Below are 55,921 nucleotides of genomic sequence, written 5' to 3'. Positions count from 1 at the left end.
GCCCGGTTCTCTGGTCGTGACGACGGCGCGGCCAGCCGCTTCAAGCGCGGCCGCCAGATGTTTGATTTGCGTCGATTTTCCGGCGCCTTCGCCGCCTTCCAGGGTGATGAAGCGACCCGTCATGATGCGAGGCTTATCGGCTTTCGCCGAAAATCAGATATTCGAGCGCCGCTTGAACGCGCCCGAAGGTTCCCAGCTTTTCGATAGATTGCGCCGCCTTGACCGGCGCGCTGACCGGTTTGAGGCCGGGGGCCTCGACGCGCACTTCGCCGACGGTCTGGCCGGCCTCGATCGGCGCGGCCAAGGGACGGTCGGTGATCAGGGTCACCGTCATGTCGTCGCGCACGTTGCGCCGCAAGGTGACGGAGACGTCGCGATCGATGATCACCGGCACGACGCCGCGCTGACCGAGCCAGGTCGGGATTTCATCGACCACCTCGCCGGCCTGGAACAGATCGTAGGCGCCGAACTCCCGGAAACCCCAATCGATCAGCCGTTCGGCCTCCTGCGCGCGCTCGCGCGCGCTGTCGAGGCCGTTCACCACCATCAGAAGGCGCCGATCCTCGCGCGCGGCGGAAGCGACGAGCCCGTAGCCCGACTCCTCCGTATAGCCGGTTTTCAACCCGTCCGCGCCGACATTGCGATAAAGCAGCGGATTGCGGTTCTGTTGGGTGATCTCATGGTAGGTGTATTCGGTCTGCGAATAGAGGTGATAATACTCGGGAAAGCGCTCAATCAGCGATTCCGCGAGGATCGCGAGGTCGCGCGCCGTCGTGTAGTGCTGCGGATCGGGCCATCCGCTGGCGTTGCGGAACTGGGTGTTCTCCATGCCGATCTCGCGCGCCTTGGCGGTCATTTCCCGCGCGAAGGCCTCCTCCGAGCCGGAGATCCCTTCGGCGACGACGATGGTCGCGTCATTGCCCGATTGAATGATGATGCCGCGCAGGAGGTCCTCGACCTTAACCCGGTCGCCGACCTCGACGAACATCTTCGAGCCGCCCTTGCGCCAGGCTTTTTCACTGACCGTAAACGCGTCGTCGAGCGACAGCGTCCCGTTCTGCAAGCGCTCAAACACCAGATAGGCGGTCATGAGCTTCGTCATGGAGGCGGGATACATCCGCTGGTCGGGGTTGACGCTCAACAGCTCCGTATCGGTGCTGAGATCGACCAACAACGCCTGCCGCGCGCTGGTTTCGAGGGATTGCGCGGCGGCGGGTCCGGACAGGACGAGGGCGGCGGCGAAGAACGCGAGGGCGAGGCGGCGGAGGGTCTGCATCGATCCTTCCCAAAGGCTTCTGAACTGGTCGAACGGCGCGGGCGACGCGCCTGTCAAACTCGCACGGGCCGACCGGTGCGTCCAGCCGCCCGGCGGCGGGGCCGGCGCGCCCGCCCGCACGTCATAGAGCGTCGGAGTGCGGCCGGAATGAGGCGCTTGCCGGGCTTCGGCGCGGCTATTGTCCCGCCCGCCGAGGATCGACGACGATATGGGCGTCGCCAAAGCCCGCGTCCTGAATCGAGGCGAGCAGCATGTCGGCGCGCTCCACGTCCCGGATCGGTCCGAGACGCACCCGGAAGAGCGGCGTGGCGCTGCGGTTGATCTGCTCTATCTGCACCGGTCCGAGCGAGCGCAGCAACGCCTGCGCCTGCACCGCGTTGACGTGCTGCGCGAAGGCGCCGGCCTGGATGAAGATGTCAGGTCGCGGCGCGACGGGCACGATCGTCAGCGACTCCTCGCCGACGGGTCCGTCTTCGATTGCGGCGCGCTCGACCTGCTCGGGCGTCGTCGGACGGCCGCGCATTTCGACCTCGAAACCGCCGCCGGGCGCGCTCGCCACTTCAACGCCGGGCGGCGGCGCCAGCTCCTCGCTGTCGACGTCGGGCGCAGGCGCCGCGGTCGGCGGCGGAGCCTCGCCGGCGCTGGGCGCTGCGGGTCGGACGTCCTGCCCCAAAGCGACGATGGTCGGCCGGGGCCCCTCGCCCTTCATGTAGGCGGCGAGGCGCCGGCTCTCCTCGGCCAACAATTCGACGCGCACGAGCGCGGTCCCCTGTTGTTCGAACCCGAGCAGCTGCGCCGCCCGGCGCGACAGATCGATGATCCGGTTGCGCGCGAAGGGGCCGCGATCGTTGACCTTGACCTTAAGCGACCGGCCGTTCTCGAGATTGGTCACCCGCACGATCGACGGCATCGGCAAAGTGCGATGGGCCGCGGAGACCTTCCATTGATCGAAGACTGCGCCGTTGGCGGTCGGCTTGCCGTGAAAGTTGGGGCCGTACCAGGAGGCGACGCCCTCCTCCACATAGTCAAAATCTTCGCGCGGATAGTACCAGACGCCCTTCACCTGATAGGCGTTGCCGATCTTGTAGTAGTCGCCGTCCCCGGCCGCGTCCGGGTCGGCGGGCCCCTGGACCGGGGAGCCGTCGACAACCTTGGCGGCCTGGGACAGAAACTGAACTTCGGCGCAGCCCGCGAGGGCCAGGGCCGCCGCCCCGGCGAGCGCAAGCCGTCCGATTTTCCACGCGCCCGTCACGAGCCTGTCGCCTCCCCTGGTGCGTCGCCGCAATCACACTGCATGTTGTATAGCAAAAGCCGTACCGCCGCGAAATGCTGTAGCGTTACTCCTGCCCCGCCCGCGCCGCGTCAGCGCCGTAAAGCGTCTCCAGCAGCGACGGCGTCGGGTAGCCGTCCGGCGGCAGGCCGGCCGCCTTCTGATAGGCCTTCACCGCCCCGCGGGTCGCCGGGCCGACCATCCCGTCCGGCTCGCCCGCGTCAAAACCCAGCGCGTTCAGCCGGCGTTGCATCTCCAGCACTTCGTCGCGGCTCATCGCGCGGTCGTTCTCCGGACGGTCGGCCGCCAACGCAGGCAGTCCGACGATCCGGTCCGCCAGATGGCCCACCGCGATCGCATAGTAGGCGGAGCGGTTCCAAACCAGGATGTTTCGGTAGTTCTCATAGACCAGGAAAGCCGGCCCTTTGACCCCTGCGGGGAGCAGCAGCGAGGCTTCCATTCCGGGCACGATCGGCAGGTCCGCTCCGCTCACCCGCCGCACCCCGAGATCCTGCCACGCCTGCAGCGGTTTGCGGATCGCGCTTGAGGCGAGCTCCAGATCGAAGCCGGCCGGCAGACGCACCTCGCGCCCCCAGGTCTCATCCCCGCGCCAGCCGACATTCGACAGATAGTTCGCGGCCGAGCCGAAGACGTCCGGCAGGCTCCCCCAAATGTCCTTGCGCCCGTCGCCGTCCGCATCGATGGCGTGGCCGGTGAAGGTCGACGGCATGAATTGAAGTTGACCCATGGCGCCGGCCCAACTGCCCTTCATCTGCGGCTTGGCGATGTGCCCGGCTTCCAGGATTGACAGCGCGTGCAGCAATTCGCTGCGGAAGAAATCCGCGCGCCGGCGGTCGTGCGCCAGCGTCGTGACCGCGTCGATCACAGGAAAGCCGCCGGTGTAGTCGCCGAAATTCGTCTCGAGCCCCCAGAAGGAGACGAGAAAGCGCGGTTGAACGCCGTATTTGCGCTCCATCTCGCCGAGCAGGGAGGCATGCTCCCGCAGAAGGGCTCGGCCGCGCTCGATACGGGTTTCGGTGACGGCGCGGTCAAGATACTGCCAGAACGTGCGCGTGAATTCCGGTTGGCTGCGATCGTACTCCAGCACCTTGGGCAAGGGCGAGACGCCCTCGAACGCCTTGGCGAGGGTCTCCTCCGAGACGCCCCGACGCTTGGCGTCCGCTTTCAGGTCGGCGAGCCACTCCTCAAACGGCGGCGGCGGCGGCACGTCCGAGGCGCTTGCCGGCCCGGCGATGAGCGCCGCCGCGCAAAGGCACAGCGCCGCCAGTTTGCGGCGCGTCGAACGGCGAAAGGCGGCGGGAGTCGGCGGCGAATTGCGCATGATGGGTCGCAAAGCTCCTCAAGCGTGGCTGGCGCGTCGCCGGCCCCCTCGCCCGGACGCGAATGCAAATCGGTCTTTGCGTACCGATCCTTCGATGCAGCCGCAAGGGAAACCGAAAACCGCGGACAACCAATAGGTTACCCGGCGGGGTTTCGCCGCCGAACGGGCCGCGTCGCGCGGCGATTCGCGCGGATCGCGCCGGCGAGCGCGTCGCGGGCCCGCCGCCCCCGCCAAAAGGCCCCACCATAAGGCGAAGCCTTTTGCCGCCATCCACCATTGAAACTTGCGCCCGCTCAGGTAAGAAACAGGGACGCCCGCCACCATCAGGAGGCCGCCGGCCCATGGCGCGCCAGCCCGCCGACCGCCAGTCAACCGCCGCCGCCGACGGGGCCGACCCCGCCGCGGACCGTCGATTTCAGCTCTATATCGACGAAGGCGGTGAGATCGGCATCGCCAAGGGCGCGACCGGCCCCTGGCTGGGGGCGCCGCCGTCAGAGACGACCGGCCGCAATCTGGTGCACTTCCTGGCTGAGGAATCGCATTTCAGTCTGAGCGACATTCTCTGCTCGGCCGCGCTGCGGCAACCGCTCGAGGAAACGGTCTTATGGGTCAAGAACCGCCGCAGCGGCAAGGTCGCCGGCTGCATCGTTCGGGGCGGCCCGCAGACCTTCAACCAGTATTTCCGGTTGGTGTTCGACCAGCAGCCGTCGATGGAGTACGGACCGCAGTCGAAGAACTCCCGCCAGGGCTTCACGAAGGCGATCGCCGAAGCCGTCGCCGCCCATACGGCCGACGGCGACGCCGAGAAGGATCTTGATCTGACGTTCGTCGATGTCGGCGACGTGCGCGGCCTTGAGGAGACGCACGGGGTCGACGCGCAGACCGTGCGCGGCTTCACCCGTCAGGTGGAGGAGCGTCTTCGGCGCGAAGCGGTGGACGAGACGGTCGGCCGCGTGCGCCCCGGACGCTACGGTGTGGTGCATCGCAAGGACCTCGATCTCGCCGCAGTCCGCGAGGATTTGGAGCGCTACGCCCGCAGCGCCGACCCGCAGGCGCGCGCCCTCGCCGTCGACGCGGCCACCATGACGCTGGAGCACGCGGACCTCTCCCCCGACGCGGTGGAGAGCGCGGTGGACTACGCGCTGGGCGGATTCGAGGAGGCGGGCCTCGACGCGGTCATTTTCGATACGCTGGGCGACAGTCAGACCGCTTATCTCAACGCCAAGCGCTCGCGGTTGCAGATCCTGCAGGAAGGGCTCGCGGCGGAGGCGTTCGAGGCCGTCTTCCGGCCGATCGTCGATCCGCAGGCGATGGAGGCGGATCACCTGTTGGCGGAGTTCCGGATCGAGCTGGACGACGACGGCCTCGGCGCGTCCGAAATTCTTGGGCTGACCGCCGATCGACCCGACCTGCGTCTGAAGGTCGATCAGGCGATCTGCAAGCGCTTGCTGACCGATCCCGCGCTTGAGGACGCGACGGTGGCGGTAGACCTCGCCATTCGCTCCCTGCTGGACGCCGGGCTCGTGCGGATGCTGCTCGATTTCTCGCGTCGAATGGGCGCGCGGCGGCTCATCCTGCGGCTCTCAGGGCTCCAGGAGACCGCAGTGGAGCGCGTGCAGTCGCTGGACACGCTGCGCCGGGCCGGCTTTGGCGTCGCGCTCTACGGGCGCGAGATCGGCCCTGTGACCGAGGAGCGACTGAAGCGCCTGCCGATCGACTTCATCCTGCTGGACCCCAGCTTCGTCGTCGATCTGGAGACGCTGCGTCACGCCGCCCCGTCATTGAACGCGATGACGCAGCGCTGCCTGGCGCATAAGGTGGGCGTGATCTTCGAAGGAGTGATGGAGGCGGCGGCGTTGCGCATCCTCTCGCGGATCAAGGGCGGGCGTGCGGCCGGTCCTTATTTCGGGCAGGCGCGCGGCACGATCGATCGGCTGACGACGCCGTTGCGACGGCGCTGACGCGTCTGTGGGAGACGGTATGGAATTTACGCCGAAAAATCCGCCCCGCACTTTTCGGGTCGGCGCTGACGCGTCGATCGAGATGAAGGATTGCGGTTCGATCGCGCTCAGCCCCGACGATCAAGTCACCTTCACCACCCCGGCCGGCGGCGAGTACGACGTCGCCCGAAAGGCGTGGGGCTTTTACGCCACGCCCAGCCTCAACGGCCGCCTTCCGGCGCATGGGCTGAGGCCGGCCTTGTGCCGCAATCCAGCCGGACAGCTTTATTTGCTGTTAGTGGAGACAGGCTCGGTCGCCGCGTTCGAACGCTATCTGGCCGAACAGAAGATGGAGGTCGTCTGCTGGCTGGATGCGCCCGACGCGGCCGATGCGGCTGAGCGGCTTACTCGTAAGTAAAGCCGATCTTCAAGGTGACCTGATAATGGCCGACCTTGCCGTCTTCGAGATGGCCGCGTGTCTCCACGACCTCGAACCAGCGCATGTTCTTTATCGTCTCGGCGGCCCGCGCGACGGCGTTTTCAATCGCCTTTTCGATGCTGTCGCTGTGCGAGCCGACGACTTCGACGACCTTATAGACATGATCGGACATGAACCCTCCTATTTGCTCTTTGATTGACGGCGTTGCGCGACGCGTCTCACCACGTCGGCGCGTCGTCTTCACCTCGTGGTCGGAGGCCTTGGGGTCAACCCCGCGTCCGCGCCGCAAGCGCTTCCAGCACGGCCAGGGCGCGCTCGCCGTCCGCCGCCGGCACGAAAAGATGATCATGGTGATAGGCCGCGACGACGTTCGCGCTGATCCCGGCTTGCGTCAGCGCGCCGGCGACGGCCGCCGTCAGGCCGATCGCCTCAAGCGAGGAATGGACGCGCAACGTCAGGCGCGCCATCGGTGCGCTGGCCGACCCTACGTCCGCCTCGGGCCAATCGGCCGGCAGGATCAAGGTCCAGCCCTCCGCCTCGCGAAAGCTCATCAAGGCGGCCCGCCGCTCGGCGTCGGGCGGCGTCGCCGAGAAAACGAAGCGATAAAGCGCGGGATCAAGCGACGGCGCGAGTCCGGCCAGCAGACGGGTCAGGTCCCGCTCGCCCTCCCCTTCCCCCTGCGCCCGCACCATCGCTCAGGCGAGCCGCGCGGCGGCCAGCCGCCCGGCGCCCGGGATCGGGTCGTCCAAACCGGCGAGCCGCATCATGTGCCACGCCAGGACTTGATTGCTGCACAAGACCGGGCGACCCAGCGCGCGTTCCGCCGTCTCCAGCACTTCATAGGCGCGTAAATTGGTGCAGCTGGCGAAGACCGCGTCGCAGTCGGCCTCGGCCCCGATCTCCAGAACGGCGTCACGGACGGAGGCCGGGGCGATCCGCGCCACGACGCGCTCCGCCTTCTCGCCGAAACTGGCGACCGCCGGGACCTCGACGCCCGCGGCCCGCAGGCGCCGGATCAGCGCGGCGGACACGTCCGGAACATAGGGGCTGACGATGGCGAGCCGTTCGATCCCGAGCGTCCGACAGGCGGCCTTCAACGCCGTCAGCGGATTGGTCGACGGCACGCCGGGCCACACCCGCTCGAAGAGATCGGCCACCGCCTCCTCTCCCATTACGGCGGACGCGGAGGTGCAGCCGTAGCCGATCGCCCGCAAGTCGGCCGCGTCGGGCAACAGCGCGGCCGCCTCCGGCAGGGTCTCGCGCATTTCGGGCAGGCTCTCCAACGTGACTTCGTCGCGGCAGCGCACCCGGCTTGGATAGACCCGCACATCCTCGAACGGGATCAAGCGGCGAAAGTCCGGATCAACCGTTTCGTCCGACTGCAGCACGATCAAGCCGAGCGCAGCGCGCGCCGGGCGCTCGACCGATTGATAGGCGAGCTGCGGGGTGTCGATTTCCTCGACGATGTCGCTGTCGGCCATCGGCGCCTCCTGCTCTCGGGCGATCGGGCGCGCCTTACGCCGGGATCACCGGCATCTCCTTCGGCGCGCGGCGGGTCAGGCAGACCGGGCCGTCCGCCTCGATCGCGATGTTTTCCTCATGCACCATGACAAGTCCCGGCGCCAAGGTCATCCCCGGTTCGAGGGTCAAGATCATGCCGTCTTCAATCTCCGTCTCGTCCCAGGCGGCGTGCGAGGGCCATTCGGTCAGCTGCATGCCCAGACCGTGTCCCATGCGACCGACGTCGCCCTCGGCGGCGCCGCCGGCCGTCAGCACGCGGTTCATGGCGTGGAAAACGTCGGCGGCGCGTGCGCCGGGACGGGCCGCGTCGAACCCGGCCTCGGTCGCCTCGAACAGAAGGGCGTAAGCGTCTTTCGCCGCCGCATCCGGCGCGCCGAGCGCGAAATTACGGTCAAAATCGCAGAAATAGCCGTCGAAGGTGCAGCCGGTGTCCAGCATAAGTACGTCGCCGGCGCGAAGCGCCCGGTCCCCAGGGGGCGAGATGATGTCGCCGTAACCGCCCGGCCCGGCCCCGCCGACGAGATAGACGACGTCGTCCACGCCCGCCTCAAGACAGGCGATCTTGAAGCGACGGAAGATCTCGCGCTCGCTGACGCCCGGCGCAAGCCAGGCCGGCGCCGCCTCGAACACGCCGGAGACGAGCGCGCAAACATGGGCGATCTTCTCGCGCTCGGCCGGCGACTTGATCATGCGCAGGCGGCGCACGATCCCCGCATCGTCTGAAAATACGTACCCCGGAAGGCGCGCGCGCAGCGCCGAAAAATCGGCGAGCGGCAGGCGCAGATGCGTCTCCGGTCCGTGCGGGAGGCCGATCCGCGCGCGCGGCCCCAGCCTCTCGCGCATGGTTTCCGCCAACAGCGACAATCCCTCGTCAGCCGGCGTCGGCGAGGACCACGTGCGGACGTCCTCAATCCAGGTCCGGGCCATGCATTCGGCCCCGATGCCGGGAATGACGGCCGTCGGCGCGCCGTTTTGGGGGACCAGCAGGAACCACGGCCGCGTCGGGCTCTCCCAGAACCGCGTCAGGAAGCCGCTGAAGTAGCGCACCTCCGGCTCGGTCGTCAGCAGCAGGGCGTCGAGGCCGGACTCGGCCATGCGCGCCTGGGCGCGGGCGGTGCGCGCCTCGAACTCGGCGCGCGCAAAGCCGCGCGGCGGCTCGCTGCGCGCGCCGGCCTTCATGCGAACGCCTCGACGCCGGCCAGGAGATCGGCCTCGGCCGCCGGATCGGCCAGCATCGCCTCGTAAATCGCTCGATCCGTCGCCCCTTCGCAGCCGAAGCACAGCACCCGCGAGGTCGGCCCCAAACCGCAGGCCGCGGCCGCCTCCGGCGCGCGCGCCAACGCGATCAGCGCCAGCAGGCCCGGTACGGCGGATTCGCCGGCGGCGATCGCGCCGCCTCCCGCACGCCCCTCAGCCAACATCTTCATCATCGCGGGCACGCCCTCCTCGCCGATCACCACGAAATCGTCCGCCCCGCGCGAGAGAATATCCCAGGCGAGGTGCGAGGTCTCGCCGCAGGACAGGCCCGCCATCACCGTTTCCTCCGCGATGGCGACGCTCGCGGGCGCGTCCTGTTCGGCGCTGGCGATCAGACAGGCCGCGCGGTCCGGTTCGACCACGATCAGGTGCGGGCGCGCAGGGCCGAAACCAGCCCAGAAGCGGGCCGCCATCGCCGCCGCGACACCTCCGACGCCCGCTTGCACGACCAAATGGGTCGGCGCGCCGACGCCCTCTTCGCGCAAGCGCTCGATCGCCTCCGCGGCCATCACGGTATAACCGGCCATGACAAACCGCGGGAGATCCTTATACCCCTCATAGGAGGTGTCGGAGACGATCGACCAGCCGTTCTCAGACGCCTCCTGCGCGCATTGGCGAACGGACTGATCGTAGTCGCCTTCGACCCGGATCACCTCGGCGCCGAGCGCGGCCAGCGCGGCCTCGCGCCCGGCGCTGACATGGCGGTGGATGTATATGCGGCAGCGCGCGCCGGCCATCTGCGCGCCCCAGGCCACCGAGCGACCGTGGTTGCCGTCGGTTGCGCTGACGACGGTCAGGTCCTTCAGCGCCCGCGCGTGCGTCCCGGCGCGGATTTCGGCCATCGGCGGGCGCGCGCCCGTGGTCTGCTCGACCGTCCGCGCGGCCAGTTCCAACACGGCGTACGAGCCGCCGAGCGCCTTGAAACTGTCGAGGCCGAAGCGCGCGCCTTCGTCCTTGTACCAAAGCGCCGACAGGCCGAGCGCCTTTTGCAGCGCGTCGAGGCGACGCAGCGGCGTCGGCGCATAGCCAGGCCATGTCGCGATTTCGGCGCGCGCCTCCTCCATCATCCGCGGCGATAGGACGGCGGCGCAGGCGTCCGGGTAGCCGCCCCGCAGCGTCTCACGATGCAAATGGCGGCGCAGCGTCGGTTGCTCGGACATTGCGGGCCTCTCCTAGAAACAGGTTGAACGACGCTCAGGATAAAGCGAGGGTAAGGCGGACTTTCGGATAATTACGAGAAAATCGATCCGAATTTCGGATGATTTCAGGAGGAACGTCGGATGAAACCGCTCGACCGGTTCGACCGTCTGATCTTGCACGAGGTGCAGCGCGACGCGCGCCGGACGGCCGACCGGCTTGCAGCCGCCGTGGGATTATCGCCCGCCGCCTGCCAAAAGCGCCTGAAGCGCCTGCGCGATCAAGGCGTCATCGAACGTGAGATCGCCGTCCTGTCCCCCGCCGCGGTCGGGCGGAGTCTGACCGTCATCGTCGAGGTTACGCTGGAGCGCGAGCGCCCCGAATTCCTGGACGCCTTCAAGGCCCGAATGCGCGCGGCCGACGAGGTCATGCAATGTTATTATGTCACCGGCGAAGGCGATTTCGTGTTGATCCTGACGGTTCCCGACATGACCGCCTACGAGGCGTTCACGCGCCGTCATTTCTTCGACGAGGCGAATGTGGCGCGCTTCCGAACCCAGGTTGTCATGGACCGGGTGAAAGTCGGCTTGGCGACGCCCTTGCCAACGGAAATCTGATTGGCGGAGCGAGCCGCGAAAAGCGCGCCCTTGTCGATCGCCCTATCAGCCTACCTCTATAGGGAGATTGTCCCCGCACTAGGGAGCAGCGCTCGCCGATGCCTGACGCCTCGAAGCCCGCAGCCTCTAAGACCGCAGCCTCTAGGACCGCAGCGTCGAAACTCGAAGCCGACGCCGGTTCGCCTGTCGCGCGCCTTAGCGACGCGCGCCTCGCCTACCCCAGCGCGGAGGGCGAGGTCGAGGTGCTGCGCGGCGTCGATTTGGAGATCGCCGCCGGCGAGATCCTGGCGGTCACCGGCCCGTCGGGCTCGGGCAAGAGCTCGCTGATCGCGCTGATCGGCGGGTTGGAGCGGCCGACCGGCGGGCGCGTCGAGGTGCTGGGCCAGGACATGGGCGCGGCCGACGAGACGACCCGCACGCGCCTGCGCCGACGGGACATCGGCGTCGTCTTTCAGGCCTACCATCTGGTCCCTGCGATGACGGCGCTGCAGAACGTGGCGCTGCCGCTGATTCTGGCCGGCGTGGCGGACGCGCGCGATCAGGCCGCCGCCATGCTCGAGCGGGTAGGCCTCGGTCACCGCCTTTCGCATCGGCCGACGGCGCTCTCCGGCGGCGAGCAGCAGCGCACCGCCATCGCGCGGGCCTTCATCGCCGAGCCGCGCCTCGTTCTCGCCGACGAGCCGACCGGCAACCTCGACCAGGAGACCGGCGCCGCGATCTCCGAGACCATGTTCGATCTGTGCCGATCGACCGGCGCGGCGATGCTTCTGGTCACCCACGATCCGGATCTGGCCGGGCGTTGCGATCGACGGCTTGCGATCGACGCCGGCCGGATCAAGAGCTGACGCGGCGGCCGGCTCCATGCGCGCCTTTCGCGACCGCGACCTCGATTGGACCACGCTGTCCGCCCTATTGAGGGCGGAGACGGCGGCGGGAATCCTAGGGCTGAGGCTCTTCATCGCCTGCACGGCCGTCGCCGCGTTGATGCTGGGCGCCGTCTGGATGATCGGCGGCGGCCTGTCCAGCGCGCTGGAGCGCAACGGCTACGCCATCCTCGGCGGCGACGCGGCGATCACGGTCGTCAACCAGCCGCTGCCCGACGATCTGGTCGGCGCGCTGCGCGCCCTCCCCGAGGTGGAGACTATCTCCCGCGTCGTGGAGTTGCGCAGCACCGCGCGCGCCGGCGACGCCCGCGCGCCGATCGAGCTGAAGGCGGTCGATCCGGCCTATCCGCTATATGGCGCAGTCGGCCTGGCCGACGCCGCCTCGCTTTCGGAGGCGCTCGCCATGCGTGAGGGCGTCGCCGGGGCGGCGGTGGAGCCGACGTTGCTCTCACGGCTTCCAGTCGCGCTCGGCGATCGCCTTCGGGTCGGCGAGACGACGGTGGAGATTCGCGCCCTGTTGACGGCCGAGCCCGACCGACTGTCCTCCGGCGGCTTCCTGGTCGGCCCGCGCGTCCTGATCGCACGCCAGACGCTGTCCGGGACGGAGTTGCTGGCGCCGGGCGCGCTCGCCGATTTCCGCTATCGGCTGCGCTTCGCCGACGGGGCGGCGCGGGCGGAAGCCTTGGCGGCCGTCCGCGCGCTGACGCCGTCCGGCGGGTGGGAATTGGAGACGCCGGCCGACGCCGGCGACCGGGTGCGCCGTACGGTCGAGCGCACCACGACCTTCCTCGGCCTCGCCGGCATGGCGGCGCTGGCGATCGGGCTGGCGGGCGCCTGGGCTGCGGCGACCGTGTGGATCGGGCGGCGGGCGCGCACCATCGCCCTCTACCGCCTCTCCGGCGCGACGCCGGCGCTGGTGATCGCCTTGCACGCCGCGATCATCGCCCTGGCCGGTGCGCTGGGGCTTGCGCTGGGCCTGGGCGCGGCGGGCGCGACCTCGCTCCTGCTGCTCGATCTGGTGGCGAGCCGACTTCATCTGCCCTGGGCGCCGGCGGATCTGATCGGGCCGGCGGCGCTCACCGCGGCGACGCTGGCGCTGGGCCTGATCGGGGCCGCGATCGCCGCCCTGTCGGCCGCCGCGCGGACGCCTCCCGGCGCCGCAATGCGCAGCGGCGAGGCTGGTCTAACCCCGGATCCCCGGCATGCGCTGATCGGGCTCGCCGGGGTCGGCGCGGCGTTGGCGTCGGCCGTGGTCAGCCTGCCCTACCCCGGCCTCGCCGCCGGGGCGGCGATCGGGCTCGTGCTTGCGGCCGGTCTGTTGGCGGCGGCCGGCTACGCCCTCGCGCGCCTGATCGCAGGGCGCCAGCCCGCGGGCTTCATCTCGTTGCTGACCGTGCAGGGCCTCTCCCAGCCCGGTGCGGCGGCGATGAAGGCGCTCGCGATCGGGGTCGGCATCGCCGGCGTCACGGCGGTGCTGGCGGCGCAGAGCTCGCTCGACCGATCGCTGCGCGCGGAAATCCCCGAGAAGGCGCCCGACCTCGTGCTGATCGACGTGCAGCCTGATCAGGTCGCCCCGCTGACCGAGCGCGTCGAGCGGGATCCGGCGCTGGCAGGCTTGCAGGCCGACCCCTTCATGCGCATGACGCTGCTGCGCGTGAACGACGTCCCGGTCGAGGACGCGCTGGTGCGCGCGGACAAGCGCTGGGTCATCGAAGGCGACCGCAGCTTCTCCTGGTCCGAAGGGCCGACGGAGGCGGAACTGCTGGCCGGGGCCTGGTGGGAGGCCGGCTACGACGGCCCGCCCGTCGTCGCGCCGGAGGAAGACGTGGCGCAGGCCTTCGATCTGAAACCCGGCGACCGGGTGACCTACAGCGTCCTCGGCCGGCCCTTCACCTCGGAGGTTGTCGCGATCCGCAAGGAGTACCACCGGACCTTCCGGCCGGAGTACCTGATGCTCGCCTCGGCGGAGCCGTTCCGCGACGCGCCGCACAGCTGGATCATCACCCTCCAGGGCGAGAGCGACGCGGCCGTCGACGCCTTCATCGAGGCGGCGAGCGAAATCGCCCCCAACGTCACCGCCGTCGACGTGCGCCGCATCGCCGCCCAGGTCCGCCAGGTGATCGACGGGGCGGCGCTGGGCTCGCTCGCCATCGCCGGCGTGTTGTTGCTGGCGGGCGCGCTGACGCTGGCGGCCGTCACGGCGGCCGACGTCGACGCGCGCCGGCGCGAAGCGCTGGCTTTCACGCTCGTCGGCGCGGCGCGGCGGGAGATTGCGTTGGCCCGGCTGTCGGAATCGCTGGCGCTCGGCGCGATCGCGGCCGTGATCGGCGGCGCGGCCGGGCTCTTGGGCGGCTGGTGGGTGACGCAGGCGGCGCTCAACATCGCCTGGACGCCGGGCCTCGCCGCCTGGGCGATCCCGCCGATTCTGGGTCTGGTCGCCGCGATCAGCGCCGGGGCGGCGGGCGGCCTCAGCGCGCTGCCCCGCGGGCGCGGCCAGGTCGCGCGGCATCTGGCGGGCTAGAGCCGACTTAATCGCCGCGCCCGCCTTCCGCGCCGGACTGGAGCGAGGCGGTCTCCTCGGTATAGGAAATCGCGCCGTCGGGCAGGAAGAACAGGATCCGAACGCGCCCGCCCTCGCCTTTCGGCCAGTGGGCGCTGCCGGGCGGGTAGACCGCCCAGCCCTGGGGATTGCCGTCGAAGCGTCCGGTCGAGGGGTCTTGCGGCATCACCGCGCAGACTTCGCCGTTCGGATGGCTGTGGTGCGGACCGCTGTAGTCGATGAGCTGGACCACGTCGACGCTCATCCCGCCAGTGGCGGGGCCGGGTTCAACGACACGCGCGCCTTTGCGCACCTCCTCGCCCTGAAGGCCCATCCAGCCCTGCTCGATCCCTTTGGCGCAGGCCGCCTCCATCGCCCGGAACAGATCGCTCTCCGGCGGAAAGGCGGCGTTCAGTCGCTCGGCGAGCGTCTCGTCCCAAGGCGCATCGGCGATCATGTCGCGCACCGGCGCCAACAGCGCGGCCAACTGCGTACGGTTTTCATCCATGACGGTCTCCTCCGGCATCATCCTCATCCACCCCCCATTTCACCCCGTCGGGTCCGGAATGACCAGCACTGGACGCACGGCCCGACGAACGATCTCGGACGGCACGCTGGCCGTCACCAGGGCGGTCAGCGCGCCCCGCCGCGCGCTTCCGATCGCGATCAGGTCGACCTCAAGCGCTTCGGCCGCGTGCAGGATTTCTTCGGCGACACGCCCTTGTCGTATTTCGACCCGGGCGGAGATTCCGTCTTCGGACAAGGCCTCGACGATCGCCTCGGCCGTCTTGTGATCCGACAGGTCGACCGCGCTGCGCCGCTGCGCGACGCCCGCCTGCGCGTCGCGATCGACCTTCTTGGCCAGAGCGACTTGCTCCTCCTGGGTTTCCGTGACGCGCAAAACGATCACCTCGGCGCCCAACGCCAAGGCGAGATCTCGGACGTGTGCGCTCGCATGTTCGGCCCATTCCCGCTGTTTGGCGGCGTAGAGAATGCGTTGAAAACTCATCATCCGGTCTCCTGAAGGGCGGATTTTCGAGCCGCCGGTGCGATCAGACGGCCGACGGCGTAGATCGCGAAAGCCGCGGCCGCTCCGGGGGCCACCTCGTAGACATCGGCGCTGAAGCCGAGCGCGAAGCGCCACAACGCCACCGTTCCGACCCCGCCGGCGATCATCGCCAGCGCGACGCCTGTGCGCACCCGGCCGCCGAACAGCCGCACGACCATCAGCGGGCCGATCCCGGCGGCCAGGCCCGACCAGGCGATGATCACGAGATTGAAGACGTTGCTGGGGGCCAGCAGCACGACGCCGAGCGCGGCCGCTGTCACCGCCGCCGTGCCCAGCTTCACCATCGCGTAGGATTGCCCGACGCCGGGAAAGAGATCTTGGGTGATCGCCGCCGAGCAGCTCAGCAACTGCGAGTCCGCCGTCGAAATGGTCGCGGCGAAGATGCTGGCCAGAACCAGCCCGACCAGAACGCCGGGCATGAGTTCCTGCGCCAACAACGGCAGGGCGAGTTCGGCGTCGAAGCTCCCCGCGTCCGGCATCAACACCCGCGCGCTGAGCGCGACCAGCACGGCGGCCGTCGCGAAAGGGACGTACCAGCCGAAATAGACGCTGCGCGCGATCCAGATTTCACGTGCGGATTCAAGCGCCATGGTCCTGATCAAAATGTGCGGTTGACCGGCCACGCCGAGGCCCGCCATCACCCAGCCGAAAGCAAACAGGCCGAAGCCGAACCTCAGATCGGGCGGAATCGGATCGACCAACGCCGGGTCTTGCGCGTGGAGCGCCGCGACCAAGGGACCCGCCCCGCCGATCTCGAGCAGGCACAGCACAAGCAGGGCCAGCATGGCGGACAGCATGACTGCGGATTGCGCGGCGTCTGTCCAGATTGAGGCGCGAATTCCGCCCGCGTAACTGTAGAGGAGCACCAGCCCCGCCCCGATCACCGCGCCCGCTTCGAGGCGCCAGTGAAACATCACCTGCAAAGCCTTTCCGCCTGCGTTGAACTGGGCGGCTGCGTAGGTGGCGAGGAATGCGATCGTGACCAGGGCCAGCGCGATCGCCACGGGCCGCGCCGGTCCGTCGACCGCCTCTGCGATCAAGCCGCCGACGGTCTGGGACAGCGAGGTTTCAGAGGCCCGGCGCAGGCGGGGATGCACTGTCATCCAGGCGATCGCGTCGCCGACCAGCCAGCCGATCATCAACCAGACCGCCGAGATCCCATGCGTATAAGTGAAGCCGATCAGGCCGATGAACATATAGCCGCTGTTGTTGGTGACGACGGAGGACAGTCCCGTCAGCCAGGGGCTGACGCTGCGTCCCGCCAGCAGATAATCATCCACGCGGCTACGCTTGCGCCGGATCGACAGCGCGCCGATCGCCGCGAAGAGCAGCAGGAAAAATAGAAAACTCAGAATGACGCTCGCCATGCGGCTCGGCCCGGTTCGCTTGAAGGCCGAATGACCCTAGCAGAAAGGGGGGTTCTAAATCGAGGCGCGAGCAGCCCGGCTCGGCAGGCTCAGGCGGCGGTTGGATAGCAAGGTGGCGGATGGGGTGGGATTCGAACCCACGAAGGGCGTAAACCCTTGGCGGTTTTCAAGACCGCTGCCTTCAACCACTCGGCCACCCATCCATCGCCTCCGGCGTTCGGGGCGCAGCGGTGATAGCATCGCCCGCTCGGGGCGGGCAACCGGGACCAGCGCCAGGCGGCCGGCTTACTTGTGGCGGAAGGTGATGCGGCCCTTGGTCAGGTCGTACGGAGTCATCTCGACGTCGACTTGGTCGCCGACCATGACGCGGATGCGGAACTTGCGCATCTTGCCGGCCGTATGGGCGATGATTTCGTGGCCATTCTCGAGCTCGACGCGGAACATCGCGTTGGGCAGCTTCTCCTTGACCACGCCCTTGAACTCGATCAGCTCTTCTTTCGACATGAACGCTCCGTCGGCGATTCCAAACAACGGGTCGGGCGCATGGGCGACGCCGCCGAAACGACGCGCGCCGACCGGCGTGCGGCGCACCATATGCGTCATTCGGGCCGTTGTGACAAGGGCGTTGCGCGGTCTAGGGCGCTATACACGCGGCGGATTGTTCCAATTTGCGACCGAATGCGCTATATCCCCCGCGCAAAGGCGCGCGACACGCATCGCGCCGCCCGCGGGAGGTTGAGCATGCCCTATGATTTTTCGCAACTTTCGGTCCTGGTGATCGAAGACAATCTTTGGATGCGCCGTCTGCTGCACGACGTACTCGACGGCTTCGAGATCAAGTCCGTTCGCACCGCCCCCGACGGCCATCAAGCCCTCGACATGCTCAGCGTAGAAGAGCCGGACGTCATCATCGCCGACTGGCGGATGGAGCCGACGGACGGGATCGAGTTCACTCGGGCCGTGCGCCGCGGCGAGGGCGGGATCAGCCCTTTCACCCCGATCATCATGCTGACCGGCCACACCGAGCTCGAGCGGGTCGCCGAGGCGCGAGACGCCGGCGTGACGGAGTTTCTCGCCAAACCGGTCACGGCCAAGGCGCTCTACAGCCGCCTTGTCGCGATCGTCGAGCGCCCGCGCCCCTTCGTGCGCGGTCCCGATTTCGTCGGCCCCGATCGGCGCCGCCGCCGCGACCCCGACTTCGCCGGCCGCGACAGGCGCGACGACGTCGATACGATCGACCTTTAGCGTCCCCCGCCTTCTTCGCGCGCAAGGCTCTCCATATAGCGCGGGTTGACGACCGCCAGCCGGGCGCGCGCGTCCGCCGACAACGCGGCGTGCAGCGCCGCCCCCTCGCCGTCCGCGGCGCGCGTGTCGACCTCGCCTTGCCGCAGCCTTCGCGCGGCGGACGTTCGGGCCGTCGCCCCGATCTCCGTCCGATCAGGCGCCGCAAGAACCCGATCGGCCAGGGCGAGCGCGCTCAGCGCCAAGCCCGTCTCGGCCGGCGCGCATCGATCCGGCATACGCGCCAAGAGGCCCCGGGCGGCGCGGATCAACCCAGCGATCGCATCGCTCTCGGCCTTCACGGGTCCGCCTCAAGCGTCTGGGCGAGCGCGCCGCCGGCCGGCGTCCGGCGCAGGATTTCGGTCTCAAGCTCGGCCAATCGCCATGGCGTCACCCCGCAATCGAGCGTATCCGGATCGTCGGGATCGAAGCGCGCGCCCTGCTGCAAAGCGATCACGGCCCAGCGGATCAGCGCGTAGACGCGCCAGAACCCGAGACGCGCGGGCGTCATCTCCGCGCCGCCGGCCGCGCGATAGCCCGCCAGCAGCGCCGCCATAGACCCGAAGCCGCCGCACGCGCGGTCGCGCCGCTCGAAACGCCAGCACACGGCCGAGAGCCACCCGATATCCTCGGCTGCGTCGGACCAGGTTGCGAACTCCCAATCGAGGACCGCCTGCAGCGCGCCGTCCGGCTCGATCATGAAATTGGCGGTTCGATAGTCCCTATGGCACAGACAGACGGGGCCGCGCGGCAGATCGTCGGCGCGTTGCGCCAGCCAGACCAAGCCCCACTCCAACGCCGGGCGCACCGCGCCCAACGCGTCGAGGCCGGCGCGCAACTCGGCGATCCGCGCGCGCGCTGCATCTTCCGGCGGCGATCCCAGAGGCGGGATCGGGCGGACGGCGGGCCGAAGCGCATGAAGCCGCGCCAGCGTTCCCCCCACCTGCCGGGCCAGCCGGTCGCCGGCGTCGTCGTCCAGCGCCAAGATCGACGGGGGATCGGCTCGGCCCGCGATCCGCTGCAGCGCCAGCAAGCGGGGCCCGTCCGCCTCCGGCGGGTCAACCGGCCCGTAGCTGCGCGGGGCGGCGACGCCCGCCTCGCCCGCCGCCTGGATCACCGCATGCTCCACCTCGGGCGGATGGCTGATGGCGAGCTGCGCGCCGTGCGGCGCGCGCAGGACCACATCGCGACGCGCCCCCGACTTTCCGAGCCGCGCGACGACGGCCCAGTGGGCGTGCACCGCCCCGCCTGGCAGGCGCTCCACCCGCTCTATCAACAGGCGTGCGCCGAGAGCGCGACTCAACGCCTGCTGCAGCCGTTCGCGTGCGGCGGCCTGGAATGCGTCATCTTCCGCCGCCGGCTTCGCGTCCGACCTTCTCGTCCCGAGGCGCGCCGCCGCGGCTTCGTCCACGCCAGCGTAGAGAGGCCCGACGCCCCATCCGTTCCGGTCGCCGCGAGCGAGTTCCCGGCGCGCCTGAGAGAGATCCATCACGCGCCCCCTAAGCGCCGCGCCGTCAGCCCGCCTCCGGCGTCGCCGGCGGATTTTCGAAGAACGGCGCCGCGGCGAGAATCTTGTTCTCCATGTGCTGCAGGAGCGGCGTCGCCTCCGCCAGATAAGCCGCCCATTCCGGATCCGCCTGCATCGCCGCCCGACGCGCCGCCCGCTGGTTCAGATCGTCGTAGGCCCACATATGCACGACCTGATTGAGCTGGCCGATATCCATCGAAACGTACCAGCCCACAGGCTTGCCGAGATGCTTGGTCTGCACCGGATAGCCCTTTTCCTGATAGATTTTCAGGAACTGCGGCAACTTGCCAGGATGCAGCGTGTAGGTCCGATGGTCGATGATCATGCGCTCACGCCTCCGCCTGCTTGGCCTGCTCGCGCAGGACGAATTTCTGGATCTTGCCGGTGGACGTCTTGGGCAGCGGCCCGAACACGACCCGGGTCGGCGCCTTGTAGCGGGCCATGTTTTCCTTGCAGTAGGCGATCACCTCGTCGGCGGTCAGCCGGCCGTCGGCCGCCGACGTCGGCGTGACGAAGGCGATCGGCGTCTCGCCCCAGGTCTCGTGCGGCGCGGCGACGACGGCGGCTTCGACGATGTCGGGATGCTTGTAGAGCGTCTCCTCGACCTCCAACGAGGAGATGTTCTCGCCGCCGGATATGATGATGTCTTTCGCGCGGTCCTTGATTTCGACATAGCCGTCGGGATGCATGACGGCGAGGTCGCCGGTGGAGAGCCAGCCGTTCTTCAGCGCCTCCTGCGTCGCGCGAGGGTTCTTCAGATAGCCCTTCATCACCGTGTTGGACCGCAGCATCAGCATGCCGATCGTCTCCCCGTCACGCGGGACGTCCTCGAAGCTGTCGGGATCGGCGACGCGGCACCCGGCGACCGCCACCATGTTCGCGCCCTGGCGCGCCATCTTGGCCGCGCGCGCCTCCAGGGCCATGTCGTCCCAATCGTCCTGCCAGGCGCACACGGTCGCCGGGCCGTAGCATTCCGTCATGCCGTAGAGATGGGTGACGTTGAAGTTCATGTTCTCCATCTTGGAGATCACGGCCGAGGGCGGCGCAGCGCCGCCGGTGGCCACTTCGACCCGCTGGGGGAATGCGACCTTCTGCTCCGCGGGCGCGTGGATCAGCATGGTGAGGACGATCGGCGCGCCGCACATGTGGGTGACCTTATGGTCGCGGATCATCGGGAAGATTCTGGCCGGGTCCACCTTGCGCAGGCAGACGTGCGTGCCGCAGGCGGCCGTCACGCCCCAGGTGTAGGTCCAGCCGTTGCAATGGAACATCGGCAGGGTCCAGAGATAGACGGAATCTTTCGTCAGATTGAAGGTCATCGCATTGGACAGCGCGTTCAGATACGCGCCGCGGTGATGGTAGACGACGCCCTTCGGATCGCCCGTCGTGCCGGAGGTGTAGTTGAGGCAGATCGCGTCCCATTCGTCGGCCGGCAGGGATATCGGGGCCTGCGGGTCGCCGGCGTCGAGAAAGGCTTCGTACTCGATCTCGCCGATCAGCTCGCCGCCAGCCGCCTCGGCGTCGTCGACGTCGACGATCAGATCCGGCCGTCGCTCGAGCTGCGCCAGCGCCTCCGCCATGATCGGGTTGAGCTCCCTGTCGGAGAACACGGCTTTCGCCTCGCCATGCTTCAGGATGAAGGCGACCGTGGCGGCGTCGAGGCGCGTGTTGATCGCATTCAACACCGCGCCGGTCATCGGAACCGCGTAATGCGCCTCCAGCAGCGCCGGCGTGTTCAGCGCCATCACCGAGACCGTGTCCCCGCGTCCGATCCCGCGCGCCGTCAGCGCTGAGGCGAAGCGCCGGACGCGCTCCAGGAACTGCGCGTAGGTGATGCGCCGCGTCCCGTGGATGATCGCCGTGCGGTCGGGATAAACGCCGGCCGCGCGCTCCAAAAAGCTGATCGGCGAGAGCGGCACGTAGTTCGCCGGCGTCGGATCCAGATCGCGGTCATAGATGGTCTGAGGCTCAGTCTCGGCGCGGCTCACGAATCATGTCTCCCTGTTAGGATCGTCGGAGGGGCGCGTCGGGTCTCGCGCCTTCTCTCCACCCGTACGGCAGGCTAGAGTTTGTCACCGGATCGTCGGGCGAGGTCAAGCGGCGCCCCGCGCTTCATTCGGCCCCGGTAAAGAGGAGCGCATCGCGCAGCCATGACGAAAATCGGCCATATTCTGGTCGGCGATCCGGATCCGGACGCCGCGCTGGCGCGCTGCGAAGCCCTTGCGGAGGCCGGCTATCGCGCCCTGCCTGCGTCCGAGGCGCGCGCCCTGATCGAGCTCGCCGCGCGGCGGCGTCCGGACGTCGTCCTTCTCGGCGTTTTCGAGGGCGAGGTCGACGGTCTGCACATCGCTGAGGCCCTGAAGAGCGCGGACGCCACGGCGGCGATCCCGATCGTCCTGACCGCGCCGGCGGATTTGGCGGACGATCTGGCCGTGCGGCGCAAGGCGCCGACGGCCGGGGTCGACGACATCGTCGCATCCGATGCGTCGACGCCGGAAATCCTCGCCCGTCTGCCGCGTCTCATCCGCTCGTCGGTCATGGGCGCGGAACTCGCGCGGCGGATCGCAACGGCGGCCGACTTCGGCCGGCGCGTCGCGCCGGAGACCTTCCGTCGCAACTATCCCGAACGCCCGCGGGTCATGACCGTGAGCGAACACGGCGACCAGCTGTCTGACTTGCAACAGATACTCTTGATGGCGGGGTTCCACGCCATCCCGGAGCGCACGGCCTTTCGCGCGGGCGAGCGGATAGACGACGAACGCGTCGACGCGGCGCTGATCGCCTTGAGCGGGCCGAGCGACGCCGAGCGCGCGGCTGCGCTCGCCGCGCATATTCGAAGCAATCCCCGCCTGTTCAACCTGCCGACCTTGGTGGTCGGCCCCGGCCTCGACGCCGCCGCCCGCGAGCGGCTGTATCAGGCGGGCGCGGGAATCGTCGCGGAGGGCGAGCCGACGCCGGGCGGCGCGGACGCCGAGGCGTTGACCGCCTATCTGCACATGCTGGTCGCGCGCCAGCGTCTGCGCTGGACGATGCGCGATCCGTTCAAGGCGACGCTCGGTCCCGAGACGGGCGACGCGGAGCTTTCCGGCGTCTATTCGGACGCGTTCTTTCGCGCCCATCTCGCGCGGCTGCTGGCCGCCGGCGAGGCGCGGGAGACCTCCCTGTCGGTCGCCTTGATCCGGACCGACAACCTGGCCGGCGTCGCCGACGCGCACGGGGCGGAGTCCGCGCGCATTCTGATGCAGCAGATGGCCGACTGGATCGCAGGCATGACGCGGATCGAGGACGCCTGCGCGCGCGTAGGCCCGGACGGCTTCGCGCTGAGCCTGCCCGAGACCCCGCCGGACGAGGCCGAGCGCGTCGTGCAGCGGATCGTCGGCGTGCTGCATCAGTCGGAGTTCCATTTGAGCGAGGAGGTGATGGAGGTCGCGCGCGTCTGGCCCAGCGCCGGTGTGGCGGCGCGCGAACCGGGCGACGACGTCGAGGGCTTGCTCGCCCGGGCGGCGGCGCGCAGGCTGTAGGGCTGCGGCTCTCGAAATCCGCGGGAGGACGGCCCACATGACCGGTATGCAGATCGACATCTTCTCCGATCCCATCTGTCCCTGGTGCTTCATCGGAAAGAAGCGGCTAGACGCCGCACGGGCGCTGCGCCCCGGCCTCGACCTTAAGATTCGCTGGCGCGCCTTCCAGCTCAACCCGGACATGCCGGCGGGCGGTATGGACCGGCAGACATATCTGAACGTGAAGTTCGGCGGTCCCGACAGGGCTCAGGAACTTTACGGCCAGATCGCGCGGGTCGGTCAGGAAGTCGGCATTCCGTTTGATTTCGCGGGCATTCCACGCACGCCGAACACGCTGTCGGCGCATCGCCTGATCCGCTTCGCCCAGCAGCCGGAGCAAGGGAAAGCCGACGCCCTCGTCGAGGCCCTGTTCGACGCCTACTTCCTGGAGAACCGCGACATCGGCGATCGCGAGACGCTCCTTGAACTGGCGCAGGTCGCCGGCCTCGATCTCGGCGCCGCGGCCGAGATCCTCGACCAGGACGCTTACGCCGAGGAAATCCGCGCCGAAGACGCCTACGCTCGGCGCATGGGGATCGGCGGCGTGCCCTGCTTCATCGTGAACGGAAAGTACGCGCTCTCCGGCGCGCAGGAGCCGGAAAGCTTCCTGCCGCTGTTCGACATGGCGGTGCAGGAAGCGCGCGAGACGGAGCCGCAGTCGAGCGGGTGACGGCAAGATACCCGGGCCAAGCCCCGGGGATGACGACGCATGGTCGCTTGCGCCTCCGAAGAGAACGCCGACCAGCCGCGCGCCCGTCCCTACAGCGTCGCCGGCCGTTCCTTCGCGATGCGGTCGAAGGCGACGAGGGTCTCGAGCAGGCTCTCCAGCCGGTGGAGCGGCACCATGTTCGGGCCGTCGCTGGGGGCGTTGTCGGGGTCCTCGTGCACTTCCATGAACAGCGCCGCGACGCCGATCGAGACGGCCGCGCGGGCCAATACCGGCACGAATTCCCGCTTGCCGCCCGAGGCTGTCCCCTGCCCGCCCGGCTGCTGCACCGAATGGGTGGCGTCGAAGACGATCGGCTTGCCGGTTTCGGCCGCCATGATGGGCAGCGCGCGGAAGTCGTTCACCAGCGTGTTGTAGCCGAAACTGACCCCGCGTTCGGTCACCAGCACGTCGGCGCAGCCGGAGCCCTCCAGCTTGTCGACGACGTTCTTCATGTCCCACGGGGCCAGGAACTGCCCCTTCTTCACATTGACGATCTTGCCGGTCTGGGCGGCGGCGACCAGCAGATCCGTCTGTCGGCACAGAAAGGCTGGAATCTGCAGCACGTCGACATGCGGGGCGACGATCTCGCAGTGCTCGATCTCGTGGACGTCGGTCAGCACCGGCAGGCCGACGCTCTTGCGGATTTCGTCGAAGACGGGAAGCGCCGCTTCCAGGCCGGCCCCCCGCTTGCCGGAAAGACTGGTCCGGTTCGCCTTGTCGTAGCTGGTCTTGTAGATCAGCGGCACGCCGACGCGTTCGCAGATCGCCTTCAGCGTCTCGCTCATCATCAGCGCATGATCGCGGCTCTCCATCTGGCAGGGGCCGGCGATCAGCGCGAAGGGACGATCGTTGGCGATCGCAATATCGCTCAGCGTGACGGTGTGCGGCGCGGTCATGACGGATCCAGTCTAGCGCGAAACGCCGCCCTTACACGAGGCGGCTTTGGTGCAGCGCAGCGGCGATGAAGCTCGCGAACAGCGGATGCGGGTCGAACGGTTTCGACTTCAGCTCCGGGTGGAACTGCACCCCGACGAACCAGGGATGATCGGGAAACTCCACGATCTCAGGCAGCACGCCGTCGGGCGACATGCCGGAGAACACCATTCCGGCCGCCTCAAGCCGATCCTTGTAGGCGATGTTGACTTCATACCGATGCCGATGGCGTTCGGCGATCTCGTCGGCGTCGTAGATGTCGCGCACCTTCGTGCCCGGCTGCAACATGCAGGGATAGGCGCCAAGCCGCATCGTGCCGCCCAGATCCCCGCCTTCGGCGCGCGTCTCTTTCACGTTGCCGCGCACCCATTCGGTCAGCAAGCCCACGATCGGCTCCGGGCACGGGCCGAATTCGGTGGAGCCCGCCCTCTCCACGCCGGCCAGATTGCGCGCCGCCTCGATCACCGCCATCTGCATGCCGAAGCAGATTCCGAAATAGGGGATCTTGCGTTCCCGCGCGAAGGTGACGGCCTTGATCTTGCCTTCCGAGCCGCGCTCGCCGAAGCCGCCGGGCACCAGAATGCCGTGGCAGCCGTCGAGATGGGGCGTCGGATCCTCGCTCTCGAAGATCTCGCTGTCGACCCATTGCAACTCGACCTTAACATTGTTGGCGATGCCGCCGTGGGTCAGCGCTTCGGCCAGTGACTTGTAGGCGTCGAGCAGGACCGTGTACTTGCCGACCACCGCGATCTTCACGCGGCCCTCGGGCTGGCGGATGCGCTGGGTGATGTTTTGCCAGACGCCGAGGTCGATCTTCTCCTCCTCGCCTTCCGGCAGCATCTTGAAATAGCGCAACAGCTCGATGTCGAGTCCCTCGGCGTGATAGGTGTTCGGCACGTCGTAGATCGTGTCGACGTCCAGCGCCGGGATCACCCGGCTTTCCTTCACGTTGCAGAACAGCGCGATCTTGCGCGTCTCGCCGTCCGGGATCTGACGATCGGCGCGGCACAGCAGAATGTCGGGCTGGATTCCGACCGAGAGCAGCTCCTTGACCGAGTGCTGGGTCGGTTTGGTCTTCAGCTCTCCCGCCGCGCCGATGAAGGGCAGCAGCGTGACGTGAATGTAGCAGGTGCGCTCGCGTCCCAATTCGTTGCCGAGCTGGCGGATCGCCTCCAGGAACGGCAGCCCCTCAATGTCGCCGACGGTGCCGCCGATCTCGCACAGGATGAAATCCTCGTCCTCCACGTCGGAGACGACGAAATCGCGGATGGCGTCGGTGACGTGCGGGATGACCTGCACCGTGCCGCCCAGGAAGTCGCCGCGACGCTCCTTGGCGATGATGTCGGAATAGATGCGGCCCGTCGTGACGTTGTCGCTCTGGCGCGCCGGCACGCCCGTGAAGCGTTCGTAATGGCCGAGATCCAGGTCCGTCTCAGCCCCGTCGTCGGTGACGTAGCACTCGCCGTGCTGATAGGGGCTCATCGTGCCCGGGTCGACGTTGAGATAGGGGTCCAGTTTGCGCAGGCGCACCTTGTAGCCGCGCGCCTGCAGCAACGCTCCGAGGGCGGCGGACGCAAGACCCTTGCCAAGCGAGGAGACCACGCCGCCGGTGATGAAAATGTACCTGGCCGACATGGGCCCCCACGATACCGAAAGCGGATCGACTGTCCAGCACTCACCGAGCCGGTCGGCGCGCCGCCGCCCGAACGCGAAAAATTTCCAGCCTTTTCAAGCCTTATTGCGAGACGGGCACCTGCGGACCATCGTCCGGCGTCGGCGGCTGTTCGGCCGCCGGCGCGGTCTCCGATTCGAAGATCGAGTCGGGCTCGGCGTGCGTGCCGGCCAGAATCGCAAGCCCGAGGCTCGTGGCCATGAAGGCCGCGGCCAAGATCGCCGTGGTGCGCGTCAGCGCATTGGCCGCGCCGCGCGCCGAGAACATCCCGCCCGGTCCGCCGGCGCCGCCGCCGCCGCCGCCCCCGCCGCCGATGCCCAGCGCCCCGCCTTCGGAGCGCTGCATCAGAACGACGGCGACCAGCGCGATCGCCAGCAGCAGATGAATGACCAGCAGGATGTTTTCCATGAGAACGGGTCCGTTCGTCTGTGTCCGATCCGGTGCGACGCCCCGGCATGTCCGGGCCGCCAACCTCTCGCGCGGGGTATGTAACGCCTAAGGCCGGGGATTTCCAGAGCGGAGTTGGCCTCTCTCTAGGCGCCCGCCGCTCCGGCGATCGTCAGAAATTCCTCCGCCTTCAAACTCGCCCCGCCGATCAGGCCGCCGTCGATGTCGGGTTGGGCGAGAAGCTCCGCCGCGTTGCCAGGCTTCATGGAGCCGCCATAGAGAATCCGCATGGCCTGCGCGGTCTCTCCGGCGAACCGCGCCCTCAGTTCGGCGCGAATATGGGCGTGGACGTCTTGCGCGTCCGCCGGGGTCGCCGTCAGACCGGTGCCGATGGCCCAGACGGGTTCGTAAGCGACAACCGTGTTCGCAGCGCTCGCCCCGTCGGGCAGAGATCCTGCCAATTGGCCGGAGATGATCTCAAGCGCCCGGCCGGCGTCCCGCTCAGCGCGGGTCTCGCCGACGCAGACGATCGCGCTCAGGCCGGCGCGGTGCGCGGCCTCGGCCTTGGCGCGAACGACCGCGTCGTCCTCTCCGTGATCGGCGCGGCGCTCCGAATGGCCTACGATGACGTAGGAGCAGCCGGCGTCGGCGAGCATCTCGGCCGCGACGTCGCCGGTGTGCGCCCCGGAGGCGGCCGCATGGCAGTCTTGTCCGCCGAGTTTGACCGGCGCCCCCGCTAAAGCGGCGGCGACCGGCGGAATCAGAACGGCCGGCGGACAGACCAGAAGCTCCACGCCCGCCGCGAACGCCGCGTCCGAGCCGACGGCGACCGCGCGGCCCAGCGCCTGCGCCTCCTCCAGGCGGCCGTTCATTTTCCAATTGCCGGCGATCAGCGTCGTGCGCGCCATGTCGGGCGTCTCCTCCTAAAGCCACGATCCAGAAAAGCGGCGTCTGTTTAGCACCCTCGCTCCGGGCCGCCAACGCCGCCCATCTGCGGTTGCCCGGCCCCCTCCCCGTCTCTATGATCCGCGCCGCTTCGAGCCCGTTTTCGTCGGCCAAACAACACGCGGATCATCCATGCTTCAGTCCATGCGAAAAGGCGTCGCCTCCTGGGTGGCCAAGGGCGTTCTCGCGATCGTGATCCTAAGCTTTGCGGGCTGGGGCCTGCAGGACTATCTCGACGCCAGCGGCGGAACCGTCGGCGGCGGCAACGTGGCGGCGACAGTCGGCGGCCAGCAGATCGGCGTGGGAGCCGTCTCTGAAGCCTACCGCACCGACCTGCGCCAGATGGGCATGCAGTCTATCGACCCCGAAACCGCTCGGGAGCTGGGGTTGGCGGAACGCACGTTGCAGGACCTTGTCACGCGCGCGTTGTTCGACGCGGAAGCCGCGGAGCTCGGCCTGACCGCAACCGACGCAATGGTCCGCGCAGAGATCGAGGGCGGCGAGCAGTTCCGCAATCAGTTCGGCCAGTTCGATCGCGACGTCTTCCGCAACGCGATCGCCGCCGCGGGTCTGACCGAGCAGCAATTCGTCGAGCGCGTGCGCGCCGACATCGCGCGTCGCCAACAGTTGGAGGCGACGATCGCGGGCGCAGAGGCCAACCCGGCGCTGGTCGAGGCCTTGTTCGACTATCACGGCGCGACGCGCAGCGCCTTCGTGGTTCGCGTGCCCGCGCCCGCCGCCTCCGAGATCCCGGCGCCGACGCCCGCGGAGCTTCGGTCGTTCTACGACGCCAATCAGGAGCGCTTCGAACTGCCGGAGTTCCGGCGCCTTTCCTACCTGCATCTGGCCCCGCAGGATCTGCTGGACGAGGTCGCGGTGCCGGAGTCGGAAATCCGCGATCTCTACCAATCGCGCCTCGCCACCTACACGCGTGCGGAGCGACGGACGCTGCAGCAACTGCTGCTGCCCGACCAGGAGACCGCGCAGCGCGCCGCCGATCTGCTTTCGGAAGGTCGGGCCTTCGAGGCCGTCGCCGAAGAGGTGGCCGGCGTCACGCCGGCGGATCTCGATCTGGGAACCTTCACACGCGCTCAGATTCCCGACGCGACGCTGGCGGAAACCGCCTTCTCCCTGCCCGAAGGCGGCGTCTCCGATCCGGTTCAGGGCGCCTTCGGCTGGTTCCTGGTCAAGGTGACGGAGGTCGAGCCCGGCGAGGTGACGCCGTTCGAAGCGGTGCGCGACCGAATCAGGCGCGATCTCGCCCTCGATGAGGCGATCGACGCGGTCTACGATCTCTCCAAGCGCATAGACGACGCCTTCGGTGAAGGGTTGACGCTGGAGGAGACGGCCGAGCGCGTCGGCCTCGAGGTTGAAACGGTCGAGGCCGTCAGCCGTCAGGGCCGCGCGCCTTCCGGCGCGCCGGTCGAGGGTCTGCCGCCCGGCGTCAGCTTCCTTGAGACCGCCTGGAACACCCCCGTCGGCGAGCCGAGCTTCCTCGAGGAGACGGCGAACAACGGCTATTTCGTGCTGCGCGTCGATGCGGTGATCGAGCCGCGCGTCCCCGATTTGGCCGAGATCGAAGACCGGGTCGAGGCTGCCTGGCGCGACGATCAGCGCGACGCCGCCGCCGAGGCCCAAGCCCAGGCTCTGGCGGAGCGCGCGCGCTCCCTCGGCTCGCTCCAGGCGGCGGTAGAGAACGACGCATTTGAGACCCGGACGATTGAGGGGTTCGGTCGCGACGGCCAGGCCGACGGGGCCCGCCTGCCGCAAGCGCTCGCCGCCGCCCTGTTCGAGCTGCCGCCAGGCGGCGTCGATTGGGCGGGCGGCGAAGACGGCGGCTACATTGTTGGAGAGGTCACGGCTGTGACGCCCGCCCAACAAGCCGCCGGCGCGGACTTCCGCGCGAATATCGAGCGCTCGCTCCAGGCCGGCCTGCAGTCTCAGATCGTCGATCAGCTCGGCGCCGCGCTGCGCCGGCGCCACGACGTCACGATCAATCGCGGGGCGTTGGATCAGGTCTACTGATTGCGCCTGTTCGCATGGCGCAAGCCCGCACGGCGTCCGGTCGGCCGGTTTCTCGTCGAGCTCGCGCGCCGGCGGGGCCGAATGCGATCTGCGCGGCGCGCGCCTCGGCCTTCAGCCCTCCCCGTAGCGCCGGCGGATGACGGCGGAGAGCGGGACCAGCTGCACGCCCGTCTCCGCCTCGATCCGAGGCAGCCAGTCGGCGAGCGCGGCCAGCGTCTCGTCATGCGGATGGGCGATGGCGACGGCGTAGCCCTGCCTCTTGGCGATCTCGACCGCTTCGGCCAACTGACCGCGAATGGCCTCGACCTGCAGGCTGTGATCGATGAAGACGTCGCGCACGGCGAAGGGCACGCCCATCTCCTGGGCCAGCCGATAGCCCTGCGTCTCGGTCGTCGTGACGCTGTCGAGGAAGAAGAGCCCCTCTGCCGCCACCCGGCGCAAGACGCGACGCATCCCGTCCGGATCGCTCGAGAATTTGCTGCCCATATGGTTGTTGACGCCGACATAATGGTCGAAGCGGCCGAAGTTCCAGGCGATGCGTCGCTCCAATTCCTCGCCGCTCAAGCCTGTCAGCAAGGCTTCCGGGCCGGGATCCGCGTCGGGGCTCGTCGGCTCCATCGGCAGGTGGACCATGATCTCATGCCCGTTCTCCCGCGCGGTCTGCACCATCGCGCGCAGATCGTAGCCATAGGGCAGAAAGGCGAGCGTCAGCGGGCCCGGCAGGCGCACCGCCCGCCGGCTGCGCACCACGTCGACGCCCGCATCGTCGATCACCACAGCCAGGATCGGCCGCGCGGGGTCGAGACTTGCGGGCTGCGCGCGGGCGAGCCATGTGCGCGCCGGCGCCGGATCCGAGGCGCTCAGCGCAGGCGCGTCCGCGGCCGGCCCCGCATCCAGGCTTTCCGCCGGCCCGTCTTCCGACGCCGGCGCGCTCGGTTCCTGGTCCCGGCCGACGCCCGCGGCCGAGGTCGGCTGATCGGCGCTCAGAGGCGCGGTCGCCGGCGGCTCGGGCTGCGTCAGGCTGGGTTGCGGCGAACTGGGTTTAGGGAGGGCCGGCGGCGGCGGCGCGGCGGCGAGGTTTTCCTCATACGCATCGAGATAGGCGTCGCGCGCCCGCTCGGACTGTCGCACCGTGACGGGCAGGCGGTACGCCGCCTCCCCCTCCGCGCTTGGGGCCGGCGCATCGGACACGGCGGCTTTCCCTTCAGGCGACCCCCCGTCGCGCTCAAAGAGGCCGAAGGCCAGACCGCCCAGCGCGCCCAGCGCCACGCCCAGCGCGAAGACGCCCGCAAGCGACGCCGCCCAGCTTGCCGCGGCGGCGCGCGGTCGCGGCGACGGCGGTCGACGGCGGGCGGAGGATTTGGCCATGCGGGGCTCGTCTCTTCGCAAAAGGCGCTTGCAGTCCCAAGGCTAGCAGACTCGCCCGCACACGAAAGGGCGCTTCGCGGCTTTTCCCGGCGCGCCCGCCCCTGCTATAACCGCGAGCGCCGCGAAGGCGGCGCCAAGAACGACCGAAACGGGCCGGGGAGCCAGAGACGCGATGGGCGGGGATCTCAAGGACATCAAGCAACTGATCGCCAAGACGGCCGACGGCGCGTCGCTGTCGACCGAGGAGGCGGAGCGCGCCTTCGACATCATGATGTCCGGCGACGCCACGCCGTCCCAGATGGGCGGCCTGCTGATGGCGCTGCGCGTCCGCGGCGAAACTGTGGCCGAGATAACCGGCGCGGCCCGCACAATGCGCGCCAAGGCGCTGCACGTGACGGCGCCGGAGGGCGCGATGGACATCGTCGGCACCGGCGGCGACGGCGTCGGCACTTTCAACATCTCCACCGCGACCGCCTTGGTCGTGGCCGGGTGCGGTCAACCGGTCGCCAAACACGGAAACCGGGCCTTTTCGTCGAAATCCGGCGCCGCGGACGTCCTGACCGCGCTCGGCCTCGACACCGAGGCGCCGATCGAGGCGGTGACCCGCGCGATGGCCGAAGCCGGCATCGGCTTCCTGATGGCGCCGCGCCATCACGGCGCGATGCGCAACGTCGGCCCGACCCGGGTGGAGCTCGGCACGCGGACGATCTTCAACATCCTGGGCCCGCTGTCCAATCCGGCGCTGGTGAAGCGCTATCTGCTGGGCGTCTTCGCGGAGAAATGGATCGAACCGCTGGCCGAAACGCTGGGCAATCTGGGCGCGGACCGCGCCTGGGTGGTGCACGGGGCCGACGGGCTGGACGAACTCAGCACGACCGGCGTCAATCAGGTGGCGGAACTCAAGAACGGCCAGGTGAGCCGCTTCGAGGTCTCGCCGGAGGACGCCGGCCTGCCGCGCGCCGGGTTGAGCGCCCTGCTGGGCGGCACGGCGGCGGAGAACGCCCAGGCGATCCGAGCCTTGCTGAAGGGCGAGGCGAGCCCGTTCCGCGACGTCGTGCTGTTGAACGCCGCGGCCGCGTTGGTCGTCGCAGGCAAGGCCGACGATCTGACGGCCGGCGCCGGACAGGCCGCCGCGGCGATCGACGAAGGCCGCGCCGAAGCCGCGCTTGCGAAGCTGATCGAGTTGGCGGGATCCGCCGCCTGAGTCCGGGCGCGGGCCGTCCCGCCCCGCCCCTTATCCGTTGGCCGAGGAGCCGCGCATGAGCGACGTGCTGGAGAAAATTTGCGCCGACAAGCGCGATCACATCGCCGCGCGCAAGCAGGAGACGCCGCTGGAGGCGATGATGGAGCGGGCGGCGCAGGGTCCGCGCCCCCGCGGCTTCGCCGACGCCCTTCGCGCCAAGGAAAGCGCCGGCCAGTACGGCCTGATCGCGGAGATCAAGAAGGCGAGCCCGTCGAAAGGCGTCATCCGGGAGGATTTCGCGCCGGTCGCCCTGGCCCGCGCCTACGCGCAAGGCGGCGCCGCTTGCCTCTCCATCCTGACGGACGAACCCTATTTCCAAGGCAAGGATCAGTATCTGACGGCCGCGCGCACCGCGGTCTCGCTGCCGGTCTTGCGCAAGGACTTCATGCTGGAGCCTTATCAGATCTACGAAAGCCGGGCGCTGGGCGCCGACGCGGTGCTGCTGATCATGGCGGCGCTGTCGGACGACCAGGCGGCGGAGTTGGAGGATACGGCCGTCGAACTCGGCATGGACGTGCTGGTCGAAGTGCATGACGCCGACGAGCTCTCCCGCGCGCTTCGCCTCGCCTCGCCTCTCATTGGCGTAAACAATCGAAATCTCAAGACCTTGGAGGTTTCTCTTGAGACGGGCGCCGCGCTGATTCCGCAAATCGGACCGGAGCGCACGGCCGTTGCGGAATCGGGCCTTTACGCGCCCGCCGACCTGAAGCGGATGGCCGAGTGCGGCGCCCAGTGCTTCCTGATCGGCGAGAGTCTGATGCGCCAGGACGACGTCGCCGCGGCCACGCGCGCGATTCTAAGCCGAGAGGAGGCTGCATGACCGGCGACCGGTTGACCCACTTCGACGCCGAGGGCAACGCCGTCATGGTCGACGTCTCGCCCAAAGAGGAGACGGCCCGCACCGCCACCGCCGGCGGCCGGGTCGAGATGGCCGCTGAGACGGCCGCCCTGATCCGCCAAGGCGGCCTGAAGAAGGGCGATGTGCTGTCGGTCGCGCAACTGGCCGGCGTCATGGGCGCCAAGAAGACGCCGGAGCTCATCCCGCTGTGCCATCCGTTGGCGCTGAGCTCGGTGACGGTGGAGCTCCGCCTCGCCGGGGACGCTCCGGCCGTCGACATCGTCGCCACCTGCAAGGTCACCGGGCGCACGGGCGTTGAGATGGAGGCGCTGACGGCCGTCTCCGTCGCGGCGCTGACCGTCTACGATATGGCGAAAGCGGTCGATAAGGCGATGCGCATCACCGACATTCGCCTGCTGCACAAGGCCGGCGGGAAGTCGGGAGAGTATCGCGCGGCTGCAGGGGACGCCGCCGAAAGAGGCCCGGCGGAGGGCGGCGCGGCGTCATGATCTCGGTCGAGGAGGCGCGCGCCCGCATTCTAAAGGACCTTCGGCGGCTGCCGGCGGAGCAGATCGCCCTGCCCCAGGCGTTGGGCCGCGTGCTGGCGGAAGATCTGGCGGCGCGCCGGACCCAGCCGCCGCGGGACGTCTCGGCGATGGACGGATATGCGCTGCGGGCCGCCGACGCCGCCGAGGCCGGCGCGACGCTTTCTATCGCGGGAGAGGTTCCGGCCGGGGCGTCCCACGAGCGGCCGTTGGCCGCGGGCGAGTGCGTACGCATCTTCACCGGCGCGCCGCTGCCCCAGGGCGCGGACAGCGTCATCATTCAGGAAGACGCCGAGCGCAGCGCGGACGGCGCCTCGGTGCGCTTCGCCGAGGCGGCGAGCCTCGGCAAGTGGGTGCGCAAGGCGGGCCTCGACTTCGCTCAAGGCGACGTGCTGTTGACGGCGGGGCGCCGGTTGACCGCGCGCGACGTCGGGATGGCGGCGGCGATGAACCGGCCGTGGCTCAGCGTCGTGCGCAAGCCGCGCGTCGCGATCCTGGCGACCGGCGACGAGATCGCGATGCCTGGCGATCCCGTCGGCCCGAACCAGATCGTCAGCTCCAACGGCCCGGCGCTGGCCGCCGCCGTCGCCGCCGCGGGCGGGGAGCCGATCCTTCTTGGCGTCGCGGAAGACGACCGCGACAGCCTCTCCCGCCTCGCCGCCGGCGCGGTCGGCGCCGATCTGCTGGTGACCACCGGCGGCGCCTCGGTCGGCGACCACGATCTGGTGGCGGAGGTGCTAGGAGAAAGCGGGCTCGACCTCGACTTCTGGAAGATCGCCATGCGGCCCGGCAAGCCGCTGATGTTCGGGCGCCTGGGGGCGACGCCGATGATCGGGCTGCCGGGCAATCCGGTTTCGACCCTGGTCTGCTTTCTGATCTTCGTGCGCCCGGCGCTTATGGCGTTGGCGGGCGACGAGGCCGGCGCGCAAGGACCCGCCACGGAGCCTGTGCGACTCGGCGAGGCGTTGCCCGAAAACGACCGGCGGCAGGACTATCTGCGCGCGCGGTTCGAGCGCGATTCGGCTGGAAATCCCGCCGTGTTCGCATTTTCGCGACAAGACAGCTCGATGCTTTCCCGCCTCGCCGCGGCGGAATGCCTGATCGTCCGCGCGCCCCAAGCGCCCGCGGCGAAGGTCGGCGATCTCGTTGAAATCATTCGATTTCCGGACGATTTCTGACGTCGAGCCCTGAAGCCGGCCCGCCTGCCTGCGCCGGCTCGCGCGGGCCGTCGCTTGACAACCATTCGTGAACACTTATAGAACGATGATGTTTTATATATGTTCGGGTTTCATCCCGAACCGGCGCGCGGCGGCCGCCAGGACGACCAGCGCCCGCGCCGTAGGAACCGAAGGAGTGTCGAGGCCATGCTGACCCGCAAGCAGTATGATTTGCTGATGTTCATCCATGAGCGGCTGAATGAGGCGGGCGTCTCCCCCTCGTTCGAGGAGATGAAGGAGGCGCTCGGCCTCAAGTCCAAGTCGGGCATCCATCGCCTGATCACGGGGCTCGAAGAGCGCGGCTTCCTGCGCCGTCTGCCGAATCGCGCCCGGGCGCTGGAGGTCGTTCGTCTGCCGGAGAATACCGGCGCGGAAAATCTGCCCGTGCGCAACCGCCGCGTCGACATGCTGCGCGCCAAGGAGGTCGGCACGCGCAAATCGATGATGCGGGGCGGCGGCAATTCGGTGCAGCTCTCGCTCTACGGGCGGATCGCCGCCGGCACGCCGATTGAGGCGCTGCGCGACCACTCCATGATGGTCGAGGTGCCGGCCACCCTGCTTGGCAAGGGCGACCATTACGCGCTGGAGGTCGACGGCGATTCCATGATGGAGGCCGGCATTCTCGACGGCGACACGGTGGTCATCGAACGAGCCGAGACCGCGGACAACGGCGATATCGTCGTGGCGTTGGTGGAGGGCGCGGAAGTCACCCTCAAAACCTATCGGCGCGCCGGCGATGAGATCGAGCTGCAACCGGCCAACGCGGCCTATCAGGCGCGACGCTACGCCCCCGATCAGGTTAACGTTCAGGGGCGGCTCGTCGGGCTCTTGCGCAAGTACTGAGGCCCGTCCCCTTCCCTCGACCTGCGTTCGCCTCGCTGCGTTTTCGCCTCGCCCCTCTTTCTATTCGGGCCGCCCGTCACGGCCGCGCGTCCAGGGCCGATCGCCGCGCGCGTGGCGCACCGTGCGCAGCGCGAGCGGTCCGTCGCGCTCGAGGCGGATCGCGATCGTCCCGTCCCGCGCCCGGTCGGCGGGGCCGAGCACGAGCCGGCCCGCGCACGCCCCGTTTAGCAGCGCCGGCGGCGGCGTGATCGTGGCGACGACGACGTCCGCGCTGCGGCAATCTTCCGATAAGGTCCGCGGATCGTGCGACCAGGCGACCGTGCGCCCCTCGGCGCGGTAGACGCATCCCAAGGGGCCGCACGCGATCGGCGCGCCGGCGCCGCCGCCGGTCCTGGCGATCAGATCGTCCCAGCCGCCGGCGATCGGCCGTCCGGTGCGCTCCGACCAGACGCCGGCGGCGAAGCTCTCGCGTCTTGGATGCGACAGCCAAAGCCCGCCCTCGGGGCCGGCGGCGGCGGCGAGACGCCCGGTTTCTGAGACGACGATCTGGGGCTGCGCCGTCGTCAAGGGCAAGGTCAGCCCCAGCGCCGCCGGCAGCGCGCCCCAATAGCGCCAACGCCCGCGCCAAATCGCGGCCCACAGGCAGCCGCCCGTAATTAGAACCGCCGCCCAATCCGGGGCCGCCGCCACTTGAATGGCCGCGCCCGGCAAGGCGGCCACCCAGTGCGCGACGGCGAGGATGGCGTCGACGCCGACCCCCATCACGTACAACGGCCACTGTTCAAGACGGAGCGGGGTCAGCAGCACCCCCAGGATCGCGGCCGGCATGACCACCCAGCCCATGATCGGCACCGCCGCCAGATTGCCGAGCAGCCCGTAATTCGCCACCCGGCCGAAATGCGCCCACGCGAAGGGCGCGGTGGCGGCGCCGGCGATCAGGGTCGTCGCCCCGATCAGCAGCAAGCCGAGCCACATCTTGCGAAGCGCCCGCGCCCAGCCGTCGACCTCCCGCGCGCCTTCCCGTCGGGCGTAGGGCCGCCAACTCTCATAGACCGCCACGAGGGCGACCACGGCGGCGAAGGACATCTGAAAGCTGGCGCCCACCAGCGCCTGCGGGCGCCACAAAAGCACGACCGCCGCCGCGATCGCGACCAGCCGCAGCGAGATCGCCTTGCGGTCCAGCATCACCGCGGCGAGCGCCAGCCCCGTCATCAGAAAGGCGCGTTGGGTCGGCGTTGTCGCACCCGCCAGCAGCAGATAGACGAAGGCGGTTAGGATCGCCGCGCCGGCCGCCCACTTCTTGATCGGGTAGCCGAGCGCGAGCCGCTCCGAAGAGGCCAGCGCCATGCGCAGCGCCACGAAGACGATTCCCGCGACCATCCCGATGTGCAGCCCCGAGATGGCCAACAGATGCGCCAAGCCGGAATCCCGCATTGCGACCACGCTCGCCTCGTCCAACCCGCTGCGGTCGCCGGTGATCAGCGCCGCCGCGACGTCCCCGCTCTCGCCGGGTAAAGCGGCGCGCACCCGCCGGCTCAGGATCTGCCGCACCCCGTCGACCCAGGCGCCGAGGCGCAGCCCGAGACCGAGCGGCCGAGGGTCCGGCGGCGCCGCTTCGATCTCGCTTAGGGCGAAGCCGACGGCGCCCAGCCCCTCGAACCAGGCGCGCCGCGCGAAATCGTACGCGTCGGGGTAAGCGGGGCGCGGCGGGGCGCGCAGGACCGCCGTCAGTTCGATCCGCTCGCCGACCGACACGAATTCGCCCGCGCGCAACCGCACCCGAACAACCTCCGGCGCAGGGGTCGGCGCCCGCCATTGGTAGGCGAGCCGAACCAGCGTCACCCGGGGCCCGTCCTCAAACGCCTCGACGGTGCGGACCAGCCCGGACAGCCGAACCGCGCCCGCGTCCCCGTTGAGCGTCGGCCGCTCCGAGAGCCGCGTCTCCAGCGCCGCGCGCTCGACCCCCAGACCGCCTGCGAGCAGCGAGGCCGCCAGGATCAGCGACAAGGTTCCGCCGGCGCGCCGCGCCGCCCAAAATGCGACCGCCCCCGCAACCGCGGCGCCGAGACCGAGGCCCGGCGGCGGCTCGACCGGCGATGCGAAGTAGAGTCCGATCCCCGCGCCGAAGAGAACCGGCAACCAAAGCGCCCAGCGGTCCCGTTCTGCGGCGAAGGCCTCGATCAACGCGGCGCGGCCGCGCAGCGCGCGCGCCGCGCCGAAAGCGGGACGAAGCGCGTCCGCCATCCGCCGAGACAGACCCCTTAGAGTGCGCATCATGCTAGGATTTCTAGCACTACGATAGGCGCGCCGTCCTTACTTTCGACGCGTCGTGCGCAAGGCCCGCCGTCCGACGAAAAGGCTTTTGCCCGCGCCGCGCCCGCGTGCTACACCCCGCCGGCCCGGAAAACCGGGCTTTTTCGTCTCGCCCCCGATGCGAACAGCCCGCAGGATCAGCGCATGTCCGTCGTCACCCGTTTCGCCCCCTCGCCCACCGGCTTCCTCCATATCGGCGGCGCGCGTACGGCGCTGTTCAACTATCTCTACGCGCGCCGTCACGGCGGCCGATATCTTCTGCGGATCGAGGACACCGACAAACAGCGATCCACTGAGGAAGCGATCGCGGCGATCCAGGACGGGCTCGCTTGGCTCGGTCTTGAGGGCGACGCGCCGCCCGTCTTCCAATCCCAGAACGCCGAGCGCCACGCGGCGGTCGCCGAGAAGCTTTTGGCCGAAGGCATGGCCTATCGCTGCTATTTGAGCCAGGAAGACCTGGACGCCCAGCGCGAGGCCTGCCGGGCCGAAGGCCGGCCGGTGCGCATCCGCAGCCCGTGGCGCGACGCCGACCCCGCCGACGCCCCCGCCGACGTGAAGCCGGTCGTGCGCGTGAAAATGCCGCAGACCGGCGAGACCACGATCGAGGATCTGGTGCAGGGGCCGGTGACGATCGGTCACGATCAGATGGACGATTTCATTCTGCTGCGCGGTGACGGGAGCCCCACCTACATGCTGTCCGTCGTGGTGGACGACGCGGATATGGGCGTGACGCATGTGGTCCGCGGCGACGACCATCTGACCAACGCCTTCCGGCAGCACCACCTCTACCAAGCCTGCGGCTGGAGCCCCCCCGCCTTCGCGCACATTCCGCTGATCCACGGGCCGGACGGCGCGAAGCTCTCGAAACGTCACGGCGCGCTGGGCGTCGACGCCTACCGCGAGATGGGCTATCTGCCCGAGGCGCTCAAGAATTACCTGCTGCGTCTCGGCTGGGCGCACGGCGACGATGAGGTGATCTCGGAGGCGCAAGCGATCGAGTGGTTCGATCTGCCCCAGGTGGGACGCTCGGCCGCGCGTTTCGACTTCGCGAAGCTGGAGAACTTGAACGGCCACTATATGCGCGAGGCGGACGACGACAGGCTGACCGATCTGACGGTCGAGCGGCTGGGGCGCGATCTCGCCGTGGATGCGGACGCGGTGCGCCGCCTGCGCGCCGGCATGGCGGGCCTGAAGGCGCGCGCCAACACGCTCGCCTATCTGGCGGAGAGCGCGCGCTTCTACGTCGAGCGGCCGCGCTTCCCATTGGAGAATCCAAAGGCCGCGAAGCTGCTGCAGGGCGACGGCGCCGCAATCGCGCGCGAGGCCGGCGAGGCGCTCGCCGATATCGACGACTGGAGCGAAGAAGCCCTCGAAGCGCGGCTGCGCGCCATGGCGGAGGACAAGGGGCTCGGTTTCGGCAAAGTGGCGCAGCCGCTCCGCGCCGCAATCACCGGCTCCAACGCCTCGCCCGGCATCTTCGAGGTGATGGCGATACTGGGTCGCGATGAAGTGCTCGCGCGCCTTACGGAAACGCCGGATCACGAATGATAACATAGGGTTGGGCACCCTTCCTCAGGGCGGCTTATTCTTGGATTGTGCAGTGCGGCACTAGCGGCTATTGTCCCGCGCACGCTGCCGGCGGCCCGTATTTCGCGGAAGCGGGAGCGGACATGCTCCCGCACCGGACGCCGACCGACCGAAGGCAGCTTCGGACCGCATAATCACCTCTGAACGAAAGGGGCCGAGCCATGACCGACGCACCGAAGAAGATTTTGAAGCTCAGCGATCCGGAGACGGGCGACAACTGGGATCTTCCGGTCATCAGCGGGACGACGGGCCCCGACGTCATCGACATCCGCAAGCTTTACGGCCAGACCGGCTATTTCACCTACGATCCCGGCTTCACCTCGACCGGCTCCTGCGACAGTCAGGTGACCTACATCGACGGCGATCAGGGCGTGCTGCTGCATCGCGGCTACTCGATCGAGGATCTGGCGGAGCACTGCGACTTCATGGAGGTCTGCTACCTCCTGCTGCGCGGCGAATTGCCGAACGCGGCCGAGAAAGCGCAGTTCGAGACGACCATCACCTATCACACGATGGTCCATGAGCAGATGATCAACTTCTATCGGGGCTTCCGGCGCGACGCGCATCCGATGGCGATCATGGTGGGCGTGGTCGGCGCCCTCAGCGCCTTCTACCACGACAGCACCGACATCAACGATCCCGAGCAGCGGATGATCGCCTCGCACCGATTGATCGCCAAGATGCCGACGATCGCGTCGATGGCCTACAAGTACTCGGTCGGACAGCCGTTCATGTATCCGCGCAACGACGTCAGCTACGCCGAGAATTTCATGCGCATGACCTTCGGCGTGCCGTGCGAGGAGTATCAGTGCTCCCCCGCCGTCGCCCGCGCGATGGACCGCATCTTCATCCTGCACGCCGATCATGAGCAGAACGCCTCGACGTCCACGGTGCGCATCGCGGGCTCCTCCGGGGCCAACCCGTTCGCCTGCATCGCGGCCGGCATCTCCTCGCTTTGGGGGCCGGCGCACGGCGGCGCGAATGAAGCGGTCCTGAACATGCTGAATCAGATCGGGGACAAAAAGAACATTCCCGAATATCTGGAGCGCGCCAAGGACAAGAACGACCCCTTCCGCCTGATGGGGTTCGGCCACCGGGTCTACAAGAACTACGACCCGCGCGCCAAAGTGCTGAAGAAGAGCTGCGACGAGGTTCTGGAAGAGCTCGGCGTCAACGATCCTCTTCTGGAACTCGCGCAGGAGCTGGAGCAGATCGCGCTCAACGACGACTATTTCGTGGAGCGCAAGCTGTTCCCGAACGTCGACTTCTATTCGGGCATCATCCTGAAAGCGATCGGCTTCCCGACCAGCATGTTCACCGTCTTGTTTGCGTTGGCCCGGACCGTCGGCTGGGTCGCCCAATGGAACGAGATGATCACCGATCCGAACCAAAAGATCGGCCGGCCGCGCCAGCTCTACACCGGCCCCACGAAGCGCGAGTTCACGCCGATCGACAAGCGCTGAGCGCGCTCCCGCCGGACAGGAAAGAAGGCCGCATCCGGTTGCGATGCGGCCTTTTTCTATGCGCGCCCGCCGGGAAGGGCGCTGCGGGCGAGGGTTTCCAGGACGGCGTCGGCAGCCGCCAGACTGGGAAGCCCCTGAGCCGGCGCCAGGCGCTGGAGATAGGGCTTCAGCGCCGCCTCCTGCTCGCGGCCGCCGCCGTCTAGAAATCCGGCCAGATCCGCGGCCAGAACGTCCGGACGACAGCGGCCCTGCAGGCGCTCAGGCACGATCTCCCGGCCCGCCATGATGTTGCACAGATGGACGTGATCGACGGCGGTCATTCGATCGATCGCCCAGAAGGTGATCGGGTTCAGGCGATAGGCGATCACCGTCGGCGTCCGGGCGAGCGCGAGTTCGAGCGCGACCGTGCCGCTTGCCGCCAGGGCCGCGTTGGCGGCCGCCATGACGTCGTACTTGCGGCGCGGGTCGCGCACCACATCCACCGGCGCCGGCCAGTCGGCGACGGCGGCCTCGATCTCGTCCGCGAGATAGCGAACGCTCGGCAGTGCGACCCTCAGATCCGGCCGGCCTTCGGCCAGCCGCGCCACGGTCTCGCGGAAGACCGGCAGCAGGCGGCGCACCTCGCCCCGCCGGCTGCCCGGAAGCACGCACAGAAGCGGGGTCTCGGGTCCAAGACCGCGGGCCGACCGGTACCCGATCCCGTCGCCCTGGTCAGCCCCGCTTTCCAGCACCGGGTGGCCGACGAACGGAGCCTCCAGGCCGACCGCCTCGAAATAGGGCGGCTCGAACGGCAGGAGGCACAGCAGCCTGTCATAGCGCGCCTTGAAGGCGTGCACCCGCTTAGGCTTCCAGGCCCAGACGGTCGGCGCGACATAGTGGATCGTCGTTCCCTTGAAGTCGGAGAGCCGATCCACGACGCGTTTGGAGAAACCGGGGGAGTCGATCGTCACCAGGGCGGCCGGCGCCGCAGCCTCGACCGCAGCGGCGGTCTCCGCGATGCGGCGTTTGAGACGGCGGGCGTGCGGCAGAACCTCGAGGAACCCCATGACGGAGAGCTCCTCCATCGGGAACAGGCTCTTCAACCCTTGCGCCGTCATCATCGGCCCGCCCACGCCGGCAAAGCGCACGCCGCCGCCGGTGCGCTCCTTCAAGCCGGCCATCAAGCGCGCGCCGATGGCGTCGCCGGAACTCTCGCCGGCGGTCAGGAAAATCAGCGGCCCCTCGCCCGGCACGGTATCCGCCCCCTCCCGATTACGCCTGGTCGAGCGGCGGCATCGCGAGCAAAAACAGCCCGGCGGCGTCCGCGATCTCAATCATCCTGTCGCGATCGACCAGCAGGGTTCGTCCCGCCTCGACGGCTACGCCCCGCAGACCGGCGTCGCGGGCGCGCTCGATGGTGCGCGGGCCGAGCGTCGGTCGATCGGCGCGCATTTCCTGGCCGGTTTTCGCCGCCTTGATCAGCACGCCCCCGGGCCCCTCCCGCTTTAGGGCCGCACAGCGCTCGATCAGCGCATCCGTGCCTTCGATGGCTTCGACGCCCAGCACGAGCCCCTCCTGCACGACCACGGCCTGCCCCACGTCGGCGGCGGCCAAGGCCTTAAGCACCGCGCGACCGCGCAGAACGTCGCTTTCCGCGGCCGCGTCGGGCGCATGGCGTCCCAGCAGGCCTGGCTCAGGCGACAGATCGGTCAGGATCTCCTCAACCCCGACGACCCGGAACCCGTGTTCGCTTTCCAGATAGGCGATCACCGCGCGCAGCAGCCCGTCGTCGCCGAGCGCCTTTGCGCCGATGCGGGTCAGAATCTTGAGCGCGGCGGCGTCCGGGCGCATCGCCGGCAGCGACGGGCGCTTGACCGGCCCGACCATGCATAGGTCTTGGATCCCCTCCGCTTGCGCGCGCTTCAGATATTCCCCGGCCGCCCCGAGGCGCACCCAGCAGTGCGGGACGTCGTCGAAGAGCCCCTCCTCGGCCGCGCCTTTCAACGCGAAGACGAAGACCGGCCGGCCCTCCGCCAAGCAGCGATCGACCACCCGGCGGGGCAATCCGCCGCCGCCGGCCACAACGCCAAGCTTGCGCGGCGCGTCGATTTGCGCAGAGCGTCGGGAGGCGTCAGCCGCCATTTCCGGCCGCACGCGGCTGGGTCACGCCGCGCCCGGCGTCCCCGCGGATGAAGCGAACCAGGTCGCCGACCGCCTGTGCATCGGGATAGCGCGCGGCAATGGTCTCGACGCGCTCGGCCAGGGTCCCCGAGTCTTTACCGCCCGCGAACAGCGTCTTGTAAGCGGCTCGCAGCGCGTTGATCTCATCCTTCGGGAAGCCGCGGCGCTTGAGACCGATTAGATTGAGGCCTGACAGGGCCGCCCGCTCCCCCATGACCGAGCCGAACGGAATGACGTCCTGCTCCACGCCCGACATGCCGCCGATCATGGCGTGATGGCCGATGCGGACGAACTGATGCACCGCCGAGAGCCCGCCGATGATGGCGAAGTCGCCGACCGTCACATGACCGGCGAGCGTGGCGTTGTTCGCCATGATGACGCCGTCGCCGACCTGACAGTCGTGGGCGACGTGGGCGCTGACCATGAACAGACAGCCGTCGCCCACCTTGGTGAGCATGCCGCCGCCCTCGGTGCCGGGATTCATGGTGACGTATTCGCGGATGACGTTGCGCGCGCCGATCTGCAGCTCAGACGGCTCGCCCTTGTATTTCAGGTCCTGCGGCGGAAGTCCGATCGACGCGAACGGATAGATCTCCGTCCCCTCGCCGATCCGGGTGCGGCCGTCGACGACCACATGCGCGCGAAGCCGCACGCCCTTCGCCAACGCGACGTCCGGACCGACCACGCAATAGGGCCCGACCGAGACGTCTTCCGCGAGTTCGGCCTCGGGGTCGACAATCGCGGTCGCGTGAATATCGGCCATCAGCTGTCTCGAATCATTGCAGAAAATTCGGCCTCGGCGACGAGCTTATCCTCCACGTAGGCCTTGCCGGAAAACTTCCAGACCATGCCGCGGTGATGCTTGCGCTCGACGCGGACCTTCATCACGTCGCCCGGAACGACCGGACGCCGGAACTTCGCCTCCTCCACCGACATGAAGTAGACGAGCTTGCCCTCGCTTTCAGGGCCGAGGCTGGTGACCACCATGACCCCGGCGGCCTGCGCCATGCACTCGACGATCAGAACGCCCGGCATAATCGGCTTCTGGGGGAAATGGCCCTGGAAATGAGGTTCATTGATCGACACGCACTTGACGGCCAGCGCGTAGTCGTACGGGACGACCTCCTCCACGCGATCGACAAGCAGGAACGGATAGCGGTGCGGGATCCGCTCCATGATCTTCAGGATGTCGATGTCCTTAACCGCCGCCGCTTGGCCGTCAGTCTGATCTTCCGCCATGGTCCCGATCATTCTTCGTCTTTGTTGTTGCGTCCTTTGCCGCGCGATTGCGCGACCATTCGCGCCACCAGGGCGTTCGCCCGATGCCAATCTCCGATCGGCATGGCCGGCACCCCGCCGACCTTCGCGCCGGCCGGCACGTCGCGCCAGGCGCCGCTCTTGGAGGCGAACTGCGCGCCGCGCCCGACCCGCATATGCGGACCGATGCCGACCTGACCCGCGGTGACGACGTAGTCTTCCAGAACCGCGCTGCCGGCGACCCCCGTCTGTCCGCACAGAACAGCGCCGCGCCCGATCTTCACGTTGTGCCCGATGTGCACGAGGTTATCAATCCTGACGCCGTCGCCGACCTCGGTGTCGTCGCTCATACCCCGGTCGATCGAAGTGTTGGCGCCGATCTCGACGCCGGTCCCGACCACCACCCGGCCGAGCTGCGGCACGTCGATATGGCCGCGCTCGTCCATCGCGAAGCCGAAACCGCGCGTCCCGATGCGCACGCCGGCCAGAATCCGACAGTCGCTGCCCACCAGACAGAAGCTCAAGCTCACATTGGGGCCCACGCGGGTGCGCGCGCCGACGACCACCCCGGCCTCGACCACCGTGTTGGCCCCGATCCAGACATCGTCGCCCAGTTCGACGCCCGACTCGATGACCGCGCCCGCGTCGATGCGCACGCCAGAGCCGATTTGCGCATCCTCGGCGACGACGGCGCTGGGATGCACGCTGGGCGTCACCGCAGGCTCTGGATAGAACATCTGAACCGCCAACGCGAAGGCGCGATAGGGCGTTTCGGAGATCAGCCGCAAACAGCCTTCCGGGGCCCGATCCGCGTAAGCCGATTTGATGAAAACGGCGCCCGCCGCGGTTTGGGAAAGCGCGGAGAGATACTTCACATTGTCGAGGAAGCTGACGGTCTGCGCGTCGGCGCCGCCGAGCGGGCCCGCATCGGTGAATACGCGCCCTCCCTCCGCTTCGGCGACAAGTCGCGCGCCGGCCCGTTCCGCAAGCTCGGCGGCCGTGAAGGGACCGACCTTCCGGAAGAAACGAGGATCCGGCACGCCGCCCTCTCGCGATCAGTCGGCCGCGCCGACGTCGGGCAGCTGGACGCTCGAGATCGTCTCGTTCAGGCGCTCGAGCGCTTCGTCGCTGATCGACAATTCGTCATGCGACATGACCACCGTTCTCTCTTGCGGCGAGTTGCTGAAGATCAGATTCAAATCGCGCTCGCGCGCGATCTCCGTAACGACTTCGCGCAACGCCTCGCGGATCTGCCCTCGAGCGGCCGCATAGGCCTTGTCCAGCGCCTGCTTGCGCTCCTGGGCCGTGCGTTGCAGCTCTCCGACCCGACGGTCGAACTCCTGCTTCTTCTGCTGAAAGGCCTCTTGCGAGAGGATCGTCCGTTGCTGCTCGAGGTCGCGCCCCTCTTGTTCGAGCGCGCTCTGCCGCTCGCGCAGCTCGGACTGATAGCCGCTCAGCAGCTGTTCGAATTGGGTGCGCAACGATTGCCAGGCGACCGAATTACGTTCGACGCGCTGAACGTCGATGACCGCGATTTTGGCGGCCGGCACGTCCTGCGCCGTCGCGGCCGCGGTCCAAAGCAAAAGCGCCGCACAAGCGACGGAGACGCCGCGAAGCGCGCGGATAGGGTTTACCATCAAAACCTCGTGCCGAAACTGAAGCGGAATATCTCGGTCTTGTCGAAGTCCTCTTTCACGACCGCCTGGCTGAAATCCACCCGCACGGGCCCGAACGGCGAGCGCCAATTGAGCCCCGTGCCGACGGAGGCGCGCACGCTGCCCGTGTCGCGCACGTTCGCGCCCGACTCGTCCACGCTGGTGAGCGTGCCGACGTCCGTGAACAGCGCGCCGGTCACGCCGAACTCCTCCGGCAAGCCCAGCGGAAAGGTGAACTCGGCCGTGCTGCTGGCGAACTGATTGCCGCCGAGCGAATCGTCCGTCGCGATGTCGCGCGGCCCCGCGCCGCTGCTCTCGAAGCCGCGCAGATTGTCGCCGCCGAGGAAGAAACGATCCTTGATTCGCGTGTCGTCCTCGCCCCACCCCGCGAGATGGCCCACTTCCGCGCCGACGGACAGGCGATAGTCCGTTGCGAGCGGGAAGTAGTAGGCGCCGCGCACCGTCGTGCGGAAGTAATTCACCGTACCGCCGACGCCGGCGAGATCGTTGCCGAGTTCGACGAAATACCCGTCCGTCGGGTCCACCCGGGAATTGCGCTGATCGTAGATCAACGACTGACCGACGGACGACACATAGTCGGTGCCTTCCTGTTGCTTGACGAAGCGCGACGCGTCATCGCCGACGTTCTCGACGATCTCGCGAGCGAAGCGATACCGAAGGCGCTGGCGCCAGTCGCGTGTGATCTCGTAGGCGGTGCGCAAACCGAAGCCGGTCTCCTGACTGTCGAACGACGCCTCATCCTGATTGTCGCGCAGCGTATGGAACAGGTCGAATCCGGCCGAGAGCTGCCGATCCAGGAAGTACGGCTCGGTGAAGCTCAAATCGATGCTCTGACGCGATTGCGCCAGGGTCGTCGAGAGGCGCAAATCCTGACCTTTGCCGAGCAGGTTGCGTTCGCGAATCGCGAATTCGGCCAATGCGCCGACCTGGGTCGAATAGCCGGCGCCGATGTTCAATTGGCCGGTCGATTGCTCCTCCACGTCGACCTGCACCACCGTGCGATCCTGTTCGGAGCCCGGCACGTTGTTCACCTCGACCTGCTTGAAGAAGCCGAGATCGGAGATGCGCTGGCGCGAGCGACGCAACCTCGTGGCGTTGAAGGCGTCGCCCTCGACCAGCAGGAACTCGCGCCGGATCACCTCGTCCTCGGTGCGCGTGTTGCCGCGGATCTCGATCCGCTCGACATAGGTGCGCGGCCCGTCAAGCACCTCGAAGGTGATGTCGATGGTCTTCTCGTCGCGGTTCCGATCCACATTCGGTCGGACCTCGATGAAGGCGTAGCCCTGATCGCCGACCAACTCGGTCAGCTGCAGAACCGTGTCTTCGACGGCGTTGGCATTGTACCAATCGCCGCTCTCAAGCTCGATCGATCGCTGCAGCGGCTCGGGGTCGACGTCGGGAATGCGTGAGATCACGTCGAACTCGCCGAACTGGTAGCGCTCGCCCTCTTCGATGGTGAAGGTGACGAAGAAGTTCTCGCGATCCTCGCTCAACTCGGCCACGGCCGACACAACGCGGAAATCCGCAAAGCCTTCGGCCAGGTAAAAACGGCGCAGCAATTCGCGATCGAAGGTCAGACGATCCGGGTCGTAGACGTCGGCGCTGGATAGAAAGCGGTACCAGCGCGATTCCTTCGTCTGGATTTCCTCCCGCAGCGCGCTGTCAGAAAAATAGCGGTTGCCGATGAAGCTGATCTTCTCGATCCCCGTCAGCGGCCCCTCGTCGATCTCAAAGACCAAGTCGACGCGGTTGTCGCGCTGCTGGATGACCTTGGGATCGACGGTGGCCGCAAACCGGCCGCTGCGGCGATACAGGTCCAAAATCCGCCGCACATCGTTCTGCACCGCCGTCCGGGTGTAGACCAGACGCGGGCGCAGACGCACCTCGCTGTTCAGCGTCTCGTTTTCGATCCGCTGATTGCCCTCGAAAGCGATCCGATTGATGATCGGATTCTCGACGACCTCGACAATCAGCGTCCGGCCTTCGACCGCAATCGCGACGTCGGCGAAATAGTCGGTGGCGAACAGCGCCTTCAGCGCTTCATTGATCCGGTTTGCGTCGATCGGATCGCCGGGCTGCAGACCGATATAGCTGCGCACGGTGGCGGGCTCGATGCGCTGGGCGCCGCGAACTTCGATCTCCTCCAACACGGGCTGACCGGGCTGAACGGCCGGGCTGTCGCTGCGGCTGTCGGGCGCCGCGCCTTCCGAGGGCGCAGGCTCGATGATGGTCGGAGCGGAGGACTGCGCACGGGCCTCGTCCAGCGGCGAAAGCGTTCCCACGGCCGCCCCGACCGCAAGCGCGAACGCTGCGACGGCGAACGACCGAAGTCGCCGCGCACACGTCGTCTCCGTCAGGACTTTCCCTCCCGCGGTCGCACTCAAAACCGAACTCCTCATTCACTCGCCGCGTCGCGCCGATCGGTGCTGGGCGACCAGACGATCTCTCCCGAATCAACCGCGCCCCGCCGCTGCGGCGAGGCTCGGTTTTGAATCAAAGAAAGGACGGATCGTCAAACCCTTACGGATTCCTCAGGTCGCGATACTCAGCACGTCGTTGACGGTGATGAATATCATGAGCATGAGCAGCAAGGCCAGCCCAATTCTGAACGCCCATTCCTGCGCCTGCTCTCCGACGGGTTTACCGCGCACCGCCTCGATCGCGTAAAAGGCGAGGTGGCCGCCGTCCAGCATCGGGATTGGAAACAGATTGAGGAGACCGAGGTTGATCGACAGCAGCGCGGTGAAGGTGATCAAAGATAGAACGCCAAGCTGCGCCACATCGTTCGACATCTGAACGATCTTCACCGGCCCGCCCATATCGTCGACGGAGCGCTGTCCGAAAATGATCTCGCCGACCGCCTCGAGCGTCATCACGGTCAATCGCCAGGTCTCCGTGACGCCGCCCCAAAGGGCCGTCGCCGGCCCTTGACGCTCGAAGCTCGTCACCGGCGCGGTGACGCCCAAGAGATAACTCGTCTCCTCGGCGTCCGGATCGCGCGGGCGGGGCGTCGCGGTGAGCGTCAGCCGCTCGCCCTCGCGCAGCAAGGTGAGGTTCATCGGCTCGCCCTCGCTCGCCGCCACGGCCGCACGCAGGTCGTCGAAGGTCTCGATCGCACGGCCGTCCGCCGTCAAGATGCGATCCCCCGCCTGCAGGCCGGCCGCCGCCGCGGCGGACCCCTCCTGGACCGCGCCCACGCCCTGGGCCTGGAAGTCGGCCGGCGTCGGTTTGCCGTGCGCCATATAAAGCGCTGCGAGCACCGCGATCGCGAAGAGGAAGTTCGCCATCGGCCCGGCGACCACGACGGCCGCCCGCTTGCCGAGCGGCTTGTGGGCGAAGGAGACGGCGCGTTCTTCACTCGTCAGCGGGCGCTCCACGCCGTCGGCGTCGGCGATCGCCTCGCCCTCGCCGAACATCTTCACGTAGCCGCCAAGCGGCACGAGACTGACCTTCCAGCGCGTGCCCGCCTTGTCCGTCCAGCCGAAGATCTCGCGTCCGAAGCCGATTGAGAAGACCTCGACCCGCACGCCGGCCCACCGGGCCACCAGGTAATGGCCGAGCTCGTGTACAAAGACCAGCACGCAGAACACGATGACCGCGTTCAGATACCCGATCGAGCCGAAGAATGCGTCCATACCGTCCTATCCCGATCCGCCGGCGCTTGAGGCCCGGCCGTTTCCACCGCTTCTATATAGGGGCCGCCGCCGCACGTTCGAGAGCGACGAGCCCGTCGACGGCCCGCGTTACGAGGTCGCGGGCGTGAGACGATCAATCGCTTCGCTCGCCCGGCGTCGCGCTTCTCCGTCGAGCGCGACCACCGCCTCGATGCTGTCCGGGTCGGCGGGCGCGGTTGCGCTCACCACGCGCTCGACCACCTCCGTGACGTCGAGGAACCCGATCCGCCCCTGCAGGAACGCGGCGACCGCCTCCTCGTTGGCCGCGCTCATCACCGGCGGCGCCCAGGGGCCGGCCGCCAAGGCTTCGCGCGCCAGCCGCAGCGCAGGAAACCGCGTCTCGTCCGGCGGCTCGAAATCCAACCGCGCCACCGCCGCGAGGTCGAGCACGGGGCTTTGCGTCTTCAACCGGCGCGGCCAAGCGAGCGCGTGCGCGATCGGAATGCGCATGTCCGGCGCGCCCAACTGAGCCAGGAAGGATCCGTCACTGTAAGCGACCATCGAGTGAATCACCGACTGGGGATGCACCAGGACCTCAATCTTTTCGGCCGGCATGGCGAAGAGGTAATGCGCCTCGATCACCTCCAGTCCCTTGTTCATCATCGTGGCCGAATCGACCGAGATCTTGGCCCCCATGTCCCAGTTTGGATGGGCGACGGCTTCGGCCGGGGTCACCTGCGCCAAACTCTCTCGCGGGCGGGTGCGAAACGGCCCGCCTGACGCGGTAAGGATCAGTCGGTCTATCGCGCCTCGGTTTTGCTCCTCGAAAACCTGGAAAATGGCGTTATGTTCAGAATCCACCGGCAGCAGCGTCGCCCCCGCTCTCGCCACCTCCTCCATCATCAGCCGGCCGGCGCTGACCAGCACCTCCTTGTTGGCGAAGGCGACCAACGCCCCGCGACGCACGGCGCTCAGCGTGGCTGACAGGCCGGCCGCGCCCACAATTCCGGCCATCAACCAGTCGGAGTCGCGCGCCGCCGCCGCCTCAAGACCTTCGGGGCCGGCCGCAACCTCGCACGGCGCGCCGTCAAGCGCCTGCTTCAACGCCCGATAGCGCGCCGGATCGCCGATCGCGACGAAGCGCGCCCCGAACCGCCGCGCAAGATCGGCCAGCACGTCGACATTGCTGTAGGCCGTCAGCGCCTCGACCTGGAACCGATCGGGCGCTTCGGCGATCAACTCCATCGTACTGCGTCCGACGGAGCCGGTGGCGCCGAGCACGCTGACCCGGCGCCGGGCGGACTGTTCGCTGATCATGGTCTGGACGTCCCCTCCCCTCGCGTCAGAACGGCGGCGCCGGCAGGTCGAGCCGGGGCGTCGGCGCACCGAGCGCCTGATAGAGCCAGAGCGCCGGCGCCGCCGTCAAATACCCGTCGAGCCGGTCCAACAATCCGCCGTGCCCGGGAATGAGCCGGCCCGAATCCTTGACGCCCGCGCGCCGTTTCGCCCACGATTCCAAGAGGTCTCCGCCCTGCGCGCAGACCGCCAGCGCCGGCGCCGCCGCAATCGCGGCGAGCGGCGTCGTTCCGGCCAATCCCAGAAGAGCGGTGGCCGCGGCCGCGGCCGCCATCCCGCCGATCAACCCCGCCCACGTCTTCTTCGGGCTAATCGACGGCGCGAGCTTTGGCCCCCCGACGGTGCGCCCGGCGGCATAGGCCCCGACATCCGTCGCCGTGATCAGCACCGCGAGCCAGAGGACGATCTCCGCCCCGCCGTCCCCGACGCGCAGGCCGTAGACGGCCGCGCAGGCGCCGACGATCAACGCGGCGCCGACGATGAACGCCGCCGGCGCGCCGCGCGTCAGACGCGCGCCCTCCCGCAGCATCAGCGCGCACGCCGATGCGACCAGGAGCATGAAGAACAGGCCGCCGATCCAAATCGCCGCGCCGGCCAGCGGCAGGATCACCGCGGCCGAGACGATGCGGGTCGGAAGGTTGCCCACCGGCCTACCGCCCGTTGGCGGTGGAGCCGAAGCGGCGCTCGCGACCGGCGAACTCATCCATGGCGGCGGCCAGATCGTCGGCGTCGAAGTCGGGCCAGAACTTGTCGATGAAGACCATCTCCGCATAGGCGCATTGCCAAAGCAGGAAGTTTGAGATGCGCTTCTCGCCGCTGGTGCGGATCAGCAGATCCGGATCCGGCAGTCCGGCGGTCGACAGGTAGCTGGAGAACAGCTCGTCATCGACCGCCTCCGGACGAAGCAGCCCGCGGTGAACGCTCTCGGCGATATTGCGCGCCGCCCGCGCTATATCCTGTCGGCCGCCGTAGTTGAGCGCGAGAACGAGGGTCATCGCGTCGTTCGACCCGGTCATCCGCTCCGCCTCGTCGATCAGCGTCAGGATGTCGGCCGCCAGCCCGTCGCGCTCGCCGATCATCCGAAACCGGATGTTACGGCCGTGCAGGTCGGCGATCTCGGACTTCAGATAGCGCCGCAAGAGCCCCATCAACTCGTCCACCTCGGCGCGCGGGCGCCGCCAATTTTCGCTGGAGAAGCTGTAAAGGGTCAGCACCTCCACCCCGGCCTCCCCGGCCGCCTTGATGGTGCGGCGCACCGCCTCGACCCCTTGGCGGTGACCGGCGACGCGGGGCAAGCCGCGCGCCCTCGCCCAGCGACCGTTTCCGTCCATGATGATCGCGACGTGGCGTGGGCGCGGCTCGTCGCCGGAGTCGTATGAGCTGTGCGAAGCGGGCATCGAAACCCCCAGGAAGGAAGAGCGGTGCGGGAGCCGGAAGACTGCGGGCCTTGCAGGCGTGAGGCCTCAGACCTGCATGATCTCCTCTTCCTTTTCGGCCAACACCCCGTCGACCTCCGCGATCGTCTTGTCGGTCAGCTTCTGGATCTCGTCGGACGTCTTTCGCGCCTCGTCCTGGCCGATGTCGCCGTCCTTTTCCTGCTTCTTCATCGAATCCATGCCGTCGCGGCGGACGTTGCGGATCGCGATCCGGGCCTGTTCGGCGTACTTGTGCGCGACCTTGATCAAATCCTTGCGACGCTCTTCGTTCAATTCGGGAATCGGGATGCGGATGACGTTGCCTTCGGTCTGCGGATTGAGGCCGAGCTCCGACTCGCGGATCGCCTTCTCAGTCGCCTTGATGTTGTTGATGTCCCACACGGTCACGGTCAGCATCCGCGGCTCCGGGACGCTCACGGCGGCCACCTGGTTGAGCGGCATGTCCGAGCCGTACGCGGACACGCGCACAGGGTCGAGAAGCGACGGCGACGCGCGCCCCGTCCGCAACCCCGCCAGCTCCTTGCGCAGGGCGTCGACCGCGCCCTGCATGCGCCGCTCAAGATCCTTCAGCTCGCTCGCCATGATCCAGGCCTTCCTTCCATCCGGCGCCCGTCTCCGCCTGACGGTCCCGCCCCGACGGGCGGGCTCGGCGAGGGACGCTCTTGCGTGATTCACCCGCGCTCGACACCGCGCGCGAGTCGAGGCGACTCGGCCCCTGAAACGACCGACGCGGCGTTATATCACAAACGCCGCGCCGGCAAAGCCCGACGCCGCGCGCCGGACGATCCTCGGTTAAGGACGAACGGGCTCAGCCCTTCATCGCCGCCGCAACCTCGGCGGCGAAGTCGTCTTCCTGCTTCTCGATGCCCTCGCCCAGGCGATAGCATTCGAAGGCCTTCAGCGTGATCGGAGCGCCGGCCTCTTTTTCCGCCGCTTCGACGACCTTGGAGACCTTGCTCTCGCCGTCGATCATGTAGATCTGCTCGAGCAGCACGACCTCTTCGTAGTACTTGCGCAGGCGACCCTCGACCATCTTCTCGATGATGTTTTCCGGCTTGCCCGAGGCGCGGGCCTGCTCGGTCAGCACCTCGCGCTCGCGCTCGAGCGCCGCCGAATCGACGTCCTCGGTGGTCAGGAACTCGGGCTTCGCCGCCGCGATATGCATGGCGAGGTTGCGCCCCAGCGTCTCCAGGGCCGACTTATCGCCGGTCGACTCCAGCGCCACCAGCACGCCGATCTTGCCGAGGTTCGGCTTCATCGCGCTGTGGATGTAAGAGGCGACGACGCCGTCGGAGACGCTGAGCGCATTGGCGCGGCGGAAGGCCATATTCTCGCCGATCGTGGCGATCTTATTGGTGAGCTCTTCCTCGAGCGTGTGGGCCTTGCCGGGATACTCGGCCTTCAGGATCTTGTCGGCCGCGCCGTCATGGGCGAGCGCGAGCTTCGCCGCGGTCTCGACGAACTCCTGGAAGGTCTCGTTGCGCGAGACGAAGTCGGTCTCGGCGTTGATCTCGACGATCGCGCCCTTGGCCCCTTCAGTCGCCACGGCGACGAGCCCTTCGGCCGCGGTGCGGCCCGACTTCTTGGCGGCCTGGCTCAGGCCCTTCTTGCGCAGCCAGTCGACCGCGGCCTCAAGGTCCGCGTCGGTCTCGGCCAGCGCCTTCTTGCAGTCCATCATGCCGGCTCCGGTCTTCTCGCGGAGCTGCTTGACGAGGGAAGCGGTGATCTCGGCCATCGAATGTCTCTCCAATTCGCATGTCGTTCGGGCGCCCGGGCGGCGGGAAGCCCCTCGCCCGCCGGCGCCGCGCTCAATCGGGGCAGGCTTTACCAGCGGAAGGCGACGGCGCGGTTACACGCCGACCGGTCGGAACCGATCCGGCGCCGCGCCGTCGCGCGCAGCGGCTTCACGAGCCGCCGGCGGCCTCTTCCTTCTTCTCTTCGGGCTGATCCTCGGCGGCCTTCTCCTCGAGGGAGGCGGTCGCCTCGGCGGGGGCCGCCTGCGCGGGCTCCTCCGCGGCCGGCTCCTCGGCCGGCGCGGCCTCGGACGCCTCGACGCCGATCTCCGCCGCCGCCGCGATTTCGGCCGACGCGTCGCCCTCGGCCAGCGCGGCCTCAGGCGTCGGCTCGGCCTGCTCGCCGACGTCGACGCCCGCGGCGCCCATCGACTGCTGCAGGCCGTCGAGGACCGCGCCCGCCATCAGATCGCAGTAGAGATTGATCGCGCGCATCGCGTCGTCGTTGCCCGGGATCGGGTAATCGACGCCGTCGGGATCGCTGTTGCTGTCGACCACGGCGCAGACCGGGATGCCGAGCTTCTTGGCCTCCTGGATCGCGATCTGCTCCTTGTTGGTGTCGATGATGAACAGGATGTCCGGCGTGTTGCCCATCTCCTTGATGCCGCCCAGCGCGCGCTCCAGCTTGTCGCGCTCGCGGTCGAGGTTCAGGCGCTCTTTCTTGGTCAGGCCCGTCTCGTCCTTGGACAGCAGCTCCTCAAGCTCCTTCAGGCGCTTGATCGAGTGCGAAATGGTGCGCCAGTTGGTCAGCATGCCGCCGAGCCAGCGGTGATTGACGAAGTACTGGCCGGACTTGAGCGCGTTCTCGCGCACGATCGACTGCGCCTGGCGCTTGGTGCCGACGAACAGCACCCGGCCGCCGGCGGCCGCGATGTCGCGCACGGCTTCGAGCGCACGGTTCAGCATCGGCACCGACTGTTCCAGATCGATGATGTGGATGCCGTTGCGCTCGCCGAAGATGAAGGGCTTCATCTTCGGGTTCCAACGCCGCGTGGTGTGGCCGAAATGGACGCCGGCTTCCAGCAGCTGGCGCATGGTAAAGGTAGGGGTGGCCATCGCGATGGCTCCTTTCTTCTCCGGTTGATCCTCCACGGGGGCGAAGTGACCGGGTCTTCCCCGGCACCGGATGGAGCGACGACTGATGGCGACGCCGCCCCGCGCATCCCGTGTGCGTGATGGCGCGGGGTATACGCCTGTGGAAAAGGCTTGGCAAGGGGGCCTCAATGGGGGACAGCGCCCTTCCGGCGCCCCCGCGAAGGCGGGGGCCTCCGGCGGAGCGCTCTTCAGGCTGCGCGCGGGTTTGCGACAGGTCCCCGCCTGCGCGGGGACTCCGATGGGACGGGACAGACCCTTCCGGCGCCCCCGCGAAGGCGGGGGCCTCCGGCGGCGCGCTCTTCAGGCGGCGAGCGGATTTGCGACAGGTCCCCGCCTGCGCGGGGACTCCGATGGGACGGGACAGACCCTTCCGGCGCACCCCGCGAAGGCGGGGGCCTCAGGCGGCGCGCTCTTCGGGC

51 protein-coding genes, 1 tRNA gene and 2 pseudogenes (1 of these 54 cut by a window edge) are annotated in these 55,921 nt (G+C 68.5%); 16 read left to right on the top strand and 38 right to left on the bottom strand.

What is annotated here, in order from left to right; all coding sequences use genetic code 11:
• From tmk to RIB45_RS12245, 4 genes are all read right to left on the bottom strand, one after another.
• On the bottom strand, positions 1-123 hold the 5' end (the start) of the coding sequence (gene tmk / locus RIB45_RS12260; protein ID WP_350050578.1) for a dTMP kinase. The gene continues 516 nt to the left of window position 1, outside the view; the window shows 123 of its 639 coding nt (coding positions 1-123); it begins with the start codon at positions 121-123; the stop codon falls past the left edge of the window.
• Positions 124-133: 10 nt separating this feature from the next.
• The gene (locus tag RIB45_RS12255; RefSeq protein WP_350050576.1) at positions 134-1,276 is read right to left on the bottom strand and encodes a D-alanyl-D-alanine carboxypeptidase family protein; all 1,143 of its coding nucleotides are present in this window, start codon (positions 1,274-1,276) and stop codon (positions 134-136) included.
• 175 nt (positions 1,277-1,451) lie between these two features.
• Positions 1,452-2,528, bottom strand: coding sequence for a septal ring lytic transglycosylase RlpA family protein (locus tag RIB45_RS12250; protein ID WP_350050575.1), 1,077 nt, complete (start codon positions 2,526-2,528; stop codon positions 1,452-1,454).
• A gap of 85 nt (positions 2,529-2,613) precedes the next feature.
• Positions 2,614-3,888, bottom strand: a complete 1,275-nt coding sequence (locus tag RIB45_RS12245; RefSeq protein WP_350050574.1) for a lytic murein transglycosylase — start codon at positions 3,886-3,888, stop codon at positions 2,614-2,616.
• Between the two features lie 341 nt (positions 3,889-4,229).
• Between RIB45_RS12245 and RIB45_RS12240 the strand changes: the two genes are divergently transcribed.
• Together RIB45_RS12240 and RIB45_RS12235 are read left to right on the top strand one after the other, a co-directional pair.
• A complete protein-coding gene (locus tag RIB45_RS12240) occupies positions 4,230-5,849 on the top strand; it encodes an EAL domain-containing protein (RefSeq protein ID WP_350050573.1) in 1,620 nt (539 codons plus the stop codon).
• Between the two features lie 19 nt (positions 5,850-5,868).
• Positions 5,869-6,246 (top strand): hypothetical protein, encoded by a 378-nt coding sequence (locus tag RIB45_RS12235; protein ID WP_350050572.1) that lies wholly within the window; start codon positions 5,869-5,871, stop codon positions 6,244-6,246.
• Here the strand turns inward: RIB45_RS12235 and RIB45_RS12230 are convergent.
• The 5 genes from RIB45_RS12230 to RIB45_RS12210 all read right to left on the bottom strand — a co-directional run bounded on the left by RIB45_RS12230 (position 6,233) and on the right by RIB45_RS12210 (position 10,205).
• Complete coding sequence (locus RIB45_RS12230; protein WP_350050571.1) at positions 6,233-6,439, bottom strand: dodecin; 207 nt, start codon at positions 6,437-6,439, stop codon at positions 6,233-6,235. The two genes, RIB45_RS12235 and RIB45_RS12230, sit on opposite strands and share 14 nt — an antisense overlap.
• Positions 6,440-6,533: 94 nt before the next feature.
• Positions 6,534-6,959, bottom strand: a complete 426-nt coding sequence (locus RIB45_RS12225) for an ACT domain-containing protein (protein WP_350050570.1) — start codon at positions 6,957-6,959, stop codon at positions 6,534-6,536.
• Positions 6,960-6,962: 3 nt separating this feature from the next.
• Entirely contained in the window at positions 6,963-7,748 is a 786-nt protein-coding gene (locus RIB45_RS12220; RefSeq protein ID WP_350050569.1) for a maleate cis-trans isomerase family protein, read from the bottom strand.
• 34 nt (positions 7,749-7,782) lie between these two features.
• Complete coding sequence (locus tag RIB45_RS12215) at positions 7,783-8,967, bottom strand: M24 family metallopeptidase (protein WP_350050568.1); 1,185 nt, start codon at positions 8,965-8,967, stop codon at positions 7,783-7,785.
• Positions 8,964-10,205 carry a diaminopropionate ammonia-lyase gene (locus tag RIB45_RS12210; protein ID WP_350050567.1) on the bottom strand — a complete coding sequence of 414 codons (1,242 nt, stop codon included), beginning with the start codon at positions 10,203-10,205 and terminating at the stop codon, positions 8,964-8,966. Before RIB45_RS12210 ends, RIB45_RS12215 begins: the two co-directional genes overlap by 4 nt.
• A gap of 120 nt (positions 10,206-10,325) precedes the next feature.
• On the opposite strand from RIB45_RS12210, the gene RIB45_RS12205 reads away from it, so the two are divergent.
• From RIB45_RS12205 to RIB45_RS12195, 3 genes are all read left to right on the top strand, one after another.
• Positions 10,326-10,799 carry an Lrp/AsnC family transcriptional regulator gene (locus tag RIB45_RS12205; protein WP_350050565.1) on the top strand — a complete coding sequence of 158 codons (474 nt, stop codon included), beginning with the start codon at positions 10,326-10,328 and terminating at the stop codon, positions 10,797-10,799.
• A 98-nt stretch (positions 10,800-10,897) separates the two neighbouring features.
• Positions 10,898-11,644: an ABC transporter ATP-binding protein gene (locus tag RIB45_RS12200; RefSeq protein ID WP_350050564.1), complete on the top strand. Its 747-nt coding sequence runs from the start codon at positions 10,898-10,900 to the stop codon at positions 11,642-11,644.
• Between the two features lie 16 nt (positions 11,645-11,660).
• On the top strand, positions 11,661-14,204 hold the full coding sequence (locus tag RIB45_RS12195; RefSeq protein WP_350050563.1) for an ABC transporter permease: 2,544 nt from the start codon (positions 11,661-11,663) through the stop codon (positions 14,202-14,204).
• A 7-nt stretch (positions 14,205-14,211) separates the two neighbouring features.
• Here RIB45_RS12195 and RIB45_RS12190 read toward each other — a convergent pair whose 3' ends face one another.
• The 5 genes and pseudogenes from RIB45_RS12190 to infA all read right to left on the bottom strand — a co-directional run.
• Positions 14,212-14,730 (bottom strand): 4-hydroxylaminobenzoate lyase, encoded by a 519-nt coding sequence (locus RIB45_RS12190; protein ID WP_350050561.1) that lies wholly within the window; start codon positions 14,728-14,730, stop codon positions 14,212-14,214.
• Positions 14,731-14,769: 39 nt separating this feature from the next.
• The gene (locus RIB45_RS12185; protein WP_350050559.1) at positions 14,770-15,234 is read right to left on the bottom strand and encodes a universal stress protein; all 465 of its coding nucleotides are present in this window, start codon (positions 15,232-15,234) and stop codon (positions 14,770-14,772) included.
• Complete coding sequence (locus RIB45_RS12180) at positions 15,231-16,658, bottom strand: sodium/proline symporter (RefSeq protein WP_350050558.1); 1,428 nt, start codon at positions 16,656-16,658, stop codon at positions 15,231-15,233. Before RIB45_RS12180 ends, RIB45_RS12185 begins: the two co-directional genes overlap by 4 nt.
• A 113-nt stretch (positions 16,659-16,771) precedes the next feature.
• Positions 16,772-16,861 (bottom strand) — tRNA-Ser (locus tag RIB45_RS12175).
• Between the two features lie 85 nt (positions 16,862-16,946).
• Positions 16,947-17,162, bottom strand: a pseudogene (gene infA, locus RIB45_RS12170) (translation initiation factor IF-1); the annotation flags it as partial.
• A 237-nt stretch (positions 17,163-17,399) separates the two neighbouring features.
• Between infA and RIB45_RS12165 the strand changes: the two are divergent.
• Positions 17,400-17,903 carry a response regulator gene (locus RIB45_RS12165; RefSeq protein ID WP_350050557.1) on the top strand — a complete coding sequence of 168 codons (504 nt, stop codon included), beginning with the start codon at positions 17,400-17,402 and terminating at the stop codon, positions 17,901-17,903.
• On the opposite strand, the gene RIB45_RS12160 is transcribed toward RIB45_RS12165, so the two are convergent.
• The 4 genes from RIB45_RS12160 to RIB45_RS12145 are packed head-to-tail and all read right to left on the bottom strand — an operon-like array spanning position 17,900 to position 21,455.
• Positions 17,900-18,241, bottom strand: coding sequence for a hypothetical protein (locus RIB45_RS12160; protein ID WP_350050555.1), 342 nt, complete (start codon positions 18,239-18,241; stop codon positions 17,900-17,902). The genes RIB45_RS12165 and RIB45_RS12160 overlap by 4 nt on opposite strands.
• Complete coding sequence (locus tag RIB45_RS12155; protein WP_350050554.1) at positions 18,238-19,428, bottom strand: phosphotransferase family protein; 1,191 nt, start codon at positions 19,426-19,428, stop codon at positions 18,238-18,240. The genes RIB45_RS12160 and RIB45_RS12155 overlap by 4 nt, the downstream gene beginning before the upstream one ends.
• A gap of 25 nt (positions 19,429-19,453) precedes the next feature.
• Entirely contained in the window at positions 19,454-19,792 is a 339-nt protein-coding gene (locus RIB45_RS12150) for an NIPSNAP family protein (protein WP_350050553.1), read from the bottom strand.
• A gap of 4 nt (positions 19,793-19,796) precedes the next feature.
• The gene (locus RIB45_RS12145) at positions 19,797-21,455 is read right to left on the bottom strand and encodes an acyl-CoA synthetase (RefSeq protein ID WP_350050552.1); all 1,659 of its coding nucleotides are present in this window, start codon (positions 21,453-21,455) and stop codon (positions 19,797-19,799) included.
• Between the two features lie 162 nt (positions 21,456-21,617).
• Here RIB45_RS12145 and RIB45_RS12140 point away from each other — a divergent pair, with 162 nt between their 5' ends.
• Together RIB45_RS12140 and RIB45_RS12135 are read left to right on the top strand one after the other, a co-directional pair.
• Positions 21,618-22,988 carry a diguanylate cyclase domain-containing protein gene (locus RIB45_RS12140; protein WP_350050551.1) on the top strand — a complete coding sequence of 457 codons (1,371 nt, stop codon included), beginning with the start codon at positions 21,618-21,620 and terminating at the stop codon, positions 22,986-22,988.
• A 37-nt stretch (positions 22,989-23,025) separates the two neighbouring features.
• Entirely contained in the window at positions 23,026-23,697 is a 672-nt protein-coding gene (locus RIB45_RS12135; protein WP_350050550.1) for a DsbA family oxidoreductase, read from the top strand.
• Between the two features lie 89 nt (positions 23,698-23,786).
• On the opposite strand, the gene kdsA is transcribed toward RIB45_RS12135, so the two are convergent.
• The 4 genes from kdsA to tpiA all read right to left on the bottom strand — a co-directional run bounded on the left by kdsA (position 23,787) and on the right by tpiA (position 27,636).
• Positions 23,787-24,632 carry a 3-deoxy-8-phosphooctulonate synthase gene (gene kdsA / locus RIB45_RS12130; protein WP_350050549.1) on the bottom strand — a complete coding sequence of 282 codons (846 nt, stop codon included), beginning with the start codon at positions 24,630-24,632 and terminating at the stop codon, positions 23,787-23,789.
• Between the two features lie 31 nt (positions 24,633-24,663).
• Positions 24,664-26,304, bottom strand: a complete 1,641-nt coding sequence (gene pyrG, locus RIB45_RS12125; RefSeq protein WP_350050547.1) for a CTP synthase — start codon at positions 26,302-26,304, stop codon at positions 24,664-24,666.
• 100 nt (positions 26,305-26,404) lie between these two features.
• Positions 26,405-26,749 carry a preprotein translocase subunit SecG gene (gene secG, locus RIB45_RS12120; RefSeq protein WP_350050545.1) on the bottom strand — a complete coding sequence of 115 codons (345 nt, stop codon included), beginning with the start codon at positions 26,747-26,749 and terminating at the stop codon, positions 26,405-26,407.
• Between the two features lie 125 nt (positions 26,750-26,874).
• Positions 26,875-27,636: a triose-phosphate isomerase gene (tpiA, locus tag RIB45_RS12115; protein ID WP_350050543.1), complete on the bottom strand. Its 762-nt coding sequence runs from the start codon at positions 27,634-27,636 to the stop codon at positions 26,875-26,877.
• Positions 27,637-27,805: 169 nt separating this feature from the next.
• On the opposite strand from tpiA, the gene RIB45_RS12110 reads away from it, so the two are divergent.
• Entirely contained in the window at positions 27,806-29,698 is a 1,893-nt protein-coding gene (locus RIB45_RS12110; RefSeq protein WP_350050541.1) for a peptidylprolyl isomerase, read from the top strand.
• A gap of 111 nt (positions 29,699-29,809) precedes the next feature.
• Here the strand turns inward: RIB45_RS12110 and RIB45_RS12105 are convergent, their stop codons facing one another.
• Entirely contained in the window at positions 29,810-31,066 is a 1,257-nt protein-coding gene (locus RIB45_RS12105) for a divergent polysaccharide deacetylase family protein (protein ID WP_350050539.1), read from the bottom strand.
• A 172-nt stretch (positions 31,067-31,238) separates the two neighbouring features.
• Here RIB45_RS12105 and trpD point away from each other — a divergent pair, with 172 nt between their 5' ends.
• From trpD to lexA, 5 genes are all read left to right on the top strand, one after another.
• Positions 31,239-32,270 carry an anthranilate phosphoribosyltransferase gene (gene trpD / locus RIB45_RS12100; protein WP_350050538.1) on the top strand — a complete coding sequence of 344 codons (1,032 nt, stop codon included), beginning with the start codon at positions 31,239-31,241 and terminating at the stop codon, positions 32,268-32,270.
• Positions 32,271-32,325: 55 nt separating this feature from the next.
• A complete protein-coding gene (gene trpC, locus RIB45_RS12095) occupies positions 32,326-33,129 on the top strand; it encodes an indole-3-glycerol phosphate synthase TrpC (protein ID WP_350050536.1) in 804 nt (267 codons plus the stop codon).
• Positions 33,126-33,656 (top strand): cyclic pyranopterin monophosphate synthase MoaC, encoded by a 531-nt coding sequence (gene moaC, locus RIB45_RS12090; RefSeq protein WP_350050534.1) that lies wholly within the window; start codon positions 33,126-33,128, stop codon positions 33,654-33,656. Before trpC ends, moaC begins: the two co-directional genes overlap by 4 nt.
• Positions 33,653-34,870, top strand: coding sequence for a molybdopterin molybdotransferase MoeA (locus RIB45_RS12085; protein ID WP_350050533.1), 1,218 nt, complete (start codon positions 33,653-33,655; stop codon positions 34,868-34,870). Before moaC ends, RIB45_RS12085 begins: the two co-directional genes overlap by 4 nt.
• Positions 34,871-35,056: 186 nt before the next feature.
• Positions 35,057-35,752 (top strand): transcriptional repressor LexA, encoded by a 696-nt coding sequence (lexA, locus tag RIB45_RS12080; RefSeq protein WP_350050531.1) that lies wholly within the window; start codon positions 35,057-35,059, stop codon positions 35,750-35,752.
• Positions 35,753-35,812: 60 nt separating this feature from the next.
• Here lexA and RIB45_RS12075 read toward each other — a convergent pair whose 3' ends face one another.
• Positions 35,813-37,996, bottom strand: coding sequence for a ComEC/Rec2 family competence protein (locus tag RIB45_RS12075; protein ID WP_350050530.1), 2,184 nt, complete (start codon positions 37,994-37,996; stop codon positions 35,813-35,815).
• A gap of 213 nt (positions 37,997-38,209) precedes the next feature.
• Between RIB45_RS12075 and gltX the strand changes: the two genes are divergently transcribed.
• Both gltX and gltA read left to right on the top strand, forming a co-directional pair.
• Positions 38,210-39,613, top strand: coding sequence for a glutamate--tRNA ligase (gltX, locus tag RIB45_RS12070; protein WP_350050529.1), 1,404 nt, complete (start codon positions 38,210-38,212; stop codon positions 39,611-39,613).
• 200 nt (positions 39,614-39,813) lie between these two features.
• Complete coding sequence (gene gltA / locus RIB45_RS12065) at positions 39,814-41,115, top strand: citrate synthase (protein ID WP_350050528.1); 1,302 nt, start codon at positions 39,814-39,816, stop codon at positions 41,113-41,115.
• A 56-nt stretch (positions 41,116-41,171) separates the two neighbouring features.
• On the opposite strand, the gene lpxB is transcribed toward gltA, so the two are convergent.
• From lpxB to rpsB, 14 genes and pseudogenes are all read right to left on the bottom strand, one after another.
• Entirely contained in the window at positions 41,172-42,347 is a 1,176-nt protein-coding gene (gene lpxB, locus RIB45_RS12060) for a lipid-A-disaccharide synthase (RefSeq protein ID WP_350050527.1), read from the bottom strand.
• Between the two features lie 19 nt (positions 42,348-42,366).
• A complete protein-coding gene (locus RIB45_RS12055; protein WP_350050526.1) occupies positions 42,367-43,236 on the bottom strand; it encodes an LpxI family protein in 870 nt (289 codons plus the stop codon).
• Positions 43,226-44,038: an acyl-ACP--UDP-N-acetylglucosamine O-acyltransferase gene (gene lpxA / locus RIB45_RS12050; RefSeq protein ID WP_350050525.1), complete on the bottom strand. Its 813-nt coding sequence runs from the start codon at positions 44,036-44,038 to the stop codon at positions 43,226-43,228. The genes RIB45_RS12055 and lpxA overlap by 11 nt, the downstream gene beginning before the upstream one ends.
• Positions 44,038-44,526, bottom strand: a complete 489-nt coding sequence (gene fabZ, locus RIB45_RS12045) for a 3-hydroxyacyl-ACP dehydratase FabZ (RefSeq protein ID WP_350050524.1) — start codon at positions 44,524-44,526, stop codon at positions 44,038-44,040. Before fabZ ends, lpxA begins: the two co-directional genes overlap by 1 nt.
• The gene (lpxD, locus tag RIB45_RS12040; RefSeq protein WP_350050523.1) at positions 44,523-45,572 is read right to left on the bottom strand and encodes a UDP-3-O-(3-hydroxymyristoyl)glucosamine N-acyltransferase; all 1,050 of its coding nucleotides are present in this window, start codon (positions 45,570-45,572) and stop codon (positions 44,523-44,525) included. The genes fabZ and lpxD overlap by 4 nt, the downstream gene beginning before the upstream one ends.
• A 15-nt stretch (positions 45,573-45,587) precedes the next feature.
• The gene (locus tag RIB45_RS12035) at positions 45,588-46,169 is read right to left on the bottom strand and encodes an OmpH/Skp family outer membrane protein (protein ID WP_350050522.1); all 582 of its coding nucleotides are present in this window, start codon (positions 46,167-46,169) and stop codon (positions 45,588-45,590) included.
• A complete protein-coding gene (bamA, locus tag RIB45_RS12030) occupies positions 46,169-48,490 on the bottom strand; it encodes an outer membrane protein assembly factor BamA (protein ID WP_350050521.1) in 2,322 nt (773 codons plus the stop codon). The genes RIB45_RS12035 and bamA overlap by 1 nt, the downstream gene beginning before the upstream one ends.
• Positions 48,491-48,739: 249 nt before the next feature.
• On the bottom strand, positions 48,740-49,843 hold the full coding sequence (rseP, locus tag RIB45_RS12025; protein ID WP_350050520.1) for an RIP metalloprotease RseP: 1,104 nt from the start codon (positions 49,841-49,843) through the stop codon (positions 48,740-48,742).
• Between the two features lie 108 nt (positions 49,844-49,951).
• Positions 49,952-51,139: a 1-deoxy-D-xylulose-5-phosphate reductoisomerase gene (locus tag RIB45_RS12020; RefSeq protein ID WP_350050519.1), complete on the bottom strand. Its 1,188-nt coding sequence runs from the start codon at positions 51,137-51,139 to the stop codon at positions 49,952-49,954.
• 25 nt (positions 51,140-51,164) lie between these two features.
• The gene (locus RIB45_RS12015) at positions 51,165-51,824 is read right to left on the bottom strand and encodes a phosphatidate cytidylyltransferase (RefSeq protein WP_350050518.1); all 660 of its coding nucleotides are present in this window, start codon (positions 51,822-51,824) and stop codon (positions 51,165-51,167) included.
• Positions 51,825-51,828: 4 nt separating this feature from the next.
• Positions 51,829-52,575 carry an isoprenyl transferase gene (locus RIB45_RS12010; RefSeq protein WP_350050517.1) on the bottom strand — a complete coding sequence of 249 codons (747 nt, stop codon included), beginning with the start codon at positions 52,573-52,575 and terminating at the stop codon, positions 51,829-51,831.
• Between the two features lie 66 nt (positions 52,576-52,641).
• Positions 52,642-53,196: a ribosome recycling factor gene (gene frr / locus RIB45_RS12005; RefSeq protein ID WP_350050516.1), complete on the bottom strand. Its 555-nt coding sequence runs from the start codon at positions 53,194-53,196 to the stop codon at positions 52,642-52,644.
• Between the two features lie 226 nt (positions 53,197-53,422).
• A complete protein-coding gene (gene tsf, locus RIB45_RS12000; RefSeq protein ID WP_350050515.1) occupies positions 53,423-54,349 on the bottom strand; it encodes a translation elongation factor Ts in 927 nt (308 codons plus the stop codon).
• A gap of 331 nt (positions 54,350-54,680) precedes the next feature.
• Positions 54,681-55,463, bottom strand: a pseudogene (gene rpsB / locus RIB45_RS11995) (30S ribosomal protein S2); the annotation flags it as partial.
• Between the last annotated feature and the right edge of the window lie 458 nt (positions 55,464-55,921).

Source organism: Marivibrio sp., assembly GCF_040218065.1.
Taxonomy (GTDB): Bacteria; Pseudomonadota; Alphaproteobacteria; order UBA8366; family Aestuariispiraceae; genus Marivibrio.
This window is presented reverse-complemented; position numbering and strand designations above follow the sequence as displayed.

Coding starts and splice junctions, on each gene's coding strand:
- fabZ (WP_350050524.1), bottom strand. CDS start 44,526: ATGATCGGGACCATGGCGGAAGATCAGACTGACGGCCAAGCGGCGGCG.
- RIB45_RS12010 (WP_350050517.1), bottom strand. CDS start 52,575: ATGCCCGCTTCGCACAGCTCATACGACTCCGGCGACGAGCCGCGCCCA.
- RIB45_RS12255 (WP_350050576.1), bottom strand. CDS start 1,276: ATGCAGACCCTCCGCCGCCTCGCCCTCGCGTTCTTCGCCGCCGCCCTC.
- RIB45_RS12210 (WP_350050567.1), bottom strand. CDS start 10,205: ATGTCCGAGCAACCGACGCTGCGCCGCCATTTGCATCGTGAGACGCTG.
- moaC (WP_350050534.1), top strand. CDS start 33,126: ATGACCGGCGACCGGTTGACCCACTTCGACGCCGAGGGCAACGCCGTC.
- gltX (WP_350050529.1), top strand. CDS start 38,210: ATGTCCGTCGTCACCCGTTTCGCCCCCTCGCCCACCGGCTTCCTCCAT.
- trpD (WP_350050538.1), top strand. CDS start 31,239: ATGGGCGGGGATCTCAAGGACATCAAGCAACTGATCGCCAAGACGGCC.
- RIB45_RS12230 (WP_350050571.1), bottom strand. CDS start 6,439: ATGTCCGATCATGTCTATAAGGTCGTCGAAGTCGTCGGCTCGCACAGC.
- RIB45_RS12200 (WP_350050564.1), top strand. CDS start 10,898: ATGCCTGACGCCTCGAAGCCCGCAGCCTCTAAGACCGCAGCCTCTAGG.
- RIB45_RS12205 (WP_350050565.1), top strand. CDS start 10,326: ATGAAACCGCTCGACCGGTTCGACCGTCTGATCTTGCACGAGGTGCAG.
- RIB45_RS12035 (WP_350050522.1), bottom strand. CDS start 46,169: ATGGTAAACCCTATCCGCGCGCTTCGCGGCGTCTCCGTCGCTTGTGCG.
- RIB45_RS12105 (WP_350050539.1), bottom strand. CDS start 31,066: ATGGCCAAATCCTCCGCCCGCCGTCGACCGCCGTCGCCGCGACCGCGC.
- rseP (WP_350050520.1), bottom strand. CDS start 49,843: ATGGACGCATTCTTCGGCTCGATCGGGTATCTGAACGCGGTCATCGTG.
- frr (WP_350050516.1), bottom strand. CDS start 53,196: ATGGCGAGCGAGCTGAAGGATCTTGAGCGGCGCATGCAGGGCGCGGTC.
- RIB45_RS12055 (WP_350050526.1), bottom strand. CDS start 43,236: ATGGCGGCTGACGCCTCCCGACGCTCTGCGCAAATCGACGCGCCGCGC.
- RIB45_RS12110 (WP_350050541.1), top strand. CDS start 27,806: ATGCTTCAGTCCATGCGAAAAGGCGTCGCCTCCTGGGTGGCCAAGGGC.
- RIB45_RS12180 (WP_350050558.1), bottom strand. CDS start 16,658: ATGGCGAGCGTCATTCTGAGTTTTCTATTTTTCCTGCTGCTCTTCGCG.
- RIB45_RS12155 (WP_350050554.1), bottom strand. CDS start 19,428: ATGGATCTCTCTCAGGCGCGCCGGGAACTCGCTCGCGGCGACCGGAAC.
- RIB45_RS12240 (WP_350050573.1), top strand. CDS start 4,230: ATGGCGCGCCAGCCCGCCGACCGCCAGTCAACCGCCGCCGCCGACGGG.
- RIB45_RS12085 (WP_350050533.1), top strand. CDS start 33,653: ATGATCTCGGTCGAGGAGGCGCGCGCCCGCATTCTAAAGGACCTTCGG.
- RIB45_RS12165 (WP_350050557.1), top strand. CDS start 17,400: ATGCCCTATGATTTTTCGCAACTTTCGGTCCTGGTGATCGAAGACAAT.
- lexA (WP_350050531.1), top strand. CDS start 35,057: ATGCTGACCCGCAAGCAGTATGATTTGCTGATGTTCATCCATGAGCGG.
- RIB45_RS12225 (WP_350050570.1), bottom strand. CDS start 6,959: ATGGTGCGGGCGCAGGGGGAAGGGGAGGGCGAGCGGGACCTGACCCGT.
- tsf (WP_350050515.1), bottom strand. CDS start 54,349: ATGGCCGAGATCACCGCTTCCCTCGTCAAGCAGCTCCGCGAGAAGACC.
- RIB45_RS12195 (WP_350050563.1), top strand. CDS start 11,661: ATGCGCGCCTTTCGCGACCGCGACCTCGATTGGACCACGCTGTCCGCC.
- RIB45_RS12075 (WP_350050530.1), bottom strand. CDS start 37,996: ATGGCGGACGCGCTTCGTCCCGCTTTCGGCGCGGCGCGCGCGCTGCGC.
- pyrG (WP_350050547.1), bottom strand. CDS start 26,304: ATGTCGGCCAGGTACATTTTCATCACCGGCGGCGTGGTCTCCTCGCTT.
- RIB45_RS12220 (WP_350050569.1), bottom strand. CDS start 7,748: ATGGCCGACAGCGACATCGTCGAGGAAATCGACACCCCGCAGCTCGCC.
- RIB45_RS12235 (WP_350050572.1), top strand. CDS start 5,869: ATGGAATTTACGCCGAAAAATCCGCCCCGCACTTTTCGGGTCGGCGCT.
- RIB45_RS12185 (WP_350050559.1), bottom strand. CDS start 15,234: ATGATGAGTTTTCAACGCATTCTCTACGCCGCCAAACAGCGGGAATGG.
- RIB45_RS12215 (WP_350050568.1), bottom strand. CDS start 8,967: ATGAAGGCCGGCGCGCGCAGCGAGCCGCCGCGCGGCTTTGCGCGCGCC.
- gltA (WP_350050528.1), top strand. CDS start 39,814: ATGACCGACGCACCGAAGAAGATTTTGAAGCTCAGCGATCCGGAGACG.
- trpC (WP_350050536.1), top strand. CDS start 32,326: ATGAGCGACGTGCTGGAGAAAATTTGCGCCGACAAGCGCGATCACATC.
- secG (WP_350050545.1), bottom strand. CDS start 26,749: ATGGAAAACATCCTGCTGGTCATTCATCTGCTGCTGGCGATCGCGCTG.
- RIB45_RS12020 (WP_350050519.1), bottom strand. CDS start 51,139: ATGATCAGCGAACAGTCCGCCCGGCGCCGGGTCAGCGTGCTCGGCGCC.
- RIB45_RS12150 (WP_350050553.1), bottom strand. CDS start 19,792: ATGATCATCGACCATCGGACCTACACGCTGCATCCTGGCAAGTTGCCG.
- RIB45_RS12140 (WP_350050551.1), top strand. CDS start 21,618: ATGACGAAAATCGGCCATATTCTGGTCGGCGATCCGGATCCGGACGCC.
- lpxA (WP_350050525.1), bottom strand. CDS start 44,038: ATGGCCGATATTCACGCGACCGCGATTGTCGACCCCGAGGCCGAACTC.
- kdsA (WP_350050549.1), bottom strand. CDS start 24,632: ATGACCGCGCCGCACACCGTCACGCTGAGCGATATTGCGATCGCCAAC.
- RIB45_RS12245 (WP_350050574.1), bottom strand. CDS start 3,888: ATGCGCAATTCGCCGCCGACTCCCGCCGCCTTTCGCCGTTCGACGCGC.
- RIB45_RS12190 (WP_350050561.1), bottom strand. CDS start 14,730: ATGGATGAAAACCGTACGCAGTTGGCCGCGCTGTTGGCGCCGGTGCGC.
- tpiA (WP_350050543.1), bottom strand. CDS start 27,636: ATGGCGCGCACGACGCTGATCGCCGGCAATTGGAAAATGAACGGCCGC.
- RIB45_RS12135 (WP_350050550.1), top strand. CDS start 23,026: ATGACCGGTATGCAGATCGACATCTTCTCCGATCCCATCTGTCCCTGG.